Source organism: Amycolatopsis sp. NPDC049868 (assembly GCF_044461365.1).
In the GTDB taxonomy this organism is placed as follows: domain Bacteria; phylum Actinomycetota; class Actinomycetes; order Mycobacteriales; family Pseudonocardiaceae; genus Amycolatopsis.
Genome location: NZ_JBITKV010000010.1, coordinates 1 through 56210, shown reverse-complemented (window position 1 = coordinate 56210; position 56210 = coordinate 1). Strand labels below are relative to the sequence as shown.

Below are 56210 nucleotides of genomic sequence, written 5' to 3'. Positions count from 1 at the left end.
GAGCAGGAGTACAGCGACGTCGCCAAGAACAAGGTGGTCCGCGTCGACCCGAGCCCCGGTTCGCAGCTGAACATCGGCGGTCAGGTCACGATCATCCTGTCGAAGGGCCCCGAGCCGCTGCCGCCGGTCCCGGACGTCACCGGCCAGACCAAGGACGCGGCGTTCCAGATCCTGCAGCAAGCGGGCTTCCAGCCGTTCCAGGCAGGCGAGGAGTTCTCCGACCAGTTCGCCGCCGGTCAGGTGATCCGCACCGACCCGAAGGGCGGCGGCAAGGCGAGCAACCGCCGGATCGGCGTGTTCGTTTCGAACGCCGTCGAAGTGCCGAACGTGACGTTCAAGCGGATGGAGGAGGCGATCCAGATCCTGAAACAGGCGGGTCTGGAGCCGGACCGTCAGGGTCGCGGAAACGGCAACGGCCACGGCGGCGGAAACGGTGGTTTCGACTTCGTCCTGGAACAGGATCCGCAGCCGGGCACCAAGGTGCCGAAGGGCACGAAAGTGAAGATCAAGGGCTTCGGGTGACGCGAAAGGTGCTTTGAAACCGTTCAGTACCGGCATGGTCATCGGCTACCGTGAGCGCATGGTGGTCGTTGACGGCGTGAGCGGCAGGTCGGACAGGTTCACCCCTCGTTCTGCCGTGCCCGATCCACGATGAGCTTCTTCACGGACGCTCCGCGCGGCCGCCCCCTGTTCCCGGTGCCGGAACAGGAGCTTTTCGGCTACAACGGCCGCCCTTGGGTGGAGACGCCGCACGAGTACATCGTCCCGGCGATCCTGCCCTGGTCGATGCCGCTGGGCCGCGCCGAACGGACCATCGTGGCATTGCGCGGCATCGAGGTGTGGCCGGAGTCGGTGTCCTTCCAGCTGTCGGTGTACTCGCGGGATCTCCTGCTCGACGAACCCGCCGAAGGCCTGATCGACCACCGCCGGGTCCCGGACTACAACGCGCTGCTGGTCGGGGTGCTGTTCCCCGACGGCAGGCGCGCCAGTTCGGAGACCATCTCCGTGCCGTCGGCCACCAAACCGGACCAGCCGGTGCTGCGCGCGCAGGGGCTGGGCGGTTCGGCGTTCCACGTCGACCACGAGATCTTCCTCTGGCCGCTGCCGCCCGACGGGCCGCTGGAGTTCATCGTCCAGTGGCTCGATCGCGACATCGAGGAGTCGCGCACCTCGCTCGACGGCACCGCCATCCGCGACGCCGCCAAGGAGGCGGGCGAGATCTGGCCCGGACTGCCCGCGCGGAAGTCGCACGGGCTGCCCGTCCGCCGGGTCGGGGCGCAGGCGATGATCACCCCGGCCTGGCCCCGCGAATCGCAGGGCCCGCCCCCGCTGCCCCAGCCACAGCGATCGTCACCGCCGCCCGCCGAGGCGGCGGACCAGCAGCGGAGGGGCGCGCCGCTGCCGACCCGCCTCCCCCGCCGGGCTCGCTGAGGGCCGGTAACCCGTATCTCGCGTGTTCCTGGCCAGATCTCGCGTGATTGAAGCCGGAACGTCTTCAATCACGCGAGTTACGGCTTCAGTCACGCGAGTGACGGGCTCAGCGGAAGGCTTCGACGTTCGCCACCGCCCACTCCGCGTAGGTGACCCCTGGCCGCCCGGTGAGCTCCTGGACGACGCCCGTCGGCTTGTCGGGGTTCTCGGTGAAGTACGCGAAGCCGTCGAGCAGCCACTCGGCGATCTCGGCCGGGATCCCGGCGGCGGTCCACTGCTTGTTCGCCTCTTCCCTGGTGAGTTCCTGGAAGACCACCTCTTCGCCGAGCGCGGCCGAGATGGCGGCGACCTGTTCGCGCTGGCTGATCGCCGACGGCCCGCTCAGCGTGTGCTTCTTGCCGACGTGCCCTTCGGTCAGGATGACGTGTGCCGCGACGGCGGCGATGTCCGCCAGGTCGATCGGCGTCATCCGTGACTCGGGGTAGGCCTCGCGGACCACCCGCTCGGCCTTGATCGTCTCCGCCCAGCCGAGGGTGTTGTTCATGAACGCGCCCGGCCGCAGGAACGTCCAGTCGAAGCCCGCCTCCTGGACGGCCTTTTCGATGATCGCGTAGTCCACGCCGCTCGAGTTGTCCGCCGGGTCGTCGGCGTTGCTGCCCGACAGCGCCACCACACGGCGCACTCCGGCCTCCTTCGCCAGCTTCACGAAGTCGTCCACCTTGGCCGCGAGCGGCGCCAGGTACACGATCTCGATGCCTTCGAGGGCTTCCGGCAGTGTCTCCGGTTTGCCCAGGTAGCCCTTGGCGACCTCCACCTGCCCGGGCAGTGCCGCCTTCGCCGGGTTGACGGTGAGCGCCCGCACCGGCGCCCCGGCCTCCACCAGTTCGTCGACGAGCAGCCTGCCGACGCTTCCGGTCGCACCGGTCACCAGGATCGTCACGATTTCCCACTCCTTTTCGTACGCCCTACGGGATCAGATTAACCGTACCGCATACGAGAATGTAGAATCCAGCTTCACGGCCGAGTGGAGTGTGGATGGACTTCGAGCGCAGCCTCGATCTGTTGTGGCGTGACCGCGGCGAAGCCCGGCAGGCGACCAGGGGACGAAAGCCCAAACTGACCCTCGACCAGGTGATCGCCACCGCCGTCGCACTCGCCGACAGGGCGGGCGAGGCGACCGTGTCGATGAGCCAGATCGCCAAGGAACTCGGCGCCGGCACGATGACGCTCTACACCTACGTCCCCGGCAAGACGGAACTGCTCGATCTCATGGTCGATTCCGTGCTCGCCGAACGAGACCTCCCCGGCCCCGGCGATCCGCGGCCGGACGGCTGGCGCGAGCAGGTGCGGCTCTACGCCGAGCGCACCCTGGCCGTGTTCCGGGCGCACCCGTGGCTGCGTTCGACGTCGATGGTGCGGCCGGTGCTCGGCCCCGGGCTGATGGCGGGCCAGGAGTACCTGATCGCGGCGGTGTCGGACATCGGGTTGGAGCCGCGCAAGGCGGCCGCGGCCGCGAACAGCATCGAGATCTACGTACAGGGCAACGCGACACTTTTCGCCGAGACCGCGCACGTCGAGCAGGCGACCGGGCAGTCGACGGACGCCTGGTGGGGGCAGCGGTCGGTGTTCTGGGAGAAGTACTTCGACGTGGCGCGGCATCCGGCGATGACGCGGATCTGGGAGAGCGGCGGCTACGACGCGGACACCTGCGAAGCCGCCGACGAGACCTTCGCGTTCGGCCTGGAACGCATGCTGGACGGCATCGAAGCCCTCGTCACCCGCTGAGAGCCCCCGCGTCAGGAGACGGTGGGCAGGTCGGGTGCCGAGACGTCGAAGACCTTGCCCTCGCGGGTGAGCAGCGCGGCCAGGACCTTCGCCTTGCGTTCGGTGTCGGCCGAGGTCCCCCACCGCACGGTCTTCCCGTCGGCCAGCGCGAACTCCACGCTGCCGGGGGTCTTCGCCGTCGCGGTGGTGACCTGCTTGAGCAACTGCTGCGGGATCACGCCGAGGACGCCGGTCACCGCGCGGGTCACCGGGTCGTCGGCCGTCACCAGCGGAAGCTTGAGCTCGGGCAGCCCGGCGGGCCGTTCCTTGACGGTTTTGAACACCACTCCCCCGCCGTCGACGAGGTGCACGCCGTCACCGCCGGGTCCGCTGTCGAAGAACGCGATCGCGGTCCGCTCGGTCACGGTGATCTCGATCGTGCTCGGCCACGACCGGGAGACGTCGACGGTGGCGATACCGGGCATCTGCGCCACCTTGTCCCGGATCTCGTCGGTGTCCAAGCGCAACATCGGCTTCTGGTCCGGGACCGCCGCCGTGGCGCGGATCTGGTCCGCGGGCACGGAGCTCGCCCCGACGACCTCGACCTGCCGCACTCCCAGCATCGAGCTGAACCACAGCAGGTAGACGAGGGCGACGGCGGTCAGCACCGAAAGCAGCGCGACCCAGCGCCGCCGCATCTCCTTGTACCGGCCCGGCCTGGCCGTGCGGCGGCGATCCTGGACGGACCGCCTGCCGCGCCGGGCCTTCGCCTGTTGAGCCCGTTGGGTCCGTTCGGTGCGCGGACGCCGACCGGGTTCGGCCGGGCGGCGGCGTTCCCCGGTCTGCGTCATGACCTATCCCGCCCGCCGGTCCAGTTCGGCCAGGATCTCCGGGCCGAGCTGCGTGACGTCGCCGGCGCCCATGGTCACCAGCAGGTCGCCGGGTTTGACCAGATCCGCCGCGAGTTTCGCCGCGACGTCGAACGCGGGCTGGTAGTGCACGGGGACACCGGAGATCTGGTCGGCGATGAGCGCGCCGCTCACCCCGGGCTCCGGCTTCTCGCGCGCCCCGAAGACGTCCAGCACGACGACCTCGTCGGCCAGCGACAGCGCGGCCGCGAACTCCTTCGAAAACGCCTTCGTACGCGAGTACAGATGCGGCTGGAAGACCACGACGACCCGGCCCTGGCCGGCGGCCGTCCGCACCGCGCGCAGCTGCGCGTCGACCTCGGTCGGGTGGTGCGCGTAGTCGTCGTACACCCGGACGTCGCCCGCGCGGCCCTTGAACTCGAACCGCCGCCGCACGCCGCCGAACGCCGCGAGCCCTTCGGCCAGACCTTCGAGCGGCGCGCCGAGCTCGATCCCGGCCAGCAGCGCGGCGATCGCGTTCAGCGCCATATGCTCACCCGGCACCGCGACCCGGAGGACGATCTCCTCGCCCTGCAACGAGATCCGGACGACGCCACCGTCCGGCGCGGGCGCGTAGTCCAGCACCTTGGCGTCGTCCGCACCGGTGACCGAACGCCCGTAGCGGCGGACGCGGATGCCCTGCGCGGAAGCCCGCGCGCCCAGCTCCTCGGCGCCCTCGTCGTCACCGCAGACGATCAGCAGCCCGCCCGGCACGATCCGGCCGAGGAAGTCGGTGAACACCGAGACGTACGCCTCGGCCGTGCCGTGGTGGTCCAGGTGGTCCGGCTCGACGTTGGTCACCACGGCGACCGACGGCGAGTAGGCCAGGAACGACCCGTCGCTCTCGTCCGCCTCGGCGACGAAGACCCCGCCCTCGCCGTGGTGCGCGTTGGCACCGGATTCGTTGAGGTCGCCGCCGATGGCGAACGACGGGTCGAGACGGCACTGCTGCAGCGCGACGGTCAGCATCGACGTCGTCGACGTCTTGCCGTGCGTCCCGGCGATGCAGGCGACGCGGTGCCCCTCCATCAGCCCGGCCAGCGCCTCGGCGCGGTGCAGCACGGTGATCCCGCGTTCCCGCGCGGCCGCCAGTTCCGGGTTGTCCTCCTTGATCGCGGTCGACACGATCACCGAGGACGGGCCTTCGGGGAAAGCGTCGAGGTTCTCGGCGCGCTGGCCGACGGCGATCTCGGCGCCCTGGGCACGCAGCGAGAGGAACGCGCGCGACTCCTTGGCGTCGGAACCGGACACCTGGGCGCCGCGGGCCAGCAGGATGCGGGCGATACCGCTCATCCCGGCGCCGCCGATCCCGATCAGATGGGCACGCGTCAGCGTGTCGGGGAGTTGGTCAGGCACCTGCGGCCTCCAGGACGATCTTGGCAAGGGTCTCGTCGGCCTCACGGTGACCGAGGCCGACCGCGGCCGCGCTCATCTTCGCGACCCGGTCGGCGTCCGACACCAGCGGGATCACCAGCTCGGCGACCTTGGCGGGGGTGAGGTCGGCGTCGTCGACCATCAGCCCGGCACCGGCGTCGACCGCGGGCCGGGCGTTGACCGCCTGTTCGCCGTTGCCGTAGGGCAGCGGGACGAACACCGCGGGCAGGCCGACCGCGGACACCTCGGCGACGGTCATCGCGCCGGAGCGGCACAGCACCGCGTCGGCGGCGGCGTAGGCGAGGTCCATGCGCTCCAGGTACGGCACCGGGACGTACGCGGGCCGTCCGGGGAACTCCTGGACGACCAGCGTGTTCTTCGGCCCGTGGGCGTGCAGGACACCGACGCCGGCGTCCGCGAACTCCTTGGCCGCGCCGGAGACGGCGCCGTTGATCGACACCGCGCCCTGCGAGCCGCCGAAGACCAGCAGCGTCGGGGCATCGGGGTCGAGACCGAAGAACTCGCGGGCTTCGGCGCGCAGCGCGGCCCTGTCGAGCGAGGTGATGGAGCGGCGCAGCGGGATGCCGATGACCTCGGCCTTCGCCAGCGGCGTACCCGGGACGGCGACGGCGACGCGGACGGCGAACCGCGCGCCGACCTTGTTCGCCAGTCCCGGCTTCTCATTGGCCTCGTGCACCACGATCGGCGTGCGGCCGCGCGCGGCGAGGTACGCCGGAAGCGCGACATAGCCACCGAAGCCGACGACGACGTCCGCGCCGACCCGGTCCAGGACCTCGCGGGTGCGCTTGACCGAGTCGCGGACCTTCAGCGGCATCTTCAGCAGCTCGGGTGTCGGCTTGCGCGGCATCGGCACCGGCGGGATCAGCTCCAGCGGGTAGCCCCGCGCCGGGACGAGCTTGTTCTCCAGGCCGCGCTCGGTCCCCAGCGCGATCACCGTCGCGTCGGGACGCAGGCGCATCACCGCGTCGGCGAGGGCGAGTGCCGGTTCGATATGCCCGGCGGTACCACCGCCGGCGACCACGACCACCGGCGCCTTGCCGGCGACCTCGCCTGCGGCGCCACCTCTGACGGGGTTGTTCACCTATGACCTCTCCGGTTTGCGGTACCTCGTTTCGCGGTACCGCGGTTCGCCGCCGTTCGCGCGGCCGTCCTCCTGCCGGGCTCCCGTACCGAACGGCGCCGCTCCTGTGCGGGCGAAGGCCTCGCCGTCCTCGGCGCGGGCCTCGCCGCCTTGGCGGCGCCTCCCCTGGCCGCGCCGCCCTTGCGCTTGGCGGGCGGGCGGTACGGCTCGGGCGCGGGAAGCCTCAGCAGGCGTCCGAATTTACCTGGCCCCTGCGAGCGCAGTGCGGCCACCGCCTCCGGTTCGTGCCGGGCGGCGTTGGCCAGGATCCCCATGATGAGCATGGTGATCACCAGCGACGTCCCGCCGTAGGAGATCAACGGCAGCGTGACCCCGGTGACCGGCAGCAGACCGACGACGTAGCCGATGTTGATCCCGGCCTGCGCGACCAGGAAGACGGTCAGCGTGCCGGACACGATGCGGATCCACGGGTCGAGGTTGCGGGTGGCGATCCGCAGGCCCACGACGGCGACCCCGGCGAACAGCCCCAGCACCACCGCGCAGCCGATGAAGCCGAGTTCCTCGCCGATCAGGGCGAAGATGAAGTCGTTCTGCACGTTGGGCAGGTAGCCCCAGTTGGACTGGCCCTGACCGAGGCCCTTGCCGAGGAAGCCACCATCGGCGAGCGCGAGTTTCGCCTGGTTGGCCTGGAAACCGTCGGCGCTGGTGTCCGGGTCGCCGGAGACGAACGACATGACCCGCGCCAGCCGGTACGGGGCGATGATCGCCAGCACCAGGATCCCGGCCAGGCCACCCGCGAGGATGACCCCGAACAGTCGTTTCGGCGCGCCCGCGAACCACAGCAGGGCCATCAGCACGACCGCGAGGGTGATCGTGCCGCCGAGGTCGGGCTGCATCATGACCAGCGCGAACATCAGCAGCGCGATCGGCACGACCGGGACGAGCAGATGCCGCCACTGGTTGATGATGTTGTACTTGATCACCAGGATGTGCGCGCCCCAGAAGGCCAGCGCGACCTTCGCCGCCTCCACCGGCTGGAAGGCGAACCCCCCGAGCCGGAACCAGCCCTGCGATCCGTTGACCTCGGAGCCGAGCGGGGTCAGCACCAGCACGAGCAGCCCGAGGCACACCACCGTCGCCGTCGCCGACAACCGGCGGACGCGTTCCAGCGGTACCCGCAGCCCGATCCAGAACACCACGGCGCCGATCGCGACGAACATGAGGTGCTTGCTGAACTGGGCGTACACACCGGTGCCGGTCTTGGGGTTGTACGAGGCGACCGAAGACGCGGACAGCACCATCACGATGCCGATCACGGTCAGCACGCCGGTCAGCGCCAGGACCAGGTGGAACGAGGCGAGCGGCCGCGAAAGCCAGGCCGTCAGCGCGTTGCGGAAGGCGACGAACGGGCTTTCCTTGCGTTCACGGGACTTGCGCTGCCGGGGCGCCGGCTCGCCTTTTCTTTCCTCAACCGCCGTCACTGGTCTCCCCCGCACCGTCGCGCAGGACCCGGACCGCACGCGCGAACGCGTCGCCGCGCTCGCCGTAGGAGCGGTACATGTCCAACGACGCCGCGGCGGGGGCCAGCAGCACCACGTCTCCGGGCCGCGCCAGGGCGCGGGCCGCCTTCACCGCCGCAGTCATGGTGTCATCGTCACCCGAAGGGAGGCTGTTGACCGGGACATCGGGCGCGTGTCGCGCAACAGCGGCGGCGATCACGGGTGAATCCACGCCGAACAGCACGACTCCGCGCAGCCTTCCGGCGATCGAGCCGACGAGTTCGTCCACGGAAGCGCCCTTGAGCTGGCCACCGGCGATCCAGACGACGTTCAGATGCGCGCGCAGCGAACCGCTCGCCGCGTGCGGGTTGGTCGCCTTGGAGTCGTTGATGTAGCGGACGCCGTCGATCTCGCCGATCTCCTCGGCGCGATGCGGGGCGGGCCGGTACTCGCGCAGGCCCTTGGCGACGTCCTCGCCGGTGACGCCGTACGCGCGGGCCAGCGCGGCCGCGGCGAGCGCGTTGGAGACGTTGTGCGGACCGGCGGGCCGCACGTCGGCCAGCGTGCCGAGTTCGTCGGCGCTGGTCGCCGGATCGGCGACGAAAGCGCGGTCGACCAGCAGGTCTTCCACGATCCCGAGCTCTCCGGGGCGCGGTGTGTCCATCCCGAAGGCGACGCGGCGGGCGTCGGCGGGCGCGTGCTCGTCGGCGAGCCGGGCGGACCATTCCTCGGTGAGGTTGTGCACCACGTTCCGGGAGTGGGTGTGGACCCGTCCCTTCGCGGCCGCGTACTCCTCCATCGAGCCGTGCCAGTCGAGGTGGTCCTCGGCCAGGTTCAGCACCACCGAGGCGAGCGGGGCCAGCGTCGACGACCAGTGCAGCTGGAAGCTCGACAGCTCCACGGCGAGCACCTCGTGCCCGGCGCGCACCGCGTCGAGCACCGCGAAACCGACGTTCCCGCAGGCCACGGCGTCGACCCCGGCGGTACGCAGGATCGACTCCAGCATCCCGACCGTGGTGGTCTTGCCGTTGGTGCCGGTGATCGCGAGCCACACTGGTGGCTTGTCGCGCAGCTGCCCGACGCGCCACGCCAGCTCGACGTCGCCGATCACCTCGATTCCCGCCTCGGCCGCCGCCACCAGCAACGGCGACGTCGGCTTCCAGCCGGGGCTGGTCACGACCAGCTCGACACCCGCAGGCGGTTCCGTCAGGCCCGGCACGAGTTCGGCGCCGAGCCCTTCGAGCTCCGCCAGCCGGTCGGCATTGCCGTCGGTGACGGTGATCCGCGCGCCCAGGTCCGCCAGGACGGGGACGATCGACTTGCCGGTGACCCCGGCTCCGGCGACGAGGACGTGACGCCCGGCCAGTTCCACTTGCTAACCCCCGAGACCGAGCTGCTCGCTGTAGAACAGGCCGAGCCCGAACATGCAGCAGATGGCCGAAAGCAGCCAGAACCGGATGATGACGGTGGTTTCGGCCCAGCCCGCGAGCTCGAAGTGGTGATGGAACGGCGCCATCCGGAACAGCCGCCGCCTGGTCGTGCGGAACACGGCGATCTGCGCGACCACCGAGATCATCTCGACCATGAACAGACCACCGATGACGATGGCGAGCAGTTCGGTGCGGGTGGTCATCGACAGACCGGCGACGAGGCCACCGAGGGCCAGCGAACCGGTGTCACCCATGAAGATTTTCGCCGGGGCGGCGTTCCACCACAGGAAGCCGACGCAGGCGCCGGTCGCCGCGGCGGCCACCACGGCCAGGTCCAGCGGGTCACGGACGTCGTAGCAGGCCGCCTGCGGGGTGACCGCGCACGAGAGGCGGGTCTGCCAGAAGGCGATGACGACGTAGGTCGCCAGCACCATCGCCGCGGTACCGCCGGCGAGACCGTCGAGGCCGTCGGTGAAGTTCACCGCGTTCGACCAGCCCGAGATGACGATGTAGCAGAAGATCACGAAGAACACCGACGGGAAGGTGATCAGCGCGAGGTCCCGCACGTAGGACAGGCTTTCCGACGCCGGGGTCAGCCCGCGCTCGTCGGCGAACTGCAGTGCCAGGATCGCGAAGGCGATCGTGACCACGAGCTGCCCGACCAGTTTCGCGGTCTTGTTCAGCCCGAGGTTGCGCTGCTTGCGGATCTTGATGAAGTCGTCGAGGAACCCGACGAGCCCGAGGCCGACGGCCAGCAGGAGGACCAGCAGCCCCGAGGCGGACGGGCCGCCGGTGCCGTTGCCGCCACTGAGCGCGCTGATCAGATGCGCCACGAAATACCCGACGACCATCGCGACGATGATCGCGACACCACCCATCGTCGGGGTACCGCGTTTGGATTTGTGTCCCTGCGGTCCTTCCTCCCGGATCTCCTGGCCGAAGCCCTGCCGGGAGAACACCCGGATCAGATAGGGAGTGAGGAGGATGGAGACCAGCAGGCCCGCCGCGGCCGCGATCAGGATGCTGATCACGCGTCACCACCGTTCGAGCGTTCTTGTGAGGGGGAAGGGGCTACTACAGGGGATTCAGCATCGGTAACGGGAGAGGCGAGCACGGCGTCGGCCACTCGCCACAGAGCGGCGGCCTTGGACGCCTTCACGAGCACCACGTCTCCCGCGCGGAGCTGATCATGCAGCAGGGCGATGGCGGCCTCGACGTCGGGTACCAGTACCGACTCCTCGCCCCAGGAACCCTCGTGCTGGGCGCCCTGATGAGTGGCCGCGGCGGCCTGGCCGATGACCACGAGCTTGTCGATGTTGAGCCGGACGACGAGCCTGCCGATACCGTCGTGCGCGGCGACCGAGTTCTCGCCGAGGTCGCCCATCACGCCGAGCACGGCCCAAGAGCGGCGGTTCGTGCTCATCGACGCGAGCGCCTTGAGCGCGGCCCGCATCGACTCGGGGCTGGCGTTGAAGGAGTCGTTGAGGACCGTGACGCCGTCGGCCCGGGTGGTGACCTCCATACGGCGTTCGGAGCGCCGTTCGAGGCTCGACAGGCGGGCCGCGACCTCCTCGACCGTCGAGCCCATCTCCAGGGCCACGGCGGCCGCGCTGAGCGCGTTCCCGACGTGGTGCTCGCCGTGGAGCGGCAGCTTCACCGGTGCTTCGCCGTCCGGGGTGACCAGGCGGAACGACGCGCGTGCTTCGCCGTCGAGGGTGATGTCGACGGCGCGGACCTGCGCGGACTCGCTCTCGCCGACGAACACGACCTTGGCCGTCGTCCGGCTCGCCATGGCCGCGACGTACGGGTCGTCGAGGTTCAGGACCGCGACACCGCCGTCCTCGGCGCTCGGCAGTGCCTCCACGAGCTCGCCCTTGCCCTTGGCGATGCCTTCGCGCGAGCCGAACTCGCCGACGTGCGCGGTGCCGACGTTGAGCACGACCCCGATCCGCGGCGGCGCGATGGCCGCCAGTTCGGCGATGTGGCCGGGCCCGCGGGCGGACAGTTCGAGCACGAGCTGCCGCGTCAAGTCGTCGGCCCGCAGCGCCGTCCAGGGGTGGCCCAGCTCGTTGTTGAACGAGCCCGGCGGCGCCACCGTCGGGCCGAGCGGTTCGAGCAGCTGGGCGATGATGTCCTTGGTGGAGGTCTTGCCCGCCGAACCGGTGACCCCGACGACGGTCAGGTGGTCGCCCGACAGTTTCCGGATCACGTGCCGGGCGAGCTTGGCCAGCGCGGCCAGCACCGCGGCACCCGCCCCGTCCTTGTCCGAGACCAGCGCGAACGCCCGCTCGTGCCCCTCGCCCGCCTCCAGCGGCGGCACGATCACGGCCGGGGCGTCGACCTCGCGGGCCGCGAGCACCGCGACGGCGCCGGACTCGACCGCCCGCGCGGCGAAGTCGTGGCCGTCGACCTTCGCGCCGGGCAGCGCGATGAACAGGCCGCCGGGGGTGAGCTCACGGGTGTCGAATTCGACGCTTCCGGTGACCTCGGCGGTCCCGTCGGTCCGATGCAGCCGCCCGCCGACGATGGCGGCGATCTCGGCCAGGCTGAGCACGATCACACTGTCTCCAGACGTCTGCGGATGGCGGCGGCCAGCTCTTCCCGGTCGGAGAACGGGTGCACCACACCCTGGGCCTCCTGGCCGGTTTCGTGGCCCTTGCCCGCGATGAGCACGATGTCGCCGGGCCGGGCCAGCTCGACCGCGTGGACGATGGCTTCCCGGCGGTCGGCGATCTCGAGGATCTCGCCGCCCAGGGCCGGTCCGGCGTTGCGGGCACCGGCCAGCATCGCCGCCCGGATCGCGGCCGGGTCCTCCGACCGCGGGTTGTCGTCGGTCACGATCAGCACCTCGCTGCGCCGGACCGCCGCCTCGCCCATGACGGGGCGTTTGGCGGTGTCGCGGTCCCCGCCGCAGCCGAGGACGGTGATGATCCGGCCCTCGGTGCGGGCACGCAGCGCGTCGAGCCCCTGCGCGACCGCGGCGGGCTTGTGCGCGTAGTCGACCACCGCGGTGAACGGCTGGCCGAGGTAGACCCGCTCCATCCGGCCCGGCACCTCGACCGAGGCGAGCCCGGCGACGATCGCGTCGAGCGGGACTCCGGCGGTGTTGAGAATCGCGGCCGCGAGCACGGCGTTCGCCACGTTGAACTCACCCGGCAGCGGGATCTTGGCCGCGGCGGTGAGGCCTTCGGGACCGTGGAGGGTGAAGGTCTGCTCCCCCGCCGGGGTGGGGTTGAGGTCGGTGGCGCGCCACAGCGCCTCCGTTCCCGGTTCGGTGGACACGGTCACCGTGTGCGGGGTGAGGAGCGCCTGGCCCCAGGCGCTGTCGACGACGACCACCTCGGCGGTGGAACGGCCGTCGAACAGCAGCGACTTGGCGGCGAAGTACTCCTCCATGTCCTTGTGGAAGTCCAGGTGGTCCTGGGAGAGGTTGGTGAAGGCGCCGACCGCGAAACGGGTGCCGTTGACCCGGCCCAGCGACAGCGCGTGGCTGGAGACCTCCATCGGGACGTGCGTGACCCCGCGTTCCACCATCACCGCCAGCAGCGCCTGCAGATCCGGCGCCTCGGGGGTGGTGAACCCGCTGACCAGCCGTTCACCCGCGATCCGGGTCTCGACCGTGCCGATCAGCCCGGTGGTGAGCCCGGCCGCCTTGAGCCCGGCGTCGACCAGGTACGACGTCGTGGTCTTGCCGGACGTCCCGGTGATACCGAGGACGGACAGCTCCAGCGACGGCTCCCCGTAGATCCAGGCGGCGATCTCGCCGAGGGCGGCCCGCGGGTCCGGGTGCACCAGGATCGGCACGCCGGCGTCGCGGAGCACCGGACGCCCGGCGCCCGCCTCGTCGGTGAGCACGGCGGCCGCGCCGGCCGCGATGGCCTGGTCGCTGAAGTCCGCGCCGTGGGCGCGAGCACCGGGAAGCGCGGCGAAAAGGTCACCGGGGAGGACGTGCTGGGCGCGGAGCGTGCTGCCCGTGACCGTCAGCTCGGCCGCGGCCGGGTAGTCGTCGCCGTCCACCACGAGCCGTGCGCCCGCCCTGGCGAGCAGCGTGCCCAGCGGCATCGGCTCGATCCTGGCCGGACGAGGGGGTGCGGCGACGGCCTTGACCGGGCTGTCCGGGACCTGGGCAGCCGTCGCGCCGGACCCGCTTTCGACGGCGGGACCGCTGCGGGGATCTGAAGTAGGCACCGACACAGCCAAGGAGGTTACCGGCGCGGCATTCGGGTGACTGAAGCGGTGCGGGGTGTGAGCGTGGCGATCATGCTCGTGGTAATGGGTTTCGCGCGCTCTCCTTGGCACGCAAGGGCTTCCGACTGTCGCGTGAGGACTTCGGACCAGGCGGGACCGGCGATTCCGGACGGCGCCCGGCGCGCAGACCTGTTCACGCACAGCGACGATCGCGTGATCGGAGCCGTAACTCACGTGATTGGAGCCGTAACTCACGTGACTCCGGGCGGATGTGCGAGTTACGCCTTAAATCACGCGAGATCCGGCTCCAAGCACGTGAGTTACGTCAGGAGAGGACCAGCGGCACCTGAGGCGACGGACCGTCCGAAAGCGGGATCTGGAACCGCTGCGCCAGGTAAGCGGCCACCGAGTGGAACAGCGGCGCGGCCGAGAGTCCTTGCTGCAGGGTGGCGTCCGGCGCGTCGAGGCGGATGCCGACCACGAAGCGCGGGTTGTCGGCGGGCAGGATCCCGGCGAAGGTGATGTTGTACAGGTGGTCGCTGTACGTCTTCGTCTTCGGGTCGACCTGCTGGCCGGTGCCCGTCTTCCCCGAGATCTGGTAGCCCTCCAGCGCCGCCTTCGGGCCGGTGCCGCTCTGCTGCCCGCGGCCCTTCTGCGTCACCGCGCGCATCATGTCGCGTACGGTCTTCGCCGCCTGCGGGCTGATGACCTGGACGGTCTTCGGCGCCGGTTCCGGGACGAGCGTCCCGTCCGGGTTGACCTTCGCCTTGACCACCCGGGGTTCCACCCGCAGGCCGTCGTTCGCGATGGCCTGGTACATCCCGGCCATCTGCACCACCGTCATCGAAAGTCCCTGCCCGATCGGCAGGTTTCCGAAGGTCGTGGCCGACCATTGGTTACGCGGCGGCACGACACCCGGGCTTTCACCGGGGAGGCCGAGCCCCGTGCGCTGGCCGAGACCGAACTTCTTGAGCAGATCCGCGTACCGGTCCTCGCCGAGTTTCTGCGCCAGCAACAGGGTGCCGACGTTCGACGACTTCGCGAAGATGCCGGTGGTGGTGAACTGCTGGGTGCCGTGATGCCAGGCGTCCTTGACGATCTTGTCCGCGACCTGCAGCGAACCCGGCACCGGCAGGGAGGCCTCCGGTGTGGTGATACCCGCGTCGATCGCGCCCGCGGCGGTGACGATCTTGTTCACCGAACCGGGTTCGAACGGCGTGGTCACCGCGCGGTTGTTCAGGTTCTCGGTCTCGCTGCGCGAAGCGGGGTCGTTGAGGTTGACGGTCTTGTCGTTGGCCAGCGCGTAGACCTCGCCGGTCTTCGAATCCAGGATGACCGCCTGGCCGCCCTTGGCCTTCGACTTGGCGACGTAGTCGCTCAACTGCCGCTGCAGTTCGTACTGCAGGTCGGTGTCGATCGTGAGCTGCAGGTCCGAACCGGGGACGGCGTTCTGGATGTCCCGTTCGGTGCCGGGGATGACGAGGTTGTCGTTGCCGTTCCGGGTGTTGACGATCTTGCGGCCCGGCGTTCCGGCGAGGTCGTTGTCCCGTGAGGCTTCGAGACCGTAGCCACCGTGCAGGTTGTGCTTGGAGACGTCCTTGTCGTCGGTACGCCAGTTCGCGTATCCGACGATGTTCGCGCCGACCGAGTCGCCGGGATATTCCCGCTTCGAGCGCTTCTCGACGCTGATCCACGAGTACTGCTTGACGATCGCCTCGGCGACCGACGGTTCGATGTCGTGGACCAGGTAGGTGAAGCCGTCCGGCTTGTGGAACTTGTCCAGCAACTCCTGCTCGGTGATCACCCCGGGCAGCTTGGCCGCGATCAGTTTCGCCGCGCCCGCCACCTCGGTCTCGAAGTTCTTGCCCTTGGTCGGGTTCTTCGCGGCGAAGTCGTCCATCGTCTTGCGGAGCCAGTTCAGGCTCACCGCGAGGGTCCGCACCTCGACGCTGAACGCGATCTTCGTGCCGTTGCGGTCCAGAATGGACCCTCGCTGCGCGGGGCTTTCGATCACCGACGTCCGCTGCCGTTCCGCCGCCTCCGACAGCGCGCCGGCCTCGAACCACTGCACCTGCACCAGTTTGAGGCCGGCGAGCACCATCACGACGATCAGCAGGATCCGGACACCGGTGAACCGGCTCCGGTTCCCCCCGTTGCCCCGGCGGGCGGTGGCACGGCGGGTCCCGGCGGCGTAGGTCCGCCGCGCACTCCCCGCCGACCGGGCCCTGGCCTGCGCCGGGCGGCCGGGTGACATCACTGACCTCCCTGCGCCGGGGCCGCGTTCTCCTGAGGCACCGCGGGCTGGTCACCCTCGTACGGCGTGCCCTGCTGCGTGCCCTCGGCGGGCGGCGGCGCCGCCGACTCGGCCGAGGCCGCGGGCGCCTCGCCTTCGGCCTTCTTCGGCTCACCGACCACAGTGGACTGTCCATCCGGGCCGACCACGATATGCGCGGGGTCGCCGCCGGGCACCATGCCCAGTTCCCTGGCCTTGGGTGCCAGCGAAGCGGGCGACTCGGCCTTCGCGACCTCGCGCTGCAGCCGTTCCTTCGCCTCGGCGAGCCCGGCGTTGGTCGTGCGGAGTTGTTCGAGCCGGTACGAATCGGCGATGGCCTGCGTGGTCAGCCACAGCGTGCACGCCACGCCGACGGCCAGCATGCCCATCATCATCAGCACGAACGACGCACGCGAGCGCGGCCAGCGCAGCTTGAACTTCTTCTTCGGCTCTTCCTTGCCCGCGCCGCCTTCCGCGTCGGGACGGTTCCGTTGCTGGTCTCGCTGCAGCAGGTCGGCGCGCTGGGCACGGCGGGCGTAGGCACGCTCGGCCGCCGACGTCCGGCCCCGGGAGGCGCGGGACGTCTTGGTCTCGGTGGTGTCGGGTGTCTGGTCGACGGTGGCGGCCGCGCGGGCACGCCGTCCGGGCGGCGGTGTCCGGCGGCCGCGGGACTTCGCGGGAGCGGTCATCGTGCTCGGTCTCCGATCCGTTCGGCGGCCCGTAGCCGCACGGAGGCGGCCCGCGTGTTCTGTTCGGTCTCCGCCTCGCCGGCCTTCTCGGCCCCTCTGGTGAGCAGTTTCAGTTCCGGGCCGTGGCCCGGCAGTTCCACCGGAAGCCCTTCCGGCGTCCGGGATTTCGCCAGTTCCGCGAAGGCCTGCTTGACCAGCCTGTCTTCGAGGGACTGATAGGACTCCACGACGATGCGGCCGCCGACGGCGAGGCAGGACAGCGCCCTCGGCATCGCCCGCCGCAGCACCTCCAGTTCGCCGTTGACCTCGATCCGCAACGCCTGGAAGGTGCGCTTCGCCGGATGCCCGCCGGTGCGCCTGCTCGCCGCGGGGACCGCGTCGTACAGCAGTTCCACCAGCCGCCCGCTACGGGTGAAGGGTTCCTTCTCTCGTTCCGCCACAACGGCTTTGACGATCCGCTGGGCGAAGCGTTCCTCGCCGTAGTCGCGCAGGATCCGGATCAGCTCGCCGGGGGCGTAGGTGTTGAGCACGTCGGCCGCGGTGAATCCGGTGGTCGGGTCCATCCGCATGTCGAGCGGGGAATCCTTGGAATAGGCGAAACCGCGCTCGGCACGGTCGAGCTGCATCGAGGAGACACCGAGGTCGAACAGGATCCCGTCCACTCTGGACAGTCCGAGCCCCTGCAGCGCGGACGGCATCTCGTCGTAGACGGCGTGTACGAAGTCGACACGATCACCGTGCCGCGCAAGCCGTTTCGCGGAGAGTTCCAGCGCGTTGGGGTCACGGTCGAGGGCGACCAGGCGCAGCGAGGGGAACGCGGTGAGCAGCGCGTCGGAATGACCGCCGAGTCCGACGGTCGCGTCGACCAGCACGGCCTCGCGGTCGGAGAAGACCGGCGCGAACAGTTCGACGATGCGGTCCAGCAGCACCGGGACGTGCTCGTGTTCGTCTGCCATGTCTTCCCCCCTTTCCTGTAGTGCCGGGGAAGATGCCGGATGCCGTCAGGTCCCTGTCCGCCCGCCTGCTGACCTGGTACCGGGGAAGGTGTACCAGGGCCACTGAGCGGACAGAGGCCTCACGGCATCCGTGTGGGCGGTTCCCGGCGTACCCGAAGCGTGAACCCGCGCCCCCCGACGGCGTGGGTGCTTCCTCGGCCACGTCTAGAAGACGCCCGGCAGAACTTCCTCTCGAGCCTTCGCGTAGCTGTCCTCGTGTTCGTCCAGGTAGCCCTGCCACGCTTGGGCGTCCCAGATCTCCAGCCTGGTGATCGCCCCGATCACCACGCACTCCTTGTTCAACCCGGCGTAGCGCCGGAGCTCGGACGCGATCGCGATACGTCCTTGCCCGTCCGGGCGTTGTTCGTCCGTTCCGGCGAAGAGATAACGCTGGTAGGCCCGGACCGCCTCGTTCGTGAACGGGGCGTCGGCGACCTTCCTCGCCATCTGCTCGAACTCGGCCCGGGGAAAGACGAAGAGACAGTGATCCTGTCCCTTGGTGACCATCAGCCCACCGGCGAGCGCGTCGCGGAACTTCGCGGGCAGCGTGAGCCGCCCCTTGTCATCCAGTTTCGGGGTGTGGGTGCCGAGGAACACCGGCTCCACCTCCCTACCGATCCTGGCTGCGAACAACCAAGCCCGGCCACGGGGCTCCCTTCTGCCCCACTGCGCACCACCGTACCCCACTTTTCACCACAGTCAACGCGGCAAAAGCCGCGACCACTCCGTCGTGTCAGACGTTTTCGCTGGTCAGCCAGGTGGGGCCTGGTGGGGGCTCAGTGGGGGACGGTGGCCAAGATCCCCCTGGGCGGGTATCGAAGCAACCTCATCCATGCTTGACACGTCCGGATATCGGCCGCCAGAACCCTGCTGTGGAGCGAAGTGGGGGTGAAAGTGGGGAATCCGGTGGGGCGCGGTGGGGACGGCCGAGGACACAGTGGAGGGTGCCGTCGGGTCATCCCATGACCTGGGTCGACAAAGGACTGAGGTCAGCCGCGGTCGCGCTTGCGACGGCGTCCGTTCATTCCTGGTGTCGTGCGACGGCTCACACCGCGCCAGTCCTTGGGCTTCTCCTTCGGTTCGGGCAGCAGCCTGCCGAGGCGGTCACCTACCCAGAACCCAGCGATCCAGCCTGGGATCACGCTCACGAAGACGAGCAGGATCCACCAGCCGTCGGCGACCGGCCACAGCGGTCGATCGGCCGGCACGACGGAAGCTCCGCCTCGCGAACTGTTCTTCTTCCGGTACTTGTACTCCTCCACCGCGACGCTGCCCGAAAGCGCGGAAACCGCGGTGACCGACGTGGTGGAGACCTGTTCTCCGCCTGGCGGAACCTTGTCCCACCGGACTTCCGCCTCGCACGAGAACGTCATCCAGATGTGGACCGCGTTCCGCCGGCACTGCCCGACCTCAGCGGTGCCTGTCCGGGTCAGCGTGCCCCAGGGCTCGAACCCGACCACCCACTGCAGGGAGAACATCAGCCACAAGGTGAGGATCACGCCGACGGCGCCCATCACGCCTGGGGGCCACCATCGGGTCCGGCGGGCCGGGCTCCCCGTCTGTTCGGACATCAGCGGCCTCGCCGTCGACGGCGTCCGTTCATTCCTGGTGTCGCGCGACGGCTCACGCCGCGCCAGTCCTTGGACTTCTCCTTCGGTTCAGGCAGGAGCCTGTCGATACCCTTCCCCGCGAACCAGCCCACGGCATATCCGGGGATCAGGCTCACGACGGTGAAGAAGAACCACCAGCCGAACGAGAACAGCGGCCTTGGGCGTTCGACGGGGACGGCGTTGTACTGCGACCCGCCATAGCGGCCCGCGGACTGGTAGGACACGACGTTCACCTCGCCCGACAGGTTCGAAACAGAACCGATCACAGCGGAAGTGACGAGAGGCTTGCCCGGCGCCTTCCGATCCCACGTCACCTCGGCTTGGCAGACATGGATCAGCCAGAACCGCAGCGGGCTGCGGTGGCATTCCTGGATGCGCGCCACCCCGAACCGGTCCACCTTCCCCGTGTCGCTGATCCCCAGTGACAATCCCAGCGAGAACATGAACCATGCGGTCACCACCGCGACGATGACACCGGAGAGCACCCTCAGACTGACCCGGCCTCGCCGTTTCCGAACCGGCCGCTCGTCTTGTCCGGTCGGTTCAGTCATCGTCGTCGTCGAGCGTTCCGCTGATCCGGCCGCTGGCGGGCGGTGTGACCCTGCCGCGCTCGGGCGATCCGCCGTCGTATTGGACGCGGTTTTCCGCGGCGGCCTTGCCTGCTTCCTTCCCGGCCTTCAGGTAGGTGTTGTCCGCGATCTTGCCCGCGACGGTGTTCTCCATCCGGTCCGTCCCGCCCCGCGCGTGTTTGAGCAGACGCTCGGCGCCGGTCGCGTCGGAGTCCAGGGCCTTCTTCGCGAGCTTGAGGTTGTCGGCTTTGAAAGCGGCCAGCGTCTTGTCGCTGGCCTTGATCGCCTGATTGGCCTCGTGGCCCAGGTCCGAAGCCTTGCGCCCCAGAACCCGTGCCGCCTCCCGGGCCCGGTCGCTCGATCCTTCGAACCTCTTCACGAACTTCTGGATGGCGCTGAGCAGCTTGCCGAGCTTCTTCTGGATCTTCGCCATGACCTTCACCGCGTCGGCGAAGATGCTCGCGGTGAACGCGGCGACGGAACCGCCGAGGGTGAACCACGACGAAGCGAGCGCCAGGAGCGCACGGGTGATCACGTCGCTGATGAAGCCGGCGATGATGTCGAAGATGAGCGCCCGAGCGGTGGCCACCACCATCCCGCCCGTGGTGATCCAGTGGGCCGAATCCTTCGCCTCGGCGGCGACGTCGCGCAAGGACCGCGTGTACTGCAACGCGACCCGCCGGTACGCGATCGCCGCGTCGCCGTCCCACCCGGATGTCGTGCTCAGTGAACCTTCGTAGTCACCCGCGACGGCTTCGAGCTCGATGGCGATGTTGTTCCACGTCTGCGCCGCCTGCTGGACCAGATCGGGATCACCGGTGAGGATCTCCAGCGGTTCACGGATGAAATCCAGGTTCTCCATCAGCCAGCCGACTCCGGCCTTCACCAGCTCACCGAGCGGGTTCAAGCCCATCGACAGCAGGTCGAGCCCGACCGAGACCCCGTCCATGGCGAGCGCGAAAGCGTCGATGTCTTGGCCTTGCTCGGGATTCAAGGTGCCGGCTAGTCCTTCGAGGCTGTCTGCCAGGCCGCCACCCTTGAAGTTCTTCTTCTCTTCCTCTTTCTGCGCGACCAGGTTCTGTTCCCTCGGCCCCGCGACCGGTCCTTCGCTCACAGCTTCTTCCCCAGGTCCCGGCCGAGCTGCGCCGCGTCGTCGTCGATCTTCGTGTAGTCCGTGGCCGCCTTCCGCAGCGCATCGGACAACGCGTCGCCGAGATTCGCCGCGCTGGTCATCAGCTCGTCCGCGTCACCCTGCGCCAGCTGCAGGACTCCGCCGACGGGCACCGCGCACAGCAGGCCATAGCCCTGGAAGCCGCCCATCCCGACCTGGTTCGCCGCCGAGGCCGCGCCGCGGATGCGGTCGGCGAGGTCGGCGACCTGGTCCGCGTGTGCCTTGAGGCGTTCCGGCGAGACGCCGTATCCCGGCCCGCTCACGAGCGGCCGGTCCAGTCGACGTGCTGGAAGTCCTCACCGTCGTCCTCATCGGACACGGGACGAGGCGGCCGGGGTTTCGCGGGCGGTGGCTCGGCCACCGGAACACCGAAGCGGGCGGAGTCGTCCGGTTCAGGAGCGGGCTGCGCTTCTTCCCGCGGCGGCAGCGTGCTCTTGATGAAGTCCACCGCGTCGGAGTCTTCGCCGGTCAGCCCGGCCATGATCTCCAGCGTCCGGTCCGCCGCGCGCGTCGTCGCCTTGCGATAGGTGCTCATGATCAGCGACGCGAGCTGAGCGGGCGGCCGTTCCTGCGCCTGCGGGGACAACGAGAGCGACGTCAGTCCCCCACCGGGGTTGACCGTCACCGTGACCAGCCGATCCGGGCTGCTCAGCGTGACGACGTTGTTCTCCAGATCGGCCTTCGCCTGTTCCGCCTTGGCGAGCAGGGCGGCGCTGCGCCGCTCCTGTTCCCGCATCCACTCCTGCGGATCCCGCACTTCGCCACCGAATGGCACGCTCATTCCGAAACCCCCACTTCCCGAAGGCCCCCTCAGGCTTCGACTAGTCACAACCTAGCGGTCCGGGTCCAGCAACGAGGCCAGCCGCGCGGCCAGCCGGGGACCGTCCACAGGGGACACGTTCACCCACGCCTGCCCGCCGCGGCCCTCGGTCCGTGCCGCGCAGTAGGCGCCGACGTCGGTGTCGAACCAGGTCAGCCCGCCGGCCCGGTGCGCCCGGCCGTCGCGGTCGCGGGTCCGCACGGTGAACTGGCCCGCGCTGTAGACGGGCCGCGCCTGGATCGCGAGCACCTCGCGCAGCTGACTGTCCGAAGCCGACGATCGCCCGCCGTCGCCGAACACCGGATCCTCCAGATCGCCGCCGAAGCGCGCCGCGGGCAGGCTGATGCCGTAACCGGGGCCGGGCCGCAGTTCGGGCAGGACGTCGACGATCGCGGCGAACACCTCGCCGTCGCCGATCCCGGAAAGCGCGATGGTCTGCTCGGGCTGCGTGGCCAGCACGCCGTGCCGCCCCCGCGCGGCCGCGACCGCGCGGAACGGCGCCTGAGCCGTCATGTCGGCCAGCGCCTCGCATTCGACGTAGACCTCGGCGCGCGCGAGCAGGTCCAGCCGCGCTTCCAGGGCGGCGTCGAGCCGGTCCCCGTCATAAAGGCCTCGCTCGGCGAGGTTTTCGTAGACCGCGCCGCGGATCTCGGCGCGTTCCGCTTCCGTGACGCCGACACTGCGCACGGACAGCGGCCACGGCGGGGCCGCGTGCCCCAGATCGGACCAGAGGACGTCGAACGCCGACGCGGAAACGCGGATCAAGACCGCCCCAGCTCGGGCGGCTTCCCGAAGGAGACCTGTGGGGTCAGCGAGCGCAGTGAGGCATCGCGGGTGTTCATGACGTCGACGGCCTTGCGGCGGGCCTCTTCGGCTTCCGCGTGCTTGGCCTCCATCTCGTCGGCGAGCGCGGCCAGGAGCGCGAGATTCCCGCCTGCCGCGGCGCCGCGGATCATCGCGCCGGGGTCGTAGTCCACCGGCGGCGGCATGTCGGCGCGGGCCCGCGCCGCCGCTTCGGCCTGTCCGGACACGGCCTTCCCGAGCGAGGACGAGAGGTCCGCGGACCAGGCCAGCCAGCCGGACGCGGTGGCCAGCACCCCGCGGAGCGCGTCGCCCGCTTCCCCGCGCCAGTTCTCTTCGCTGCTGCCGACCAGCCCGGCCAGTTCGGACGTCGCGTCCTGCATACGCCGCGCGAGCGCGTCCCAGCCGGCGCCGATACCGCCCGCGGCCTCGGGGTCGTTGCCCGCTTCGACTTCGGCGGCCAGCGCTTCATGGCTGTACGCCTCGTATCGCGTGGCCGCGACCGGCACCTCGCGGCCGGGCGTCTCTCCTTCAGGCACGGCAGGTTCTCCTAAGGCAGTTTGGGTTCGGCCAATCCCGCCACCGTCACCGCGCGCTCGCAGGCGAGCGGGGTGTCGGTGAAGTTCGTGTTGCTCACGTCGATCTGGACGCTCGCCTTCTCCCCCATGCCGAGCAGGACCGCGCAGGTCCCGTCGGCGGCCTTCTTGTCGGCGACCTTGAGCGCGTCCCGGCCGCCGACCTTGGTCTTGGTGGCGGTCTTGCGCGCGACCTCCAGATCCGTCAGGCCGTTCTTCTCGTCCACGGTGATGGTGACGCCGAAGGTCGCGGGCACCGTCCAGTCGCAGGCGCGGGCTCCGTTGATCTCCTTCGCGACGCCGAGCACGTTGATCCCGGCGGTGGACCTGTCCTTCGGATCGAGCAGCGCGCACGGATCCAGGACCGCGGGCGGGACCGTGACGGCGGCGGAACCACCGGTGCTGACCGTCTCCATGCTCGGAGCCGGCGCCTGACCCGCGGCCCCTTGCCCGCAGGCGGACACCGTGAGAACGATCAGGACGCCGAGCGCGGAAAGACCGGACTTCATGGGGTCAGCCGCCGACACAATCCACGTCCGCCGCCGCCTGTTCATCCTGTCGGGTGTACTTGGCAAGAGCCTTCTCGATCCGGTTCTTGAGCGCCTCGAGTTCCTTGCCGAACGCGGTGAGCGCCTCGACCGCGGAGCCTTCGGTGCCGATTCCGTACTGCGCCATGAACTTGCCGACCTCGTCCGCGTATCCCCCGCCGAGGGGAACCGTGCGGCCGAGCACCTTGGCCTCGCGGACCATCTGGCCGACCACGTCTTGCAGGGCGGAGATCTTCGCGTGGGCGTCGGCGGCCAGCTCCGGCGCGACCGCGAACCCGCTCAGATCGAACCGTGGCTTGGCGGTACTCACCTCGCTCATAAGCGATTACGCCTCTCCGTAGTCGAGCGACCTCGCACCGGAGCATACGACAAAACAAGGGGTCAGCGGGAGCACCCGAAAACGCGCTCAGCTCACCCGATCGAGGTAAGGTCTCTGGTTGCACAGAGTCATCGACTGGGGTTGGCGGGGTTCCCCCCACGAGTTCGCCCGAGTTTGACACACTTCGTGGGAGGCTGACCGCTGCCCGGGGGACTGCCCGGGCCTTGAGAGCTGACCTTCAGCAGGATCCAGCGGACATCCAGCCACGCGGCATCAGGAGGTCGAGTGACGTCGAGAATCCAGTCTGCGACGCCTGGCGAACACCAGGGCGAGCAGGCAACCGGGCAAGCGCCGTACCCCACGGACGCCGGCTCGGTCAGCGGACGGCAGAACGGCCGGGAGGCCAGAGCGTCGCTGGACGAACTGCACGAGACCGCGCGGCGGATCGCCGCCAACGTGGAGCGGGTACTGGTCGGCAAACCCGACGTCATCCGCATCGCGCTCGTGACCCTGCTCGCCGAAGGCCACCTCCTCGTCGAAGACGTGCCCGGGGTCGGCAAGACCTCGCTGGCGAAAGCGCTGGCCCGCTCGATCGACTGCACCGTCAGCCGGATCCAGTTCACCCCCGACCTGTTGCCCAGCGACGTCACCGGGGTGTCGATCTACAACCGGCAGAGTGGCGGGTTCGAGTTCCGTCCCGGTCCGGTGTTCGCGAACATCGTGGTCGGCGACGAGATCAACCGTGCCTCGCCGAAGACGCAGTCGGCCCTGCTCGAATGCATGGAAGAGCACCAGGTCACCGTCGACACCTCGACCTACCATCTCGAAGAGCCGTTCATGGTGATCGCCACCCAGAACCCCATCGAGATGGAGGGCACCTACGCGCTGCCCGAGGCCCAGCGGGACCGGTTCACCGCGCGGGTGTCCATCGGCTATCCCGACCAGCAGGCCGAGCTGGCCATGGTCGACGAGCACGCCGGGCACAACCCGCTGGCCGATCTCGAGCCCGTGTCCGACCGCGAGTCGGTGCAGCGGCTGATCGAGACGGTGCGCTCGGTGCACATGTCACCGGAGATCCGCCGGTACGCCGTCGAGCTGGTGGCCGCGACCCGCCAGGTGCCGGAGATCCGCCTCGGCGCCTCGCCGCGGGCGACCCTGCAGCTGGTCCGAGCGGCCCGCGCGCAGGCCGCGCTCTCCGGCCGCGAGTTCGTCGTCCCGGACGACCTGCACACGGTCGCGGTCCCGGTGCTGGCCCACCGCATGGTGCTCACCACTGAGGCGCACGCCGCCCGCCGGTCGGCCACCGACGTGGTCCGCGCGATCCTGCACCGCGTTCCCGTTCCGCAGGGCTCGAACCACCGCTGACAAAGGAAATAGGGAACAGCCATGCTGCGTGCGCTGTCCGGCCTGACCACACGCGGCCGCTGCCTCCTCGCCGCCGGCGTCGCCGCGGCGGCGTGCTCGTTCGTGCTCAACGAACGGGATCTGCTGCGGGTCGCGGTGTTCGTGATCGCCCTGCCGCTGCTGGTCGCCTTCTTCATCTCGGCAACCCGGCTACGGCTGGGCGCGGCCCGCTCGCTGCGCCCGGAGCGGGTCTCGGTCGGCTCGCCGGGCGAGGTCCAGCTCGAACTCTGGCGTGACGGCAGGCTCCCGGCCGGCGAGGTACTGCTCGAAGACGGCGTGCCCTACGCGCTGGGTTCGCGGCCGCGCTTCGTCGTCGAACGCCTCCCCCACGACCGCCGGGTCGCGCTGCGGTATCCGCTGCAGCCGGTGCTGCGCGGGATCCAGCAGGTCGGCCCGCTGCGGGCGACGATCACCGACCCGTTCGGGCTGTGCGAGTTCGAACGTGAGCTGATCGGGCATTCCCGGCTGGTCGTCGTGCCGAAGGTGGTCGGCCTGTGGGGGCTGCCCAGTGGCGCCGGGATCGGCGCCGGTGACGACGGCAGCATCCGCCTGCACGCCGGACAGGGCGAGTCGGACGTCATCGTCCGGCAGTACCGCCAGGGCGACGACCTGCGGAAGGTCCACTGGCGCTCGACCGCCCGCCGCGACGAGATCATGGTCCGCGTCGAGGAACGGCCGTGGCGCGGCGGCACCACGGTGCTGCTGGACCACCGCGCGGCGGCGCACCACGGCACCGGTCCCGCGGCGAGCCTGGAATGGGCCGTCTCGTTCGCCGCTTCCGTGTCGCTGCACCTGCGCCGTTCCGGTCACCGGGTCCGGCTGATCACCGAACACGGCCAGACCCTGGCCGACACCCCCGGCGAGGGTGGCGAGCACTACGACAACGTCGTACTCGACGTCCTCGCCGCGCTCCAGCCCGCGCACCAGCGCGACATCACCCTCGGCCACGACCCGGCCGAGGGACAGGAACTCATCGCGGTGCTCGGCACCGTCAGCAACGAATCCGTGCACGAGCTGTCCCGGTACCGCCCGCGCGGGATCCGGAGCCTCGCCGTGCTGCTCGACACCCCCGGCTGGTCGTCCGGCGTCAACCGGCCCGAAAACCGGGCCGCCGCCACCGAGGAATCGGTGGCGCTGCTGCGAGCCGCGGGCTGGGGCGTCGTCGTCGCCGGTCCGGGATCGCCCATGCCGCAGGTATGGGCCGAGCTCTGCCAGACGGCCACCCGCCGGGGCACGCTGATCGGAGGCGGCCTGTGACCGCGACCGCGCCACCCCTGCCGCACACCCCCAAACCCCGTCCCGCCGCCCCGCCGCCGGTCTGGACGAGCAGTGTTCTCGCGCCGGTCGCCGCCGGGCTCGCCACGCTGTTCGCCTCGACCTCGCTCACCGGCGTGGTCGCCGGCTGGGCGTGGTTCGGCTACCTGCTGGTCGCCGTCGTGCTGATCGCCTCGACCGGCCTCGCCCTGCGCTCGCTGCGCGCGCCGACCATCGTCGTCGGCCTGGCGCAGCTGCTGGTGCTGCTGTTCCTGATCACCGGGGCGTTCACCACCAGCGGGATCCTGAAGATCTTCCCCGGCCCGGACGCGCTCGACGAACTGCGCGGTGTCCTCGGCGCCGCGGCCGAGCAGATCCGCGTCGGCCTGCCCCCGGTCGAGGGAACCCCGCCGATCCTCTGCCTGATCACCATCGCGATCGGCCTGGTCGCGGTCCTGGTCGACACGCTGGCCGTGGCCGCCGCCGCGCCCGCCGCGACCGGCCTGGTCCTGCTGTGCGTGTACGCCGTCCCGGCCGCGCTGGCCGAGGACATGCTGCCGTGGTGGACGTTCCTGCTCGGCGCGGCCGCGTTCGCCGGCCTGCTCGCCGTCGACGGCAACCACCGGCATCGCCGCTGGCGCAACCGGGACGCGCCCGGACTGGGCAACTCGGCGAGCACGCTGTCGGCCCCCGTCGGCGTGGTGGCCGCCGCGATCGCGATGGGCCTGGTGATCGGCACCGCCGTCACCGGTGTCGGCACCGTGGGCAGCCTTCCCGGCGGCCAGGGCTCGGGCCGCGGTGGCGCGGGCGGCTTCGGCGTCGAACCGTTCACCCAGCTGCGTGGCCTGCTCGATCAGGGCGAGAACGTGGAGCTGTTCAAGGTCTACGGGATGGGCGCGGACAAACGCCTGCTGCGCGCGTTCACGCTCGACACGTACACGCCGAACAAGGGCTGGGGGCTGGCGCAGAACGGCCGCGCCCAGCAGGGCGTGCAGGCCAACAAGGGGCTTCCGCCCGCTCCGGGTGACGACGGCGCCGGGCCCGGGCGTGAGATCCGGATCGAGCCGACGAACTGGGTCGACAACTGGCTGCCGATCTACGGCGCGCCGAGGGCGCTCAACGGGCTGGCCGACAACTGGCTGTACGACCCGGTCGGCGGTGCCGTGTTCACCACGACCAAGCAGAACGCGCCCGCCTACACCGAGACCGCGTCCATCAAGGAACCGTCGAAGGACGAACTCCGGCTCGACGACGCCCGCCTGGCCGAGGTGCCGCCGCAGTTCACCCAGGTCGACCGCATCGACCCCCGCGTGGTCGCGAAGGCCAAGCAGCTGACGGAAAACGAGTCCAACAACTTCGACAAGGCGCAGGCGCTCTGGTCGTTCTTCACCGCGCAGAACGGCTTCGTGTACGACACCAAAACCGCCGACGCCACCGACTCCGACGCGCTCGCCGACTTCATCCTCAACGGCAAACGAGGGTTCTGCGAGCAGTTCGCGTCCGCGATGGCCGTGATGCTGCGGTCGGTCGGCATCCCGTCGCGGGTCGCCATCGGCTTCACCTCCGGGACGCCGAAGGGCGATCACGTCTCGATCAGCTCCGAAGACGCCCACGCGTGGGTCGAGGTCTACTTCCAGACGAAGGGCTGGGTCAGCTTCGACCCGACCCCGCTGGTCGACGGCCGCGCGGTCGTCCCGCCGTACCTGCAGAACGACGCCGGCAGCTCCACGACCAACGACACCCAGGAAGTGCCGAGCGCGCCCGCGTCGAGCGCCCCCGCCACCGGTACCCCCCGCGACCAGGGCGAGGACCCCGGTGCCGACGGCGGCACGGGCCAGCAGGAGGAAGAGCCGCTGTGGCCCGCCATCCTCGCCGGGATCCTCGGCGGGCTGGCGGCCGCGCTGACCGTGGTCGCGATCGTGCGGACGCGGTTGAGATACCGGGCGCTGATGCGGCCGTCGTCCTCACCGGACTCGCCCGCACCGGAACACGGATTCATGGACAACCAGAACGTGACGAACTGGCTCCCGCTGATCGCGATCGGGCTGTGGGTGGCGGCGTTCGCGTTCCTGGCGGCGTGGGTGTCGTGGTGGTTCGCGCTGGCGCTGGTGCTCGTCCTCGGCGGGCTCGGCACGCCGACGGCGATCCGGGAGATCAAGCGACGGCTGCGGCTGCAGAAGATCGCGTCCCACTCCCCCGCCGCGGCCGACGCGGCGTGGCGGGAACTGATGGACGAGTGCGCGGACCGCGGCCTGCCGCTGTCCGGCGGCGACACGGTGCGCGTGGCGGGCCGGAAGGTCGTCGAGAAGCACCGGCTGGACGAGGAGGGCCGCTCCGGTCTGCGGACGGTCATCGGTGTCGTGGAGCGATCCTGGTACTCGGACAAGCCGGCCGACGACCAGACGCTGGGCCCGGCCTTCGACGAGGTTCGCAAGAGCCTGAAGCGGAACGCGCCCATGTCCTGGAAGGGCCGTCTGTTCCCGCGGTCGCTGCGGCGAGGCAAGTAGCCCTGTGTCCTAGGTGCGTCCTCGCCGTGCGCGGATGGCGGTTTCGCGTGACTGGACGGACGACACGCGTGTCGTCCGTCCAGTCACGCGTGTCGTCCGTCGGATCACGCGTGCCGTCCTGTCAGGCACGTGAAGGCCACGCCATCAGGCACCACATCCGCCCGCCGGGAACATGACAACGCGAACATGCCAGCAAGGCATCGCCCTGCCGGCATGTTCGCGTGTGTGGGAGCTATTGCTCCTCGAAGCGCTGGCGGAAGCGCTCTTCCATGCGCTGGGTGAACGAGCTCCGGCGCGTGGACGACTTGCCGCCGCCACCTCCACCGGCCCCCGGGCCACCGCTGTCCTTGCCGCCTTCCGCTTCGGCTCCTTGCCGAATCGATGTGACGGCCATCATGACTCCGAAGAACATCACGAGGAACCCGAGCACGCTGATCACTGGGATCTCGGCCACCCGGATGTTGACCACCACGCCGAGCACCAACAGTGCGACGCCCACTACGAACAGGGCGATGCCCTGCAAACGCCGTCGGCGGGCGGGGCGGCGCAACCGGGTGCCTCGCACCGTGGATGCGAACTTGGGGTCCTCGGCATAGAGCTCGCGCTCGATCTGATCGAGCAGCCGCTGCTCATGCTCGGAGAGTGGCATCTTTCCTCCTCCGGCACAGCTGTCGCGGGCGCCGGGCCGCGCAACGTCATGGACCCAACAGACAACCCCAGGCGGGGTGTCTCTGTCCAGGATACGAGCCCCGCGCTCGTCCGACTACCCGATCCCGTATCCAGAAGGGATCGAATTGGCCGAAACCACCCGACTCGGCTCTCTCGAAGACGACCGAGCAGGCGATGTCACTGGTCACGGGGGGTCAGCAGTGACGCGGGCCGCACCGCGGCGGCGCCGAACTTCGACCTCGCGACGTCGGCGGCGACTTCCGCATCCCGCCAACGGGGTTCAGCGGATTCGAAAAGCAGCTGCTCTCCGCTACTCTCCGTGTCCAATCCCTCGACTCTTACGCCGATCAGGCGGACTGCGCCCGTCGGCGCGTGCTCGGCGAGGAGCTCGACGGCAGTGCGGTGGATGTCGCGGGCCACATCCACTCCTACGGCGGTTGTCCTGGCGCGGGTGATGGTCTTGAAGTCCGCGAACCGGACCTTGATCGACACCGTCCGCCCGCGAAGCCCCCGGCGGCGCAGGGTGGCGGCGACGCGTTCCGACAGCCGGAGCAGTTCCAGCCCGAGCGCCGAGCGGTCGTGGAGGTCGACGTCGAAGGTCACTTCGGCGCCGATCGACTTGTCCGGCGACTCCGGGACGACCTTGCGGTCGTCGTGCCCGTTCGCGAGCGCGTACAGATGCTCCCCCAGCGCCCGCCCGAGCGACCGCCTCAGCCTGGACAGCGGAGCGGCGGCGACGTCGGCGATGGTGTCGAGCCCCTGCTGCCGCAGGTGCTCCTCGGTGCGCTTGCCCACGCCCCACAGCGCCGACACGGGCAGCGGGTGCAGGAACGCGAGCGTCTCGGCCGCCGGGACGACGACCATGCCGTCCGGTTTCGCCATCCCCGACGCCAGCTTCGCGACGAACTTGACCTTGGCGACGCCGACCGAGCAGCTGATCCCGAAGTCGGCGGCCACCCGCTCCCGGATCCAGGCCCCGAGCCGCGCGGGCGAGGAGTCCAGCCGTTTGAGCGCCCCGCTGACGTCCAGGAAGGCCTCGTCCAGGCTCAGCGGCTCCACCAGTGGCGTCAGCTCGCGGAAGATCCCCATGACGCCCTGGGACACCTCGCCGTAGAGCCCGGGCGTCGGGGTGATGCAGATCAGCTGCGGGCAGAGCCGCTTGGCCGTCGAGAACGGCATGGCCGACCGGACGCCGAACTCGCGCGCCGCGTAGCTCGCGGCCGCGACGACCGACCTCGGACCGCCACCGGAGACGACCACCGGCTTGCCCGCCAGCTCCGGGCGGGTGCGCAGCTCGCACGACACGAAGAAGGCGTCCATGTCGACGTGCAGCAGGCCGCAGCCGGTGTCGTCGGGCCAGGTGGTGGCCCCGGTCGTCACGCGGTAGCGGGCCATCCCTCCTGGCAGTTCAGCGTTTCGTCCCACGGGCAGACGCTAGCCCGGACCACCGACAATCTCAGGGACGGCGGGCCAGCAGGTGCAGCCGGCTGGCGATGTCCCGCAACGGCGGGACCGACGCCGCCGCCAGCTCGAACTCGGCCAGATCCTCTTCCCGCACCCCGCCGGGCACGAAGTCCGCCACGACGCCGTCGCCCTGCAGCGAGGTCACTTCGAGCCCCACCGCGATCAGCTGGGCGCGCAGGGCCTCGGCGTCGAACCGCCGCAGCACGGTCTCCCGGCCGCCGCCGAGCACACCGCTTTCGGCCGCGAGCAGCTCCCTCGCCTCCCCGAGACGTCCGGCCAGCGCGCGCTGCAGGATCGCGGCGTGCCGGTTCGCCACCAGCACCGAGACCGCGCCGCCGGGTTTGACCGCGGCGGCCAGCGCGGCGAGCACGAGCGCCGGGTCGTCGACGACTTCGAGCAGGCCGTGCGCGAGGACGAGGTCGGCCGATCCGGCGGCGACGTGGGCTCCGAGCGCGTCGGAGTCGTCGGCGATCACCGTGATGCTTCCGGAGACGCCCTCTTCTTCGGCGCGGCGGCGCAGGGTCGCCAGCGCGTTGGGGTTCGGTTCGACCACGGTCACCAGGCAGCCGGCCGAGGCCAGCGGTACCGCCCAGCCGCCGCTGCCGCCGCCGACGTCGACGACGTGCGGCTGTTGTGCGCCTCGCGCCCGTGCGGCCCGGAGTTCTGCTTCGAGAACCCGGCGAACCGCCCCCGATCCCCGCGTGGCCACGGTGTCCGTCTTCATAAACGCACAGGGTAATGCCCGCCTTCGCCGGCCCGCCGGGTGTAGTCCGATGCGGTGTTCGACACCTTGCCAAGGGGCCACCCCGCCGACTGCCCGTAGGCTGTATCGAGTGCACACGGTCGCTGTTCTCAGCCTGAAGGGTGGCGTCGGTAAAACGACGGTCGCCCTCGGTGTCGCGTCCGCCGCGCTGCGTAGGGGCGCCCGGACTCTCGTGGCCGACCTCGACCCGCAAGGCAACGCCACCACCTCGCTGGACCCGCCCTTCACCGATCGGACGCTGGCCGACGTCCTCGAGACGCCGGTGCGTTCGGTGCTCGAACGGGCGATCGCGCCCAGCGTGTGGAGCGACCAGATCGACGTCCTCGTCGGCGCCGAAGAACTCGAGATGCTGAACGAGCCCGACGCCGACAGCCGCCGATTGGAGAACCTCTCCCGCGCGCTCGACGAACTGCACACGAACCCGCTGCGCGAGGAACCCTACGAACTGGTGATCCTCGACTGCCCGCCGTCGCTGGGCAGGCTGACCCGCTCCGCGCTGGTGGCCGCGGACAGCGCCCTGATCGTCACCGAGCCGACGATGTACGCCGTCTCCGGCGCCCGCCGCGCCCTCGACGCGATCGAGAAGATCCGCGAAGAGCAGAACCCGGGGCTGCGGCCGATCGGCGTCGTGGTCAACAAGCTCCGCGTGCGCTCCTACGAGCACCAGTTCCGCGTGGCCGAACTGCGGGAGAACTTCGGCCCGCTGGTGATGCCGACGGCCATCCCGGACCGGCTCGCGGTGCAGCAGGCGCAGGGCGCGTGCAGCCCGATCCACGAGTGGCACTCCCCCGGCGCGCAGGAGATCGCGCTCACCTTCAACATGGTGCTGGCGAAGGTCCTGCGTTCGAGCCGGGCCGGGCGGCATCGCGTCCGCGGCGAGGAAGAGCCCGAGACCACCGAGGCGCCCGCCAAGCTGAGCGACACCGGCACGGGATAGGCGCCGATGCCCGAAGGCGACACCGTCTTCCTCGCCGGCAAGGTCCTCGACAAGGCGTTGGCGGGCAAGACCCTGCTGCGCGGCGAGTTCAGGGTCCCGCGGCTGGCCACGACGGATCTCGCCGGACGTGACGTGCTCGGCGTCGGCACGGTCGGCAAGCATCTGCTGACCCGCCTCTCCGGCGATCTCACCCTGCACAGTCATCTGCGGATGGACGGCACCTGGGACGTCTACCGGGCGGGTGCGCGCTGGCGGCATCCGGCGCATCAGGCGCGGGTCATCCTGGCCACCGAGGAACTGCAGGCGATCGGCTTCCGCGTGCACGACCTCGAACTCGTGCCCACGGACGAGGAAGACCGCCTGGTCGGCCACCTCGGCCCGGATCTGCTCGATCCACAATGGACGGACGAGCTCGCGGCGCGGGCGGCGGCCGCGCTGGCCGCGGACCCGGATCGCGAACTGGGCGACGCCCTGCTGGATCAGCGGATCATGGCCGGGATCGGGAACCTGTACAAGGTCGAGATCTGCTTCCTGCTCAAGGTCTCCCCGTGGACGCCGGTGTCCGAAGTGGACACCGCGAAGGCCGTGGCGCTCGGCCGGAAGCTGCTGGTGGCCAATGCCTGGCGGCATGAGCAGATCACCACCGGCGACCCGCGCCGCGGCAGGCGGCAGTGGGTCTACGAACGCACCAGACAGGGCTGCTTCCGCTGCGGCGGCAAGGTGGAGGTACTCCAGCAGGGCACCGGATACCAGCAGCGGCCGACCTGGTTCTGCCCGAATTGCCAGCCCGGACCCCGCCCGGACCGGTAAGCTGGCCCCGTGACGCTGTTCAAGCTCCCGCTCTACGGGGCCGACACCGAACGCGGCGACCTCGCTCCCTGAGTCGCCCGCTCGCTCCGCACGTCACCTTTCACTTCTCCCAGGGAGCTTTGTCATGCCCGGAATCCTCACGGGCGGGGCGCTGCGCGCGTTCGTGCACGCCCTGCCCAAGGTCGAACTGCACGTCCATCTCGTCGGCTCGGCGAGCCTGCCCACGGTGCTGGAACTGGCCCGCCGCCGCCCGTCCGCGGGGGTGCCGACCGAGCCCGCGGCGCTCGCCGAGTTCTTCACCTTCCGCGATTTCCCGCATTTCCTCCGCAACTACCTGGCGGTGACGTCGCTCGTACGCGACGCCCGCGACATCCACACCCTCGTCACCGGGCTGGCGGCCGATCTGGCCGCGCAGAACGCCCGCTACGCCGAGGTCACCGTGACTCCGTACAACCACGTCCTCGACGGTATGCCGCCGGACGAGCTCCTCACCGGGCTCGCCACCGGACGGGCCGCGGCACGGGCCGACCACGGCGTGGAACTGGCCTGGTGCTTCGACATTCCCGGCGAGAAAGGGATCGTCGCCGGTCGCGAGACGGTCGTGTTCGCGCTCCGCGAACGCCCCGAAGGTCTGGTGTCCTTCGGGCTCGGCGGCCCCGAGGTCGGCGTCGGCCGCGCGCAGTTCGCCCCGTTCTTCACCACGGCGAGGGAGGCGGGGCTGCACAGCGTCCCGCACGCAGGCGAGACCACCGGGCCCGCCACGGTCTGGTCGGCGGTGCACGATCTCGGCGCCGAGCGGATCGGGCACGGCGTCGGCGCGCACACCGATCCGGCGCTACTGGAATACCTTGCCGTGCAACGGATCCCGTTGGAGGTCTGCCCCACGTCGAACCTGCGGACCGGGCAGTTCGCGTCGATCGCGGCGCATCCCGTGCGGCGGCTGCTCGACCACGGCGTGACGGTCACGCTCAACACCGACGACCCGCCGATGTTCGGCGCCACCCTCGACGGCGAGTACGTGGCGGTGGCCGAAACCCTCGGGCTGACGGCGGCCGAAATCGCCCTGTTCGCGAAGAACGCCGTGGAAGCCTCTTTTCTGCCCTCGGCGGACAAGGCCGTCCTGCTGCTGGAGATCGACGAAATCTTGTTGCAGGACCCCGAACTCCTCGCATAGCGTGGCGGTACACGAGAGAGGAGGTGGTCCAAAGTTGTATTCCAACAGGACTCGTGAGGTGGCTGTCCGCTAGCGGACCCCACGCGTAGGACTTCAGAGCAGCGATACAACGCAAGTTGGAGCCACCTTCGGCTCGTCGTCTCTGCTTCGCGTGATGCCTGATAGCGAATACCAGGCAGTCACCGGGCCCCCGAGGTTCCCGAGCACCGGTCCGGCTCGGGCCCGGACGCCGATTCCCGGCGTCCGGGAGCCGCCTCGGGGGTACCCCTATTTCCGGGGCCGGAGGACCACCCGCCGCCCCGAAGGACCGTCCGCCGCAGTTCCGCACCGGGAACCCCGTCGACTGGATAGCCTGACGCCATGCTGAGGCCCGATTTCCCGATCATCACCCAGCGACTGACCCTCCGCGCCTTCACCTCGGCGGATCTCGACGAACTCAACTCCTTCCAGTCCCGCGCCGACGTCGCCCGCTACCTCTATTGGGGTCCGCGCAGCCGGGCCGAATCCGCCGCCGCGCTCGCCAAACGGGTGCACAGCAGCAGCCTGTCGAAGGAAGGCCAGCTCCTCGCGGTGGCCGTGGAGCTGACCGAGACCGGGCAGCTGATCGGCGACTTGAACCTCGAATACCTCAGCAGCGAGCACCGTCAGGGCGAGATCGGGTTCGTCTTCCATCCCGATCACCACGGCAAGGGGTTCGCCGCGGAAGCCGCCACCGAACTGCTGCGCCTCGGCTTCGAAGAGCTGGGCCTGCACCGGATCATCGGCCGCTGTGACGGACGCAACACCGCGTCGGCCGCGCTGATGGAGCGCCTCGGCATGCGCAAGGAGGCGCATCTGCGCGAGAACGAGGTCGTCAAGGGCGAATGGACCGACGAACTCGTCTTCGCGATGCTCGAAGACGAGTGGAAGGCGAAGCGTTAGAGCTCACCAGGCATGATGGGGCCGTGCTCTTCGACAAGATCGTCCGCCCCGCTCTCTACCGGGTCTCCGGCAGCGACCCCGAAACCGTGCACGAACGCACCATCGGCTCGCTCGCCAGGCTGAGCCGGGTCTCCCCCGCGCTCGCCGCGCTCGGCCGCGTCTACCGGACGGACGATCCGGTCACCTTCCTCGGCCTGCGCTTCCCGAACCGGGTCGGCCTCGCCGCCGGGATGGACAAGAACGGCCGCGCCCTGCACGCCTGGCCCGCGCTCGGCTTCGGCTTCGTCGAGGTCGGCACGGTCACCCGGTATCCGCAGCCGGGCAACGACAAACCACGGTTGTTCACCCTCGCCGAGACCGACGCGGTGATCAACCGGATGGGCTTCAACAACGAAGGCGCGGAAGCGCTCGCCACCCGTCTCGCCGCGACCGGGAAGCCGCCCGTGCCGCTCGGCGTCAGCATCGGCAAGTCCAAGGTGACGCCGCTCGACGAGGCCGTCGAGGACTACCGGTTCTCGCTGCGGGCCTTGTACCCGTACGCCGACTACTTCGCCATCAACGTCAGTTCCCCGAACACTCCGGGACTGCGGGCGCTGCAGGACAAGTCCGCGCTGGCCGAACTGCTCGCCGAGCTGCGGGAGACCTCGGCCGAGCTCGCCGGCGACGCGAAGCCGACGCCGGTGCTGGTGAAGGTCGCCCCCGACCTCACCGACGAAGCGCTCGCGGAACTGCTGGAGGTCTGCCTCGAACACGGGGTCGCCGGGCTGATCGCGACCAACACGACGCTCTCGCGCGAAGGGATCGCCCCGTCCGAGGCCGCGATCGGCGAGCAGGCCGGCGGGTTGTCCGGCCGTCCGCTCACCGCGCGCTCGGTCGAGGTGGTGCGGTTCGTGCACGGCGAAACCGGCGGCAAGCTGCCGATCATCGGCGTCGGCGGGATCTTCGACGCCGGCGCCGCCGCACGGATGCTCGACGCCGGCGCCGGTCTCGTCCAGCTCTACACCGGTTTCGCCCTGCACGGTCCCGGTCTGGTCAAGCGGGTCGCCCGAGGTCTCGCGGCCCGGCCGTACTGACGAACCTGAGGTAGGCACGCCAGCACTGGTACCGCGTCAGCTCCGTCGCCGTCGCCGTCGCGGCCTGATCGCACAGGACGGCCAAAGGCGTTTCCCCGTTCTCCAGCCGGATCCGGCCCAGGACGAACGGGGCGGGCAGCGTGGCGGCGAAGGCGCCGAGAGCGGCGGGCGAGAGCCGCCAGCGTTCACCCGAAAGCATCGTGTGCTCGCCCGTGGCGCTCACCGGCACCACCCCCGGCTGGGGCGGATCGGTGGGCAGCAGCAGCATCCGGTAGCCCTCGCCGGTCTGGACCAGCCCGGTGAACCGCGCCCCGGCGCGGACCAGGCTTCCGTTCAAGGGCTGACCGCGCAGCTGCGCGCCGAACACCACGAGATCCGCACCCGGTGCGGGATAAGGGAAATCGGCCTGTTCGTCGGTGAGCACGGCGGCGAGGTCGATGGCGACCTGGTCGTCGAACGGCCGCACCACCACCGACACCCCGTACGGCCCGAGATCCGACGGCGACGCCGGTACCGTGACGGCGGCGAGGTCGAGCAGGTTGACGAACGCCGTGAAGCGTTCGAGCCGCTTCGAGACACCGTCCGGATCGGACAACGCCTCGGAGACGTCGGGATGGTCCGCGACGGTCGGGAGCACGAGGGCGTCGTACTCGGCCAGCATCCGGAGCGCGAGCATCCCGGCCTCGGCGACACGATGCCTGTCGGCGGTGAAGCCGTCGTCGTGGATCAGCTCGCCCACTTTCAGCAGTGCCGAGACCTCCACGGTCTCCACGAGGGCCCCGGACGCCCTCAGCGCCGAAACCGCGCCGAGGAAAGCGGATCGGGACTGCAGCGAAAGGCCGGTGAGCGTGTCGGAGCCCGGGATCGCCACCCTCGGCCGGTCGCCCGCCGACAACCGGACGTCCGGCGGCCAGTCGCGGGCGAGCGGGTCGATCCCGTCGGGACCGGTCATCAAGCCCAGCGCGCGTTGTCCCAGGGTGAGGCTGCGGGCGAACAAGGCGATCCCGCCGCACGGCGCGGCGCCGGTCTTCGGCACGAGCCCCAGCGTCGGCTTCAGCCCGACGATCCCGTTCAGCGAAGCGGGAACGCGGCCCCCGCCCGCCGTGTCCGTGCCGACCGCCAGATCGACAAGGCCGAGCGCGACGGCGACGGCCGCGCCACTGCTCGCGCTCCCGGAGACCCGGGCGGTGTTCAGCGCCGCGGTCACGGCGCCGTAGGGACTGCGGGTGTGCTCCAGGTCGCTGCCGAACCGGTCGCAGTTGGTCTTGCCGACCACGACCGCCCCGGCCGCGGTCAGCCGGGACACCGAGGTGGCGCCGGTACAGCAGATCTCTTCTCCCGCCGTGGGAAGACCGGCGACGTCGACCACGTCCGCGACCGCCACCAAGGTGCCCGCGAGCGGCAGATCCGCGCCCGCGCGAAGCCGTTCATCGACTGCTTTCGCGTCCACGAGGGCGTCCTCGACCGGGCGGAGGGTGATCCAGATGTCGGGGCGGTCGACTTCGGCTATCCGGTCGTAGGCGGCTATGACGCGCTGGTAGGAGCTGGGAGGCGGAACGGGAGTCGGCTCTGGTTCCGGGGGAAGCGTCGTCACTGGGCGTCCTTTCCTCGGTGGGGACGAGAAAGACCACTGCGCGAGATCCACTGTGTCCGGTCCGCCACCCTGGGACGCCCGCTCACGCGGGCTGGGTTCAGGCCCGGGCTGGGATGAGCACTGCGTGCATGTAATAGACGTTAGGCATCGCGGGTTGCCGCCACCAGCGGATTCGGGTTACGCGAGCGTTTCGGTATCACACAGTGAGCAGGTCGTTACGCAATGGAGTATTAGCGACGACGAATGAGACGATAGTCCAGGAAAGCGCCTGCTCAGACGGTACCCGATCGCGTAACTCGCGTGATTGAACAGCGATCTCGCGTGATCAGACGGACATCACAAGAGTCGTCCGTCTGATCACGCGTGTCGTCCATCTGATCACGCGAGTTGCGGGTTCAGGAGAGTTCGCGCAGCGCCATCGCGAGTCCGGCGAGCTTGTCGGTCGCGTCCGACAGCGACTCCTTGGACGACGTCATGCCGTCCGAGCTCGCCGCGACGGTGTGCCCGGCGGCCGCGACGAGACCGCCGTAGCCGTCGAGGCCGTCGTCGAGCTGCTCGCGCAGTTGCTTGATGGCGGCGTCGAGGGCGCCGCGTTCCCGTTCGGGCGCGGCGTCGCGGCCGCGTTCGATGGCCTGGATCCGGCCCGCCAGCCCGCGCAGGGCCTGCGCCGCCTCGGCGGCGGTGGTGCGAGCGTCCGCGACGGCGATCTCCGAGACCGGCATGGTGCCGAGCGACGTCGGCTGCGAAAGCTGGCGAAGCAGCTCCGCCAGCGAAGCCTCGCTCTCGGCGAGGCGCTCCATCGGCTCACGCGCGACCGACCGCGCCGGGGGCAGCGGCGGCGGAGCGGCGGGGGCGGCGGGCAGCACGGTGCGGTTGAGCGTCCGCAGCCGCAGCCCCGACTTGACCCCGAAAGTCCCGAAGATGACGGCGAACGCGCCGCCCGCGATGGCCTGGAGGACGTCGGCCTGGCCGTCCTTCAACAGGCCGGTGCCCGCGACGACGGCGAACAGTCCACAAAGGAAGGTGAGGAGGATCCAGAACGTCATCGCCCGGGAGGCCCGGCGTTTGCGTCGCTCCAGTTTGGCGGCGGGTTCGTTCCAGCGCGCCCATTTGGCCTTCGCGTCGGCCACGACCGGGATCTGCCCCGCGGCCATCGACGTCAGCTGCTGCGAGATCTTCGGCATGGCGGGCATCTGCGGCATCTGCGGGCGCGGCCGGGGCGGCGCCGGCCGAGCGGGCCGCGAGGAACCCTGCTCGGAGGGCGGGATGTAGCGCTGCAGCTTCTCCTGCGCGCGCTGGGCGTAGTCGGGCAGCTTCTCGATGTGCTTCTCAAGCTTGGCGGTGAACTCCCCGAAGTCCTTGCGCCTGCCCTGCCCCATGCCCTCTCCCCTGTCTTCTGGTGAGACCGGTCCCGCACCCGCGCGGGGTGCGGGACCGGCTCCAGTTGGTGTGTCAGGCGGGGTTCTTGCCCTGTTCGGCCTGAACCCGTGCCTGGATCTCACGCTGGATGTCCGCGGAGCTCGACGCCTTCGGCGCGGCGGCGGTCTTGCCGTCGGTCACCTGAGCGACGGAGTCACCCTTCATGGACGCGCGGATCTGCTCCAGCCGCGAGTGCCCCGCGAGCTGCGTCGTGGAGGCCTGGACCTCCATCATCCGGCCCTGGACGGAGTTCTGTGCGAGTTCGGCCGAGCCGAGCGCGGTGGTGTAGCGCTTCTCGATCTTGTCGCGAACGTCTTCCAGCGACGGGGTGTTGCCCGGTGCGGCCAGCTGGCTCATCTGGTTCAGCGAAGCGGAGACCTGCTCCTGCATCTTCGCCTGCTCCAGCTGCGAGAGCAGCTTGGTGCGCTCGGCCAGCTTCTGCTGCAGCATGGTCGCGTTGCGCTCGACGGCCTTCTTCGCCTGCTCCGCAGCCTGAAGCGACTGGTCGTGCAGGGTCTTGAGGTCCTCGATGCTCTGCTCGGCGGTGACGAGCTGCGCGGCGAAGCTCTCCGCCGCGTTCTCGAACTCGGTCGCCTTCTGCTCGTCGCCCTTGGCACGCGCCTCGTCGGCGAGCACCAGCGCCTGGCGGGTCGAAGCCTGCAGCTTCTCCACGTCGCCGAGCTGGCGGTTCAGCTTCATCTCCAGCTGACGCTGGTTACCGATCACCGAGGCGGCCTGCTGGGTCAGCGCCTGGTGATTGCGCTGCGCCTCCTCGATGGCCTGCTGGATCTGTACCTTCGGGTCGGCGTGCTCGTCGATCTTCGACGAGAACGCCGCCATCATGTACTTCCAGAACTTCACGAACGGGTTGGCCATCTCCTCCGCCTGCCTTCTCGCATCCCACGGGCTGTTACCTCGAGGTGGGGCGTCCCCTCTGTGATGTTGCAACGTCCCGACCCCGGCGTTGAGTTCCATCGTGTCAGGTCGGCGTCCCGCGTTCCAGGCGACCCCGACGGAATTCAGGGATCCCCCTGACTGTGACGTCCACGACCTTTCGGGTTCACCTGCCGGTGACCGTGGGTGAAAACGGCCGGCGTCAGCGCCCCAGAGCGGTCTCCTGGTCCATCCGTGACAACTTCTCGGGGTTGCGCACCGCGTAGAGACCGGTGATGAGGCCGTCCTCGACACGCAGCGCGACGACCGTGTCGACCTCCCCACCGAGCCGGAGGATCAGCGCGGGATGGCCGTTGACCTGCGCCGTCCGCATCGTGGCCGCCTCGTCGCGGACCGGACGGCTCGCGGCCAGCAGCGGCGCGACCAGCGCGGCACCGACCACCGGCTCCAGCACGGCCTGCACCACTCCGCCGCCGTCGCCGAGGAAGACGACGTCCGGGGAGAGGACGTCGAGCAGTCCCTGCAGGTCACCGGTCCGGACCGCGCGGTGGAACGCGTCGAGCACGTCCTTGGTCTCGCCGGGGGACGCGGCGCCACGCGGCCGCCGGGCGGCGACATGCGCCCGCGCCCGGTGAGCGATCTGGTGGACCGCGGCCGGGGTCTTGCCGACGGCTTCGGCGATCTCGCCGTAGGGCACGTCGAACACCTCACGCAGCACGAACACCGCGCGCTCGGTCGGCGTGAGGGTCTCCAGCACCAGCAGCATCGCCATCGAGACGCTGTCGGCCAGCTCGACGTCGTCGGCCACGTCGGGGCTGGTGAGCAGCGGTTCGGGCAGCCAAGGACCGACGTAGGACTCCTTGCGGCGGCCGAGCGTGCGCAGCCTGCCGAGCGCCTGCCGGGTGGTGATGCGGACCAGGTACGCGCGGGGGTTCTCCACGGTGCCGAGGTCGACGCCCGACCAGCGCAGCCAGGTCTCCTGGAGGACGTCCTCCGCGTCGGCGGCCGAACCGAGCATCTCGTAGGCGACGGTGAACAGCAGGTTCCGGTGGGCGACGAACGCCTCCGTGGCGGTGTCGGACATGGACTCGCTCCTGTTCTCGGCGACGGGGTGGTCCACACCAGACGCCGCCTCTCCCCGGTTTCTGACACGTCGAAGCCGTGGCGCTCGTCACGTCCCGCTTCTGTCAGCGCGGCCGGGCCGCCGGCATCTGGTGGTCGTCCGGTTCAGCACACGACGACGAAAGAGGACGAGATCATGGATTCCCGTTTCGATCTGAACGGCACCGAGCTCGGCGCCAAGCTCGGCAAGCGGTTCGCCAACGTGAGTGTGGCCATCAAGGGTTCGGCCCTGCCGAAGGTCACCCAGGAGCTGGTGTCGCTGCGGGCCAGCCAGCTCAACGGCTGCGGTTTCTGCGTCGACGCCCACGCCAAGGACCTGGCGGCCGCCGGCGAACCCGCGGTCCGCGTCAACCTGGTCGCCGCCTGGCGTGAATCCACGGTGTTCACCGAGGCCGAGCAGGCCGCGCTGGCGCTCGCGGAGGAAGGCAGCCGGATCGCCGACGCGCACCAGGGTGTCTCCGACGAGACTTGGGCCCGGGTGCGGAAGCACTACGACGACGATCAGGTCGCCGCGCTGGTCTACCTGGTCGCGATGATCAACGCCGCCAACCGGCTGCTCGTGATCACGCACACCAAGGGCGGCTCCTACCAGGCGGGCACGTTCGACGCGAACTGACGGGAAGAGGCCCCAGGCGGACTGCCTGGGGCCTCTTCCCGTTCACGACCTTCGCTAAGCGGCGACCATCTTCGGTGCGGAGATCGTCGTCCGCAGCGCGGGGCTCATCCGCGGCGGCGGCGAGATCCGCAGGTCGGCCAGGTCGTTGCCGATCAGCTCGGACACCAGCCTGCCGCCTTCGAGCTCGCCCGCTTCGGCGCTTTCCCGCTCCGGAGCGCGCCTCTTGCCCGCTTCGACCTTCTCGGCCACCGGGGCGACCTCGACGTTGTCCATCGCCGAGACGTCCGCCGCGACCTTGTGCAGGAGTTCGCCCAGCGGAAGGTCCAGGGCCTCGCAAATGGACGCCAGCAGCTCGCTGGACGCCTCCTTCTGCCCGCGCTCGACCTCGGACAGGTAACCGAGGCTCACCCTGGCGGCGCGGGAGATGTCCCGCAGCGTTCGACGCTGGTTCGTGCGGGCGTGTCGGAGCCGGTCGCCGATCGCCTCGCGCAACAGCACGGTCATCACGCGCCTCCCTTCCAGGACTGACTACCCCCTACGTTACCCAGAGCGGTGCCCTGGGCGCAGGTGTTGACACGGCAATACGCCAAGGGCGAACGCGGCGATCATGCGAGATGTTCCCCCAGCAGGGCGAACGCGCCGGAGACGGCACCGGCTCTGACCGCGGCTCGATCACCGCTCAAGTCCAGCGTACGGACGGTGAGGGTGTCCGGCCCGGCGAGACCGACGTGGACGACGCCGGGAGCGACGCCGTCCTGGCCGTCCGGGCCCGCGACACCGGTCAGGCCGAGCCCCCAGGTGGCACCGCACCGATCCCTCGCGCCGACGGCCAGTTGCGCCGCGACCTCGGGATGAACGGCGCCATGCGCGGCGAGAAGGCCTTCCTCGACCCCGGCCAGCTTCGCCTTGAGGTCGGTGGCGTAGACCACCAGCCCGCCTCGCACGACGGCACTCGATCCGGGGACCTCGGTCAGCGTCGCGCAGACCAGACCGGCGGTCAGCGACTCGGCCGTCGCCACCGTCTCACCGCGCTCGATCAGGTGAGTGATCAAGGTCTCAGCTTTCATGCGCCCGCGGCACGCCTTCCGGCGGCACGCAGCCGCACCGCGCGCACGACGTAGTCGAGACCGGTCACGACGGTCAGCACGAGCGCGAGCCCCATCAGCACCCAGCGCACCGGCTCGGCGGACGCGGGCAGGGGCAACAGGTACGCGGTGATGGCCGCGATCTGCGCGAGCGTCTTGGCCTTGCCGCCCCGGCTGGCCGGGATGACGCCGTGCCGGATCACCCAGAACCGCAGCAACGTCACGCCGATCTCGCGGACCGCGATGACGATGGTGACCCACCAGCCCAGTTCGCCGAGCACGCTCAAGCCGATCAGCGCGGCACCGATCAGCGCCTTGTCGGCGATCGGGTCGGCGATCTTGCCGAAGTCGGTGATCAGCCCGTACTTGCGCGCGACCCAGCCGTCGACCTGGTCGGTGAACGACGCGATCGCGAACAGCGCGGTGGCGATCGCGCGCCAGAACGTGTCCTCCCCGTCACCGGCGAACAGCGCCATCACGAACAGCGGCACCAGCACCAGCCGCGACATCGTGAGCAGGTTCGCCAGATTCAGGGTCGGGACCGGGGTGGCCTCGGGTACCCGGGAGTGCTCACCGCCCGTCCCCTCACCGGCCCCGGCGTCGCTCGGGGCGGCATTCACCGGTCGGCCTCGGGCGGTGCGGGCCGCACGATCAGGTCGACACCCTCGGAGTCGACGACCTCGCAGCGGACGAAGTCACCCACCGCGAGCTTGGGCAGGTCTTCGGTCTCGATCAGGACGCATTCGCCGTCGACCTCGGGGGCCTGGTGCGCGGCGCGGCCGATCGGGTCCTCGCCGTCCTCGGCCTGCTCGATCAGGACGTCGACGAAGTCGCCGATCCGGTCTTCGGCCCGCTGCGAGGTCAGCTCCTCGACCAGCGCGGAGATCCGCGCGACCCGCTCGGCCACCACGGACTCGTCGAGTTTGCCGTCGAAGGTCTCGGCCTCGGTGCCGTCCTCGTCGGAGTAACCGAAGACGCCCACCGCGTCGAGGCGCGCACCGTTGAGGAAGCGCTCCAGCTCGGCGAGGTCCTCTTCGGTCTCGCCGGGGAACCCGACGATGACGTTGGTGCGGATGCCCGCGTTGGGCGAGTGCTCCCGGATCTGGTCGCACAGCGCGAGGAACGAGTCCGTGGAGCCGAACCGGCGCATGCGGCGCAGCACGGTCTCGCTGGAGTGCTGGAAGGACAGGTCGAAGTAGTCGGCGACACCCGGGGTGGTCGCGATGGCCTTGACCAGGCCGGGGCGGGTCTCGGCGGGCTGCAGGTACGAGACGCGGACGCGTTCGATACCGGGCACCGCGGCCAGCCGCGGGACCAGCAGTTCCAGCGCGCGGGCGCCGTCACGGCCGAAGTCCTTGCCGTAGGAGGTGGAGTTCTCGGAGACGAGGAAGACCTCCTTGACCCCGTTCTCCGCGAGCCACATCGCCTCGGCGACGATCTCGTCCGGCTGCCGGGACACGAACGACCCGCGGAACGACGGGATCGCGCAGAACGAACAGCGACGGTCGCACCCGGAGGCGATCTTCAGCGCGGCCACCGGGGAGGTGTCGAGCCTGGTCCGCAGCACGCGGGGGCCCCAGCCATGCTGCGCGTGGCCGGGGACCTCGACCGATTCGGCGGCGGTCGGGCGCTGGACCGGGCTGATCGGCAGCAGCTTGCGGCGGTCGGACGGCGTGTGCGACTCGACCTTGCGGCCGGCCACGACGTCGTCGAGACGCTCCGCGAGGTCCGCGTAGTGATCGAAGCCCAGGACCGCGTCGGCCTCGGGCAGGCTCTCGGCCAGCTCGTTGCCGTAGCGCTCGGCCATGCAGCCGACGGCGACGACCTTCTTGCCGGTGTCGGAGGCCGCGAGCAGCGTGTCGACGGAGTCCTTCTTCGCGGACTCGACGAAGCCGCAGGTGTTGACGACCACGACGTCGGAGTCCTCGGGCTCGGCGGCGAGCTCCCAGCCGCCCGCCGCCAGCCGTCCGGCGAGTTCCTCGGAATCGACCTCGTTGCGGGCGCAACCGAGGGTCAACAAGGAAACGCGACGGGTGGCGACAGGATCAGTGGTGGGAGAAGGCACGTGCCTTAGGGTAGCTGGCCTGTTCGCGGGGTCGGCGATCGCTCGCTCGGGCGAGCCCTCGACCGGGCCGGACCCCGGGGATGGCTTAATGGTGGACGTGCCCTCAGACCCTCTCTCGCACCACCGCCCCACCGTCCGCCGGGCGCGGATCGCGGACGTCCGCAAGATCAAGGCGCTGGTCGACTCCGACGCCGGGACGGTGCTGCTGGAGAAGGAACTCGTCACCCTCTACGAGAGCGTCCAGGAGTTCTGGGTGGTCGAGGACGGCGACGACGTGCTCGGCTGCGGTGCGCTCCACGTGCTGTGGGAAGACATCGCGGAGCTGCGCACCATCGCCGTCGACAAGGACTCGCGGGGACGCGGCATCGGGCACGCGCTGGTGGCGCAGCTGATCGGCTTCGCGCGCGAGATCGGGTTGAAGCGGCTGTTCGTGCTGACCTTCGAGACCCACTTCTTCGCCGGTCACGGTTTCGTCGAGATCGACGGCACTCCGGTGACCCAGGAGGTCTACGAGGAGATGCGGCGCTCGGCCGATCCGGGTGTCGCCGAGTTCCTCGACCTGCCGTACGTGAAGCCGAACACCTTGGGCAACAGCCGGATGCTGCTGGAGCTTTAGCTGCCGGTTTGGACCGGCATTTGCCTACCCACTCGGCAGCGAACCGGGCCGTGCGAGCTTGATCAACGGAAGATCGGGGACGTTGAGTGTCCCTGATCCTCCGTTGATCAAGCTCTGAGACCCGAGCGACCCTCGTGCTGGTCAGGGTGATTCGAGCGTGGCCCCACCAACATCATCGGCCACTGCACGCACCAGCCGGAACCGGCGGCCGAGACCCACCCCGTCCGAATAAACCAACAGCCTCGCTGAGCGCCTCCAATGCCGCGAAGGGCGCCTTCAGCCCTTCGCCGCGTGGCGCGCGACCCGGACGCGGTTGCCGCACAGCGACGGCGTGCACCACACCCGCCGGCTGTTGGCCGCCACGAACAGCATCGAGCAGTCGTGCGCGCCGCATCGCCGCAGCCGGGCCGCGCGCGGCCCGGACACGAGGTCGATCGCCGCGACCGCGACGGCGGCGAGGGCGATCTCGCCGCCGTCCTCGCCGTGCCAGCACGTCTCCGCGCCCCCGGCGGTCAGCCGCGGGCTGGTCGGGACGGCGGCCGCGGCCGCGTTGACCCGCTCCACCGCCCACGCCTCGGGCTCCCGCGCCGCGACGACCGCCTCCAGCAGCTCACGCACCGCCGAACGCAGCCGCCTCGTCTGCTCGGCCGACGGTGCCCGGGCGCCTTCGGGCAAAGCTTGAGTCGCCCAGAACTTCGCGTGCCCGTCGTCGAGCAGGTCGATCGACGGCGCGACAGCCAGCATGACCGTGTCGGCGAGGTTCACCGCGAGATCGTCACCGGGGAGCGAGTCGAGATCGAGCATGGCTTGACACTATCAGGTACTAATGGTTCGAGACAGTTTTAACCATTAGGGAGTGTCCATGGCGACCATCCGGCACCGTTCCGTCAAGCTCGGCGACGTCGAGGTCTTCTATCGCGAAGCCGGCGACCCCGAAGCGCCCGTTCTGCTCCTGCTGCATGGCTTCCCGACGTCTTCGCACCAATTCGTGCGGCTGATGCGGCGCCTCGCCGGCCGGTGGCGGCTCATCGCGCCGGACCTGCCCGGGTTCGGGCAGACCGTCACGCCTGAGGGCTTCACGTTCACCTTCGACCGGCTCGCGGAGGTCGTCGGAGACTTCGTGGACGCGCTGGAACTGCGGCGATACGCGCTCTACGTCTTCGATTTCGGCGCTCCGGCGGGCCTGCGGCTGGCCGTCTCGCGGCCGTCCCAGATCACGGCGCTGATCACGCAGAACGGCAACGCCTACGTCGAGGGGCTCGGCCCGGCGATGCCGGACTTCCCTTCCCTGACCGACGAAACCGAGGCGCGGCGCGGGTTCGAGGCGATCCTCGAACCGGAACAGATCAAGTTCCAGTACACCGAAGGCGCCCGCGATCCGGAGACCATCGATCCCTCGAATCACCTGCTGGACCAGTACTTCCTCGGTCTGCCTGGCCGGGCGGAGGCGATGCTGGACCTGCTCTGGGACTACCGGAACAACCCGCCCGCGTACCCGAAGTTCCAGGCGTGGCTGCGTGAAGCCCAGCCGCCCGTGCTCGCCGTGTGGGGCCGCGACGACCCGTTCTTCATCCCGGCGGGGGCCGAGGCTTTCCGCGATGATGTTCCCTCGGCGGAGGTTCACTTCTTCGACACCGGGCATTTCGCGCTGGAAGAGGACCTCGAACCGATCAGCGAGCTCATCGACCGCTTCCTGGCGGCGCATCTGTAGAAAGGCGGCATATGGACACCTCGGTCACCGACCACCTGCTGAGCACGACGCGAGCGGTCCGCCGCAAACTCGACCTGGACCGGCCGGTGGAACCCGACGTGCTCGACGAGTGCCTGCGGCTCGCGCTGCAGGCACCCACGCCGGGCAACCAGCAGGCGTGGCGGTGGCTCGTCGTGCGGGATCAACACGTGAAGGACCGGCTGTCCGAGCTGTTCCGGAGGGTAGGGAAGGCGTACCTGGAGACGAACGCCGCGGCGCTGGGCGAGGCGATCACCGAGCCTTCCGTGGCACGGGCATTCGCTTCCGGACAGCACCTGATCGACGTGATCGACCGGGTGCCCGTGTTCGTCATCCCGTGCCTGACCGGCAGGCCGAGCGGCGACAACGCGGCCGACGCCGCGTTCTACGGCGGGATCTTCCCGGCGGTGTGGAACTTCCAGCTGGCGCTGCGGTCACGCGGCCTCGGCTCGACGCTCACCACGTACCACCTGACCCACGAGGCGGAGGCGGCCGAAATCCTCGGCATCCCCTCCGGCGTCACGCAGGTCGGGCTGCTTCCGGTCGCCTACACGACGGTTCCGGACTTCAAACCCGCCGCGCGCTTGCCGCTGTCCGAAGTCGCGTATCTCGACCGTTGGGGCGACTCCCTTTAGGCCTTGGACACCCGCAGGGTGACCTGGTCGCCCCCCGAACTCACGGCGACCAGGTCCACCCGGCAGGCGGCGAACTCGACGGACTGCCTGCCACCACGTCCGGTGGAGGCGAGGGCCGCCGTCGTCCGCTCGCCGCGTCCCGGTTCGGCCAAGGTCAGCTCGACCACGGCCTCCCCTTCCCAGACGCAGACCATTCCCGCGGCGCAGCGGGAATCGGACATCAGACGAGCGAAGCGGATGCTGACGTCCTTCGACGCGACCTCGGTCGTGTCACCGGTCTTGAGGACGACGGTCTCCCCCAGCTCGACGCTGTTATGAGCGTCGTGGGCGGGCTGAGGCCGCTGCACCGGCGCGGACTGGGGCGGCGCGGGTTGCTCGCGCGCGGCGGAGCTGCCGGCTCCGCAGGCGAGGCCGACCAGTGCGCAGAGGACGACGAGCAGCTTCTTGAGGTCCACGGGCTAGAGACGTAACGGAGGCTCCGGTCCGTTGCACCGGTCTTCAAAAGCCTCGGCCTAGCAACTCGCGCGGCGGTGTCGCGAAAGCCACTTTCACGACGTCAGATGTCCCGAAAGTGGCTTTCGCGACATCCCGGCCAGGCTCGGCGCCCAGCGGGAGGCAAAGAGCGCGGGACCGGCCCGGTCAAGTCTCAGTCGTCGGAGACGTCGCCGCCGTTCGCGTCCCCACCACCGCGGATCATGAACAGCACCGACTCCAGCTCCTCCGGCTTGATCAGCACGTCTCGCGCCTTCGAGCCCTCCGAGGGACCGACGACCCCCCGGCTTTCCAGCAGGTCCATCAGGCGCCCGGCCTTGGCGAAGCCGACCCGCAGCTTCCGCTGCAGCATCGACGTCGAACCGAACTGAGAGGTGACGATCAGCTCGGCGGCCTGCAGCAGCACGTCGAGATCGTCGCCGATGTCGGAGTCGATTTCCTTCTTTTCGCCCGCCTTCGCGGCGGTGACGCCGTCCTGGTAGTCCGGCTGCGCCTGCTCCTTGGCGAAGTTCACCACCGCGGCGATCTCTTCGTCGCCGACGAAGGCGCCCTGGATGCGGACCGGTTTCCCGGCGCCCATCGGCAGGTACAGCGCGTCACCCATACCGATGAGCTTCTCCGCGCCCGGCTGGTCGAGGATGACCCGCGAGTCGGTGAGCGACGAGGTCGCGAACGCCAGCCGCGACGGCACGTTGGTCTTGATCAGGCCCGTCACGACGTCGACCGACGGGCGCTGGGTCGCCAGGACCAGGTGGATACCGGCGGCACGCGCCTTCTGCGTGATCCGGACGATCGCGTCCTCGACGTCGCGCGGAGCGGTCATCATGAGGTCGGCGAGCTCGTCGACGATCGCCATGATGTACGGGTACGGCGCGTACACGCGCTCGCTGCCCGGCGGCGCGGTGATCTCGCCCGAGCGCACCTTCTTGTTGTAGTCGTCGATATGCCGGACCTTGTTGACCTGCATGTCCTGATACCGCTGCTCCATCTCCTCCACCAGCCAGGCCAGCGCGGCGGCGGCCTTCTTCGGCTGGGTGATGATGGGCGTGATCAGATGCGGGATGCCCTCGTACGGGGTCAGCTCGACCATCTTCGGGTCGATCAGGATCATCCGGCACTCGTCCGGCGTCGACCGCGCGAGCAGCGACACCAGCATCGAGTTGACGAAGCTCGACTTACCGGAACCGGTGGACCCCGCCACCAGCAGGTGCGGCATCTTCGTCAGGTTCGCGGTGACGAAATGGCCTTCGATGTCCTTGCCGAGACCGATGACCATCGGGTGGTTGTCCTTGACCGTCGACGGCGCGCGCAGCACGTCGCCGAGGCGCACCATCTCGCGGTCGGAGTTCGGCACCTCGATGCCGACCGCGGATTTGCCGGGGATCGGCGCCAGCAGCCGGACGTTGTCGGTCGCCACCGCGTAGGCGATGTTCTTGGTCAGCGCGGTGATCTTCTCGACCTTCACCCCGGGACCGAGTTCGACCTCGTACCGGGTGACCGTCGGGCCCCGCGTGAAGCCGGTGACCTGCGCGTCGACGTTGAACTGCTCCAGCACGCCGGTGATCGCCTCGATCATGGCGTCGTTGGCCTTGCTGCGGGACTTCGGCGCGTCGCCGAGCTTCAGCAGGTCCGGCGGCGGGAGCTTGTAGTCGCCCTCGACGGTCCTGGTGACCGCCAGCGGCGCCTCGGCCTTCTTCGGCTTCTTCTCTTCGACAGGCTTGGCCGCGGGCTTCGGCGGGCGCAGCGGTGTCGGCGCCTCGGCCAGCGCGGCTTCGATGTCGAGTTGCTCGCCCTCGTGGTCGCCCGAGGCCTGGCGGCGCCGCGACGGCTTCCGCAGCCGGACCGATTTCGGGTCGGCTTCGGTGACGGCGTCGCGTTCCTCGTGGATGGCCTGGCGCTCGGCCTCGGCCTCCTCGATCTCTTCGGGATCGAGACCCCAGTTGCGCAGGCGGTGCGGGATCTCCCGGACCGGGGTCCCGGTGAACACGAGCGTGCCGAACAGCAGCGCCAGCACCAGCAGCGGCACGGCGACCCAGGTGGTGACCCCCATGGTGAGCAGGCCGCCGGAGAAGGCGCCGATCACCCCGCCGGCGTACATCCGGCCGTCGTTGGTCTCGGGCAGCGCGGTGAAGATGTGCAGCAGGCCGAGCACCGCCAGGACCACCAGCAGGGTGCCGATGACCATCCGCGGCCGGGCCTCGGGCACCGGTTCCGACCGCATCAGCGCGACGGCCACCACGGTGAGCACCAGCGGGAGCGTCACCGCCCCGGCGCCCAGCAACGAGCGCGTACCGACCTCCACCCAGCCGCCGATCGGGCCGGCCGCCCGCCACCAGACGCCGAACGCGATCACCAGCGCCAGTGCGATGAGACCGAGGGCGAGCCCGTCACGACGGTGCTCCGGTTCCAGTTCGCGGCCGCGGCCGACCGTCCGCGCGAGGGTGCCGAGGCCCTTCGCGAGCAGGTTCCAGGTGCCGCGCACGCCTTTGGCGAACGTGCCGGACGAGCGCTTCCGTGGCGCCGGACGCCGCGGAGCGGGCTTCCTCGCAGCCGTTGACCTGGGCTTCGCCGGGGTACGCGGCTTTCGCGCCGGCCCCTTGCTGCCGCCGCTTCGCGCCGTACTCCGTTTCCTGGTCGTCGACCCGCTAGCCATGTCTCCACGGTAACCGCCTCGACCCTTCAGTCCCTGCCGCCACTCGGAGCACATCCGGAACATTCGTCTCAGGTCACAGCTTGAGCGGCCATCCGGGTGAAAAGGGGTTCATGACATGCTCTGCCCCATGTTCGCGCTGCATCAGGAGGATAATTCGGCTCGCCGCGCCCCGGCCATCTGGCGCACGATGCTGAACATCGACCGGGGGCTGGTCAACTTCGTCGGCAAACTCACCGTGACCGGCGGTGTTTCGGCGGAACTGCGACGGCGGCCCCTGCTCATGACGGCCAACCACATCGGGGTGTTCGACGCGTTCGTGCTGATGGCGGCCTGCAAACGGATCGGCATCAACCCGCGGTTCATGCTGGCGGGCGGCATCCTCGACGCGCCGGTCATCGGCCCGGCGCTGCGAGTCAGCGGTCACCTGCGGGTCGACCGCAAACAGGCGTCGACGGCCATCGGCCAGTTCGCTGAAGCCGCCGAAGCGCTGCGGACCACCCGCGACCCGCTGATCGTCTACCCCGAGGGCCGGATCAGCCACGACCCGGGCCTGTGGCCGGAGCGGGGCAAGACCGGCGCGGCGCGGCTCGCGCTGGCCGCCGGGGTGCCGGTGATCCCGATCAGCCAATGGGGCGCGCACGAAGCCGTCTACTGGGGGACGGAGACCGTCAACGGCCCCGCCGATCTGGTGCCGCTCGCCAAGTCCGGGCTGAGCGCGCCCATGCGGCGGCCGCGGTTCAAGGTGCACTTCGGCGAGCCGGTGGACCTGTCGGAGGTCGAGCCGGAGCGGCCGGGCGCCGGGGTCCGCGCGCACGCCAAGATCATGCAGGCCATCACCGACGGTCTGGTCCCGCTGCGCCGCGACGAATTGGACAAGCCGCGATTCCACGACCCGACGCGGCCGACGGACACCGTCAGCCCCTGGAAGAAGTACTGAGTTCCGGATCCTGAGACGGGGGCTCACGCTCGCCTAAGGTCGGCGGACGTGAGCACCCGCATCCTCGTCGTCTACTACAGCGCGACCGGCAACACCGCGAAACTGGCGTCGGCACTGGCCGACGGGGCCCGCGAGGCCGAAGCCGACGTCCGTGTCCGCACGGTTCCCGAAACCGCGCCGCCCGGTGCGGTGGCGAGCAATCCGCGCTGGCAGGCGTGGGTGGACGCGGGGCCGCACCACGAGACGGCGACGCTGGAAGACCTGGAGTGGGCCGACGGTTTCGCGGCGGGCAGCCCGACCCGGTTCGGTGGCCCCGCCGCCCAGCTGAAGTCCTTTTTGGACAGCACCGGTGGCCTGTGGGCCAAGGGAAAACTCGTGAACAAGGTCGCGACTTCGTTCACCACCGCGTCGACCGCGCACGGCGGGCTCGAATCGACCGTGCTGGCGACGAACAACATCTTCTACCACTGGGGCGCCATCGTCCTGCCGCTCGGCTACACCGACCCTCACCTGCTCGAATCGGGCAATCCGTACGGCGGCTCGTTCGTCTCGCGCAAGTCCGCCGAACCCGACGCTCTCGCCCTGGACGCCCTCCGTCTTCAGGGGCGGCGGCTCGCCACCGTCTCGCGCTATGTCGCCGACGGACTTTTCAAGGACGGGTGAAGGGAACCGCGCGTCCGTCTCCCGCGTCGTAGGGTGGTCACACAGCGTCACGCTACGGGGAGGAAGCGGGATGACCGGCGGGTACGAGGTGGCCTTGAAGGCGATCGGCGCGGCGTCAGGCGCGGCGAAACGGGCTTCGGCCGACGTCGGGAAGGTGGACCTCGCGGCCACGCTCGCCGGTGTCGCGGCGGGTTTGCCGGGTGGCGTTTCCGGTGAGGCGGCCCGGCTGCTCGCGGACGCCTGGGGCCGCGCGGTGCCCGGGTGGGTCGGGAACACGGCGGACTACGCCGAACGGCTCGACGCGGCGGCCGTCCGCTACCGCGCCAACGAGCTGGCGGCGTCACGGGAACTCCCCGTCTGATGCTCACCTGGGGAGACGTGCGCCGGTGGGATCCGGCCTCGATCGGCGAGGTCGCCGACGCGCTCAACGACGGCTGCACCCGGATCATCGCCGCGAACGACGACGTCGAAGCCATGACCCGCTTCACGGGCTGGACCGGCGACGCGGCCACCGCCGCGTCGACGCGGGGCGAATCGCTGACCTCCACCTTGGAGCGGCTCGTCGCCGGGGCGTCCGCCGTCCGGCGGGGTGCGCACGAGGTGCAGATCGCGCTGGACCGGATCGTCGCGTTCGTGCGGGAGACCGACGAACTGGCGCGACGGAACGGACTGTCCATCGGTCCCGGCGGCGAGATTTCCATCGGCTCGCCACAGCCTGACCAGCCTCGCGTGATGGCGGAACTGGCGGACAGGGTCGAACAGGGCTTGCGCCGCGCGACCGACGTCGACGCCGATTTCGCCGAGATCCTGCGCCGCGCGCTACGGGGCGAGATCACCGAACAAGGTGGTGGCACGCTCGCCCAAGCGGCGGACGCCGGAGCCGCGCAAAGCGGCCTGTCGATCGTCGACCCACCCGCGAACGGCACCCCCGGTGACAACAAGGCGTGGTGGGCGAGCCTGTCGGACACGGCGAAAGTCGCTCTGCTGCAAGGAAATCCGGGACTCATCGGCAATCTCGACGGCATCCCGGCCGCCGACCGCGACGCCGCCAACCGCGCCGTCCTCGCCCGCGAGATCGCGCGACTCCAAGGCGACCCCAAACTCAAGGGCCTCGAAGCCATCCAACAGCGGCTGGACCGGTCGGAACCGCGGGCGTTCCTGCTGGGGCTGGACACCGGCGGCGACGGGAAGGCGATCGTTTCCGCGGGGAATCCCGACACCGCGGTGAACGTGGCGACGTACGTGCCGGGTACCGGTTCGGAACTGTCGAAGATCGGCGGCGACCTGAACCGGTCCGACAAGATGTGGGCCGCGGCGACCACCTCCGGCTCCCCCTCGACGGCCGTGATCACCTGGCTCGGCTACGACGCGCCGAACGAGCTCACCGACGCCGCGAGTGCCGAGTACGCGGACGGTGGCAAGGCGGCCCTCGCGCAATTCCAAGACGGGCTACGGGAAACACACCAAGGACCGCCCTCGCACAACACGGTGATGGGGCACAGCTACGGCACCACCGTCGTCGGGCACGCCGCGGTCGACGGCGGCCTCGCCGCGGACGAACTCGTCTTCGTGGCGAGCCCCGGCGTCGGCGCGCACGACGTGAGCGAACTGCACCTCGACGGGGTGAATCAGGACGAAATCGGCAAGCACGTGCACGCGACGGTGGCCGAGCACGACATGATCAACCTGGCGAACCTCGAGATCGCCGGGTACGACCCGATCCTGGGCCAGGACCCGGCCGACGCGGACTTCGGCGGGCAGGTGTTCACCTCGGCGCCGGGCACGGACGGGTGGGGCGGGTACAGCAAGGAAGCGCACAGCGAATACTGGGAAGACAACAACCCGTCGCTCCGGAATCTCGGCTTGATCATCGCCGGGAAACCTTCCTCGTGAAACTCCCGCTTCTGACCGCCCTGCTCGTGCTCTTGTCCGCTTGTTCCTCCGGAGGTGGAGACGCCATGAAACCGACCATCACCGAACACGAGGCGAAAGACAGGGTCGAGCGGTACATCGAGGGTGTACTCACCGCGCTGCCCAGCACTGCGGAACGGAAACCGTTCACCCAGCACAGGTCCGAATGCACAGATCCCACCGACGACGGCCCGCAAGGGCGCTTCGAGATCTCCGCGACCTATGAGGTGACCGGTCTCGAAGCCGCACGGTTCGGCGAGTACTTCGACGCGGTCGTCCAGTGGTGGTCGGCTCACGACTTCGCGGTCTTGACGGATTCACGGCCAAAAGATCAATACGTGTTCGTCAGGAACAAGACGGACGCTTTCGACATGACAGTGCAGGCGAACGACCTGGGCAAGTTCTACGTCGGGGCCACCTCCCCCTGCGTCTGGCCGAACGGCACCCCCGAACCTCAGGCCCTCGAAGCCACCGAGCCCGAGCAGCCGGTCGCCGCTCCCCCGGAGCCGGAACCGGAGCCGGTGCGCAAACCGCGTCGCGCTCCCGTCGACGACGAGGACTTCGCCCAGACGAACTGGACCGACGGCGGCACCTCCTTCTGACTTCCCTCGCCGGAAGTACATGAAGGACCCCTTCCTTGCGCCTAGGGCGTGTCCTGGGGATCTTCATCGGAGGTGGAGGATGATGCAGGCGAGGATGATCTCGGCGCGGTGGTAGGCGGCTCGTTTGGCGAACCGT

The 56210-nt window shown here is 70.0% G+C and carries 56 protein-coding genes (1 of these 56 running past the window's edge); 20 read left to right on the top strand and 36 right to left on the bottom strand.

Features of this window, described 5'->3' with window-relative positions; translation table 11 throughout:
* On the top strand, window positions 1-522 hold the final stretch of the coding sequence (locus ACIBTM_RS32870) for a PASTA domain-containing protein (protein ID WP_395881044.1). It extends 1536 nt beyond the left edge of the window; only the last 522 of its 2058 coding nucleotides appear in the window; its start codon lies off the left edge, out of view; its stop codon occupies window positions 520-522.
* Window positions 523-651: 129 nt separating this feature from the next.
* Window positions 652-1431 (top strand): hypothetical protein, encoded by a 780-nt coding sequence (locus tag ACIBTM_RS32865; RefSeq protein WP_395881043.1) that lies wholly within the window; start codon window positions 652-654, stop codon window positions 1429-1431.
* 106 nt (window positions 1432-1537) lie between these two features.
* Here ACIBTM_RS32865 and ACIBTM_RS32860 read toward each other — a convergent pair whose 3' ends face one another.
* On the bottom strand, window positions 1538-2371 hold the full coding sequence (locus ACIBTM_RS32860) for an NAD(P)H-binding protein (RefSeq protein WP_395881042.1): 834 nt from the start codon (window positions 2369-2371) through the stop codon (window positions 1538-1540).
* Window positions 2372-2466: 95 nt separating this feature from the next.
* Between ACIBTM_RS32860 and ACIBTM_RS32855 the strand changes: the two genes are divergently transcribed.
* The gene (locus ACIBTM_RS32855) at window positions 2467-3216 is read left to right on the top strand and encodes a TetR/AcrR family transcriptional regulator (protein WP_395881041.1); all 750 of its coding nucleotides are present in this window, start codon (window positions 2467-2469) and stop codon (window positions 3214-3216) included.
* A gap of 11 nt (window positions 3217-3227) precedes the next feature.
* On the opposite strand, the gene ACIBTM_RS32850 is transcribed toward ACIBTM_RS32855, so the two are convergent.
* The 21 genes from ACIBTM_RS32850 to ACIBTM_RS32750 all read right to left on the bottom strand — a co-directional run bounded on the left by ACIBTM_RS32850 (window position 3228) and on the right by ACIBTM_RS32750 (window position 24065).
* Window positions 3228-4046: an FtsQ-type POTRA domain-containing protein gene (locus ACIBTM_RS32850; protein ID WP_395881040.1), complete on the bottom strand. Its 819-nt coding sequence runs from the start codon at window positions 4044-4046 to the stop codon at window positions 3228-3230.
* 3 nt (window positions 4047-4049) lie between these two features.
* The gene (gene murC / locus ACIBTM_RS32845; protein WP_395881039.1) at window positions 4050-5459 is read right to left on the bottom strand and encodes a UDP-N-acetylmuramate--L-alanine ligase; all 1410 of its coding nucleotides are present in this window, start codon (window positions 5457-5459) and stop codon (window positions 4050-4052) included.
* A complete protein-coding gene (gene murG / locus ACIBTM_RS32840) occupies window positions 5452-6579 on the bottom strand; it encodes an undecaprenyldiphospho-muramoylpentapeptide beta-N-acetylglucosaminyltransferase (protein WP_395881038.1) in 1128 nt (375 codons plus the stop codon). Before murG ends, murC begins: the two co-directional genes overlap by 8 nt.
* Window positions 6576-8060: a putative lipid II flippase FtsW gene (ftsW, locus tag ACIBTM_RS32835; protein ID WP_395881037.1), complete on the bottom strand. Its 1485-nt coding sequence runs from the start codon at window positions 8058-8060 to the stop codon at window positions 6576-6578. Before ftsW ends, murG begins: the two co-directional genes overlap by 4 nt.
* On the bottom strand, window positions 8047-9450 hold the full coding sequence (murD, locus tag ACIBTM_RS32830) for a UDP-N-acetylmuramoyl-L-alanine--D-glutamate ligase (RefSeq protein WP_395881036.1): 1404 nt from the start codon (window positions 9448-9450) through the stop codon (window positions 8047-8049). The genes ftsW and murD overlap by 14 nt, the downstream gene beginning before the upstream one ends.
* A gap of 3 nt (window positions 9451-9453) precedes the next feature.
* Window positions 9454-10539 carry a phospho-N-acetylmuramoyl-pentapeptide-transferase gene (mraY, locus tag ACIBTM_RS32825; RefSeq protein ID WP_016332673.1) on the bottom strand — a complete coding sequence of 362 codons (1086 nt, stop codon included), beginning with the start codon at window positions 10537-10539 and terminating at the stop codon, window positions 9454-9456.
* On the bottom strand, window positions 10536-12068 hold the full coding sequence (gene murF, locus ACIBTM_RS32820) for a UDP-N-acetylmuramoyl-tripeptide--D-alanyl-D-alanine ligase (RefSeq protein WP_395881035.1): 1533 nt from the start codon (window positions 12066-12068) through the stop codon (window positions 10536-10538). Before murF ends, mraY begins: the two co-directional genes overlap by 4 nt.
* Complete coding sequence (locus ACIBTM_RS32815) at window positions 12065-13570, bottom strand: UDP-N-acetylmuramoyl-L-alanyl-D-glutamate--2,6-diaminopimelate ligase (RefSeq protein WP_395881297.1); 1506 nt, start codon at window positions 13568-13570, stop codon at window positions 12065-12067. Before ACIBTM_RS32815 ends, murF begins: the two co-directional genes overlap by 4 nt.
* A gap of 451 nt (window positions 13571-14021) precedes the next feature.
* Entirely contained in the window at window positions 14022-15950 is a 1929-nt protein-coding gene (locus ACIBTM_RS32810) for a peptidoglycan D,D-transpeptidase FtsI family protein (RefSeq protein ID WP_395881034.1), read from the bottom strand.
* Window positions 15950-16657, bottom strand: coding sequence for a hypothetical protein (locus tag ACIBTM_RS32805; RefSeq protein WP_395881033.1), 708 nt, complete (start codon window positions 16655-16657; stop codon window positions 15950-15952). The genes ACIBTM_RS32810 and ACIBTM_RS32805 overlap by 1 nt, the downstream gene beginning before the upstream one ends.
* Window positions 16654-17613: a 16S rRNA (cytosine(1402)-N(4))-methyltransferase RsmH gene (rsmH, locus tag ACIBTM_RS32800; protein WP_395881032.1), complete on the bottom strand. Its 960-nt coding sequence runs from the start codon at window positions 17611-17613 to the stop codon at window positions 16654-16656. The genes ACIBTM_RS32805 and rsmH overlap by 4 nt, the downstream gene beginning before the upstream one ends.
* A 204-nt stretch (window positions 17614-17817) precedes the next feature.
* A complete protein-coding gene (gene mraZ / locus ACIBTM_RS32795) occupies window positions 17818-18249 on the bottom strand; it encodes a division/cell wall cluster transcriptional repressor MraZ (protein WP_005156436.1) in 432 nt (143 codons plus the stop codon).
* 392 nt (window positions 18250-18641) lie between these two features.
* Window positions 18642-19223, bottom strand: coding sequence for a hypothetical protein (locus ACIBTM_RS32790; protein ID WP_395881031.1), 582 nt, complete (start codon window positions 19221-19223; stop codon window positions 18642-18644).
* Window positions 19223-19720 carry a hypothetical protein gene (locus tag ACIBTM_RS32785; protein WP_395881030.1) on the bottom strand — a complete coding sequence of 166 codons (498 nt, stop codon included), beginning with the start codon at window positions 19718-19720 and terminating at the stop codon, window positions 19223-19225. Before ACIBTM_RS32785 ends, ACIBTM_RS32790 begins: the two co-directional genes overlap by 1 nt.
* Before the next feature lie 85 nt (window positions 19721-19805).
* Window positions 19806-20945 carry a WXG100 family type VII secretion target gene (locus tag ACIBTM_RS32780; RefSeq protein ID WP_395881029.1) on the bottom strand — a complete coding sequence of 380 codons (1140 nt, stop codon included), beginning with the start codon at window positions 20943-20945 and terminating at the stop codon, window positions 19806-19808.
* Window positions 20942-21265, bottom strand: a complete 324-nt coding sequence (locus tag ACIBTM_RS32775) for a type VII secretion target (RefSeq protein WP_037343180.1) — start codon at window positions 21263-21265, stop codon at window positions 20942-20944. Before ACIBTM_RS32775 ends, ACIBTM_RS32780 begins: the two co-directional genes overlap by 4 nt.
* Entirely contained in the window at window positions 21262-21783 is a 522-nt protein-coding gene (locus ACIBTM_RS32770) for a YbaB/EbfC family nucleoid-associated protein (protein ID WP_395881028.1), read from the bottom strand. The genes ACIBTM_RS32775 and ACIBTM_RS32770 overlap by 4 nt, the downstream gene beginning before the upstream one ends.
* A 51-nt stretch (window positions 21784-21834) precedes the next feature.
* Window positions 21835-22587, bottom strand: a complete 753-nt coding sequence (locus ACIBTM_RS32765) for an ESX secretion-associated protein EspG (RefSeq protein WP_395881027.1) — start codon at window positions 22585-22587, stop codon at window positions 21835-21837.
* On the bottom strand, window positions 22584-23162 hold the full coding sequence (locus ACIBTM_RS32760) for a PE-PGRS family protein (protein WP_395862730.1): 579 nt from the start codon (window positions 23160-23162) through the stop codon (window positions 22584-22586). The genes ACIBTM_RS32765 and ACIBTM_RS32760 overlap by 4 nt, the downstream gene beginning before the upstream one ends.
* Window positions 23163-23173: 11 nt before the next feature.
* Window positions 23174-23707 carry a DUF3558 domain-containing protein gene (locus ACIBTM_RS32755; RefSeq protein ID WP_395881026.1) on the bottom strand — a complete coding sequence of 178 codons (534 nt, stop codon included), beginning with the start codon at window positions 23705-23707 and terminating at the stop codon, window positions 23174-23176.
* Window positions 23708-23711: 4 nt separating this feature from the next.
* Window positions 23712-24065 (bottom strand): hypothetical protein, encoded by a 354-nt coding sequence (locus ACIBTM_RS32750; RefSeq protein WP_395881025.1) that lies wholly within the window; start codon window positions 24063-24065, stop codon window positions 23712-23714.
* Between the two features lie 285 nt (window positions 24066-24350).
* Here ACIBTM_RS32750 and ACIBTM_RS32745 point away from each other — a divergent pair, with 285 nt between their 5' ends.
* From ACIBTM_RS32745 to ACIBTM_RS32735, 3 genes are read left to right on the top strand one after another with little or no spacing between them, the layout of a single operon-like run.
* Window positions 24351-25430, top strand: a complete 1080-nt coding sequence (locus ACIBTM_RS32745) for an AAA family ATPase (protein WP_395881024.1) — start codon at window positions 24351-24353, stop codon at window positions 25428-25430.
* 21 nt (window positions 25431-25451) lie between these two features.
* Window positions 25452-26726: a DUF58 domain-containing protein gene (locus ACIBTM_RS32740; RefSeq protein WP_395881023.1), complete on the top strand. Its 1275-nt coding sequence runs from the start codon at window positions 25452-25454 to the stop codon at window positions 26724-26726.
* Complete coding sequence (locus tag ACIBTM_RS32735) at window positions 26723-29230, top strand: transglutaminaseTgpA domain-containing protein (protein ID WP_395881022.1); 2508 nt, start codon at window positions 26723-26725, stop codon at window positions 29228-29230. The genes ACIBTM_RS32740 and ACIBTM_RS32735 overlap by 4 nt, the downstream gene beginning before the upstream one ends.
* A 232-nt stretch (window positions 29231-29462) precedes the next feature.
* Here ACIBTM_RS32735 and ACIBTM_RS32730 read toward each other — a convergent pair whose 3' ends face one another.
* From ACIBTM_RS32730 to ACIBTM_RS32720, 3 genes are all read right to left on the bottom strand, one after another.
* Complete coding sequence (locus ACIBTM_RS32730; protein ID WP_016332659.1) at window positions 29463-29879, bottom strand: DUF3040 domain-containing protein; 417 nt, start codon at window positions 29877-29879, stop codon at window positions 29463-29465.
* Window positions 29880-30076: 197 nt separating this feature from the next.
* Complete coding sequence (dinB, locus tag ACIBTM_RS32725; RefSeq protein WP_395881296.1) at window positions 30077-31294, bottom strand: DNA polymerase IV; 1218 nt, start codon at window positions 31292-31294, stop codon at window positions 30077-30079.
* Window positions 31295-31355: 61 nt separating this feature from the next.
* Window positions 31356-32087: a methyltransferase domain-containing protein gene (locus ACIBTM_RS32720; RefSeq protein WP_395881021.1), complete on the bottom strand. Its 732-nt coding sequence runs from the start codon at window positions 32085-32087 to the stop codon at window positions 31356-31358.
* Window positions 32088-32196: 109 nt separating this feature from the next.
* Between ACIBTM_RS32720 and ACIBTM_RS32715 the strand changes: the two genes are divergently transcribed.
* The 5 genes from ACIBTM_RS32715 (at window position 32197) to ACIBTM_RS32695 (ending at window position 37041) form a co-directional block, all read left to right on the top strand.
* Window positions 32197-33063, top strand: coding sequence for a ParA family protein (locus ACIBTM_RS32715; protein WP_007029346.1), 867 nt, complete (start codon window positions 32197-32199; stop codon window positions 33061-33063).
* Between the two features lie 6 nt (window positions 33064-33069).
* Entirely contained in the window at window positions 33070-33873 is an 804-nt protein-coding gene (locus tag ACIBTM_RS32710) for a DNA-formamidopyrimidine glycosylase family protein (RefSeq protein WP_395881020.1), read from the top strand.
* A gap of 124 nt (window positions 33874-33997) precedes the next feature.
* Window positions 33998-35047: an adenosine deaminase gene (gene add, locus ACIBTM_RS32705; protein WP_395881019.1), complete on the top strand. Its 1050-nt coding sequence runs from the start codon at window positions 33998-34000 to the stop codon at window positions 35045-35047.
* A 360-nt stretch (window positions 35048-35407) separates the two neighbouring features.
* Window positions 35408-35968: a GNAT family N-acetyltransferase gene (locus ACIBTM_RS32700; RefSeq protein WP_037343152.1), complete on the top strand. Its 561-nt coding sequence runs from the start codon at window positions 35408-35410 to the stop codon at window positions 35966-35968.
* Window positions 35969-35991: 23 nt separating this feature from the next.
* Window positions 35992-37041 carry a quinone-dependent dihydroorotate dehydrogenase gene (locus ACIBTM_RS32695; protein WP_395881018.1) on the top strand — a complete coding sequence of 350 codons (1050 nt, stop codon included), beginning with the start codon at window positions 35992-35994 and terminating at the stop codon, window positions 37039-37041.
* On the opposite strand, the gene ACIBTM_RS32690 is transcribed toward ACIBTM_RS32695, so the two are convergent.
* From ACIBTM_RS32690 to ACIBTM_RS32675, 4 genes are all read right to left on the bottom strand, one after another.
* Complete coding sequence (locus tag ACIBTM_RS32690) at window positions 37001-38635, bottom strand: amidase family protein (protein WP_395881017.1); 1635 nt, start codon at window positions 38633-38635, stop codon at window positions 37001-37003. The two genes, ACIBTM_RS32695 and ACIBTM_RS32690, sit on opposite strands and share 41 nt — an antisense overlap.
* Before the next feature lie 395 nt (window positions 38636-39030).
* Entirely contained in the window at window positions 39031-40014 is a 984-nt protein-coding gene (locus tag ACIBTM_RS32685) for a hypothetical protein (protein ID WP_395881016.1), read from the bottom strand.
* A gap of 73 nt (window positions 40015-40087) precedes the next feature.
* Window positions 40088-40930 (bottom strand): PspA/IM30 family protein, encoded by an 843-nt coding sequence (locus ACIBTM_RS32680; RefSeq protein ID WP_007029352.1) that lies wholly within the window; start codon window positions 40928-40930, stop codon window positions 40088-40090.
* Window positions 40931-41150: 220 nt separating this feature from the next.
* A complete protein-coding gene (locus ACIBTM_RS32675) occupies window positions 41151-42032 on the bottom strand; it encodes an RNA polymerase sigma-70 factor (protein WP_395881015.1) in 882 nt (293 codons plus the stop codon).
* Between the two features lie 174 nt (window positions 42033-42206).
* Here ACIBTM_RS32675 and ACIBTM_RS32670 point away from each other — a divergent pair, with 174 nt between their 5' ends.
* A complete protein-coding gene (locus ACIBTM_RS32670) occupies window positions 42207-42686 on the top strand; it encodes a carboxymuconolactone decarboxylase family protein (protein ID WP_395881014.1) in 480 nt (159 codons plus the stop codon).
* Between the two features lie 54 nt (window positions 42687-42740).
* Here the strand turns inward: ACIBTM_RS32670 and ACIBTM_RS32665 are convergent, their stop codons facing one another.
* The 4 genes from ACIBTM_RS32665 to rimO form a co-directional block, all read right to left on the bottom strand.
* Window positions 42741-43190 (bottom strand): helix-turn-helix domain-containing protein, encoded by a 450-nt coding sequence (locus tag ACIBTM_RS32665; protein WP_038516491.1) that lies wholly within the window; start codon window positions 43188-43190, stop codon window positions 42741-42743.
* 101 nt (window positions 43191-43291) lie between these two features.
* The gene (locus ACIBTM_RS32660; protein WP_395881013.1) at window positions 43292-43753 is read right to left on the bottom strand and encodes a CinA family protein; all 462 of its coding nucleotides are present in this window, start codon (window positions 43751-43753) and stop codon (window positions 43292-43294) included.
* Window positions 43750-44391, bottom strand: a complete 642-nt coding sequence (gene pgsA / locus ACIBTM_RS32655; RefSeq protein WP_395881012.1) for a CDP-diacylglycerol--glycerol-3-phosphate 3-phosphatidyltransferase — start codon at window positions 44389-44391, stop codon at window positions 43750-43752. Before pgsA ends, ACIBTM_RS32660 begins: the two co-directional genes overlap by 4 nt.
* On the bottom strand, window positions 44388-45836 hold the full coding sequence (gene rimO, locus ACIBTM_RS32650) for a 30S ribosomal protein S12 methylthiotransferase RimO (RefSeq protein WP_378369939.1): 1449 nt from the start codon (window positions 45834-45836) through the stop codon (window positions 44388-44390). The genes pgsA and rimO overlap by 4 nt, the downstream gene beginning before the upstream one ends.
* Before the next feature lie 88 nt (window positions 45837-45924).
* Between rimO and ACIBTM_RS32645 the strand changes: the two genes are divergently transcribed.
* On the top strand, window positions 45925-46452 hold the full coding sequence (locus ACIBTM_RS32645) for an amino-acid N-acetyltransferase (protein ID WP_395881011.1): 528 nt from the start codon (window positions 45925-45927) through the stop codon (window positions 46450-46452).
* 276 nt (window positions 46453-46728) lie between these two features.
* Here ACIBTM_RS32645 and ACIBTM_RS32640 read toward each other — a convergent pair whose 3' ends face one another.
* On the bottom strand, window positions 46729-47256 hold the full coding sequence (locus tag ACIBTM_RS32640) for a CGNR zinc finger domain-containing protein (protein WP_395881010.1): 528 nt from the start codon (window positions 47254-47256) through the stop codon (window positions 46729-46731).
* A 58-nt stretch (window positions 47257-47314) separates the two neighbouring features.
* Between ACIBTM_RS32640 and ACIBTM_RS32635 the strand changes: the two genes are divergently transcribed.
* Together ACIBTM_RS32635 and ACIBTM_RS32630 are read left to right on the top strand one after the other, a co-directional pair.
* Window positions 47315-48163 (top strand): alpha/beta fold hydrolase, encoded by an 849-nt coding sequence (locus tag ACIBTM_RS32635; protein ID WP_395881009.1) that lies wholly within the window; start codon window positions 47315-47317, stop codon window positions 48161-48163.
* 11 nt (window positions 48164-48174) lie between these two features.
* Complete coding sequence (locus ACIBTM_RS32630; protein ID WP_395881008.1) at window positions 48175-48816, top strand: nitroreductase family protein; 642 nt, start codon at window positions 48175-48177, stop codon at window positions 48814-48816.
* On the opposite strand, the gene ACIBTM_RS32625 is transcribed toward ACIBTM_RS32630, so the two are convergent.
* A complete protein-coding gene (locus tag ACIBTM_RS32625) occupies window positions 48813-49271 on the bottom strand; it encodes a hypothetical protein (protein WP_395881007.1) in 459 nt (152 codons plus the stop codon). The genes ACIBTM_RS32630 and ACIBTM_RS32625 overlap by 4 nt on opposite strands.
* Before the next feature lie 191 nt (window positions 49272-49462).
* Entirely contained in the window at window positions 49463-51790 is a 2328-nt protein-coding gene (locus tag ACIBTM_RS32620; protein WP_395881006.1) for a DNA translocase FtsK, read from the bottom strand.
* Between the two features lie 298 nt (window positions 51791-52088).
* Between ACIBTM_RS32620 and ACIBTM_RS32615 the strand changes: the two genes are divergently transcribed.
* The 5 genes from ACIBTM_RS32615 (at window position 52089) to ACIBTM_RS32595 (ending at window position 56074) form a co-directional block, all read left to right on the top strand.
* Window positions 52089-52898 (top strand): lysophospholipid acyltransferase family protein, encoded by an 810-nt coding sequence (locus ACIBTM_RS32615; RefSeq protein WP_395881005.1) that lies wholly within the window; start codon window positions 52089-52091, stop codon window positions 52896-52898.
* Between the two features lie 48 nt (window positions 52899-52946).
* Window positions 52947-53561 carry an NAD(P)H:quinone oxidoreductase gene (wrbA, locus tag ACIBTM_RS32610; protein WP_395881004.1) on the top strand — a complete coding sequence of 205 codons (615 nt, stop codon included), beginning with the start codon at window positions 52947-52949 and terminating at the stop codon, window positions 53559-53561.
* Between the two features lie 70 nt (window positions 53562-53631).
* Window positions 53632-53922, top strand: a complete 291-nt coding sequence (locus ACIBTM_RS32605; RefSeq protein ID WP_395881003.1) for a hypothetical protein — start codon at window positions 53632-53634, stop codon at window positions 53920-53922.
* Window positions 53922-55454, top strand: a complete 1533-nt coding sequence (locus ACIBTM_RS32600; RefSeq protein ID WP_395881002.1) for an alpha/beta hydrolase — start codon at window positions 53922-53924, stop codon at window positions 55452-55454. Before ACIBTM_RS32605 ends, ACIBTM_RS32600 begins: the two co-directional genes overlap by 1 nt.
* 65 nt (window positions 55455-55519) lie before the next feature.
* Window positions 55520-56074, top strand: a complete 555-nt coding sequence (locus ACIBTM_RS32595; protein ID WP_395881001.1) for a hypothetical protein — start codon at window positions 55520-55522, stop codon at window positions 56072-56074.
* Window positions 56075-56210 lie beyond the last annotated feature (136 nt).

What these genes read in the sequence shown, in the direction of transcription:
- ACIBTM_RS32640 (WP_395881010.1), bottom strand. Translation starts at nt 47,256, where the DNA reads ATGCTCGATCTCGACTCGCTCCCCGGTGACGATCTCGCGGTGAACCTC.
- rsmH (WP_395881032.1), bottom strand. Translation starts at nt 17,613, where the DNA reads ATGGCAGACGAACACGAGCACGTCCCGGTGCTGCTGGACCGCATCGTC.
- ACIBTM_RS32680 (WP_007029352.1), bottom strand. Translation starts at nt 40,930, where the DNA reads ATGGCCAACCCGTTCGTGAAGTTCTGGAAGTACATGATGGCGGCGTTC.
- ACIBTM_RS32730 (WP_016332659.1), bottom strand. Translation starts at nt 29,879, where the DNA reads ATGCCACTCTCCGAGCATGAGCAGCGGCTGCTCGATCAGATCGAGCGC.
- ACIBTM_RS32850 (WP_395881040.1), bottom strand. Translation starts at nt 4,046, where the DNA reads ATGACGCAGACCGGGGAACGCCGCCGCCCGGCCGAACCCGGTCGGCGT.
- ACIBTM_RS32630 (WP_395881008.1), top strand. Translation starts at nt 48,175, where the DNA reads ATGGACACCTCGGTCACCGACCACCTGCTGAGCACGACGCGAGCGGTC.
- ACIBTM_RS32645 (WP_395881011.1), top strand. Translation starts at nt 45,925, where the DNA reads ATGGTGGACGTGCCCTCAGACCCTCTCTCGCACCACCGCCCCACCGTC.
- ACIBTM_RS32865 (WP_395881043.1), top strand. Translation starts at nt 652, where the DNA reads ATGAGCTTCTTCACGGACGCTCCGCGCGGCCGCCCCCTGTTCCCGGTG.
- ACIBTM_RS32740 (WP_395881023.1), top strand. Translation starts at nt 25,452, where the DNA reads ATGCTGCGTGCGCTGTCCGGCCTGACCACACGCGGCCGCTGCCTCCTC.
- ACIBTM_RS32770 (WP_395881028.1), bottom strand. Translation starts at nt 21,783, where the DNA reads ATGAGCGTGCCATTCGGTGGCGAAGTGCGGGATCCGCAGGAGTGGATG.
- ACIBTM_RS32790 (WP_395881031.1), bottom strand. Translation starts at nt 19,223, where the DNA reads ATGTCCGAACAGACGGGGAGCCCGGCCCGCCGGACCCGATGGTGGCCC.
- ACIBTM_RS32700 (WP_037343152.1), top strand. Translation starts at nt 35,408, where the DNA reads ATGCTGAGGCCCGATTTCCCGATCATCACCCAGCGACTGACCCTCCGC.
- ACIBTM_RS32720 (WP_395881021.1), bottom strand. Translation starts at nt 32,087, where the DNA reads ATGAAGACGGACACCGTGGCCACGCGGGGATCGGGGGCGGTTCGCCGG.
- ACIBTM_RS32670 (WP_395881014.1), top strand. Translation starts at nt 42,207, where the DNA reads ATGGATTCCCGTTTCGATCTGAACGGCACCGAGCTCGGCGCCAAGCTC.
- ACIBTM_RS32855 (WP_395881041.1), top strand. Translation starts at nt 2,467, where the DNA reads ATGGACTTCGAGCGCAGCCTCGATCTGTTGTGGCGTGACCGCGGCGAA.
- ACIBTM_RS32615 (WP_395881005.1), top strand. Translation starts at nt 52,089, where the DNA reads ATGTTCGCGCTGCATCAGGAGGATAATTCGGCTCGCCGCGCCCCGGCC.
- ACIBTM_RS32675 (WP_395881015.1), bottom strand. Translation starts at nt 42,032, where the DNA reads ATGTCCGACACCGCCACGGAGGCGTTCGTCGCCCACCGGAACCTGCTG.
- ACIBTM_RS32805 (WP_395881033.1), bottom strand. Translation starts at nt 16,657, where the DNA reads ATGACCGCTCCCGCGAAGTCCCGCGGCCGCCGGACACCGCCGCCCGGA.
- dinB (WP_395881296.1), bottom strand. Translation starts at nt 31,294, where the DNA reads ATGGCCCGCTACCGCGTGACGACCGGGGCCACCACCTGGCCCGACGAC.
- ACIBTM_RS32710 (WP_395881020.1), top strand. Translation starts at nt 33,070, where the DNA reads ATGCCCGAAGGCGACACCGTCTTCCTCGCCGGCAAGGTCCTCGACAAG.
- ACIBTM_RS32815 (WP_395881297.1), bottom strand. Translation starts at nt 13,570, where the DNA reads ATGCCGCTGGGCACGCTGCTCGCCAGGGCGGGCGCACGGCTCGTGGTG.
- add (WP_395881019.1), top strand. Translation starts at nt 33,998, where the DNA reads ATGCCCGGAATCCTCACGGGCGGGGCGCTGCGCGCGTTCGTGCACGCC.
- ACIBTM_RS32755 (WP_395881026.1), bottom strand. Translation starts at nt 23,707, where the DNA reads ATGAAGTCCGGTCTTTCCGCGCTCGGCGTCCTGATCGTTCTCACGGTG.
- ACIBTM_RS32685 (WP_395881016.1), bottom strand. Translation starts at nt 40,014, where the DNA reads ATGGGGCAGGGCAGGCGCAAGGACTTCGGGGAGTTCACCGCCAAGCTT.
- ACIBTM_RS32600 (WP_395881002.1), top strand. Translation starts at nt 53,922, where the DNA reads ATGCTCACCTGGGGAGACGTGCGCCGGTGGGATCCGGCCTCGATCGGC.
- ACIBTM_RS32750 (WP_395881025.1), bottom strand. Translation starts at nt 24,065, where the DNA reads ATGAGCGAGGTGAGTACCGCCAAGCCACGGTTCGATCTGAGCGGGTTC.
- ACIBTM_RS32665 (WP_038516491.1), bottom strand. Translation starts at nt 43,190, where the DNA reads ATGACCGTGCTGTTGCGCGAGGCGATCGGCGACCGGCTCCGACACGCC.
- ACIBTM_RS32660 (WP_395881013.1), bottom strand. Translation starts at nt 43,753, where the DNA reads ATGAAAGCTGAGACCTTGATCACTCACCTGATCGAGCGCGGTGAGACG.
- ACIBTM_RS32635 (WP_395881009.1), top strand. Translation starts at nt 47,315, where the DNA reads ATGGCGACCATCCGGCACCGTTCCGTCAAGCTCGGCGACGTCGAGGTC.
- ACIBTM_RS32605 (WP_395881003.1), top strand. Translation starts at nt 53,632, where the DNA reads ATGACCGGCGGGTACGAGGTGGCCTTGAAGGCGATCGGCGCGGCGTCA.
- ACIBTM_RS32595 (WP_395881001.1), top strand. Translation starts at nt 55,520, where the DNA reads ATGAAACCGACCATCACCGAACACGAGGCGAAAGACAGGGTCGAGCGG.
- ACIBTM_RS32810 (WP_395881034.1), bottom strand. Translation starts at nt 15,950, where the DNA reads ATGTCACCCGGCCGCCCGGCGCAGGCCAGGGCCCGGTCGGCGGGGAGT.